Origin of the sequence: Guptibacillus hwajinpoensis (assembly GCF_001039475.1) — a bacterium.
Lineage (GTDB): Bacteria > Bacillota > Bacilli > Bacillales > Guptibacillaceae > Guptibacillus > Guptibacillus hwajinpoensis.
In genome coordinates this window covers 1,093,074-1,150,744 of record NZ_LELK01000001.1, presented here as the reverse complement: position 1 = coordinate 1,150,744, position 57,671 = coordinate 1,093,074, and the positions used below count along the sequence as shown (strand labels likewise).

General features: G+C 40.8%; 54 protein-coding genes and 1 other annotated feature (2 of these 55 cut by a window edge). Of the genes, 51 read left to right on the top strand and 3 right to left on the bottom strand.

Annotated elements, in window-relative coordinates; translation table 11 throughout:
• Both rsmD and coaD read left to right on the top strand, forming a co-directional pair.
• On the top strand, nt 1–323 hold the 3' portion of the coding sequence (rsmD, locus tag AB986_RS05815) for a 16S rRNA (guanine(966)-N(2))-methyltransferase RsmD (protein WP_269082689.1). The gene continues 277 nt to the left of window position 1, outside the view; only the last 323 of its 600 coding nucleotides appear in the window; its start codon lies beyond the left edge, outside the window; the stop codon is at nt 321–323.
• A gap of 2 nt (nt 324–325) precedes the next feature.
• Nucleotides 326–820 carry a pantetheine-phosphate adenylyltransferase gene (gene coaD / locus AB986_RS05810; RefSeq protein WP_048309920.1) on the top strand — a complete coding sequence of 165 codons (495 nt, stop codon included), beginning with the start codon at nt 326–328 and terminating at the stop codon, nt 818–820.
• A 26-nt stretch (nt 821–846) separates the two neighbouring features.
• Here the strand turns inward: coaD and ylbJ are convergent, their stop codons facing one another.
• A complete protein-coding gene (gene ylbJ / locus AB986_RS05805) occupies nt 847–2,064 on the bottom strand; it encodes a sporulation integral membrane protein YlbJ (RefSeq protein ID WP_048309919.1) in 1,218 nt (405 codons plus the stop codon).
• 120 nt (nt 2,065–2,184) lie between these two features.
• Between ylbJ and AB986_RS05800 the strand changes: the two genes are divergently transcribed.
• On the top strand, nt 2,185–2,973 hold the full coding sequence (locus AB986_RS05800; RefSeq protein ID WP_048309918.1) for a patatin-like phospholipase family protein: 789 nt from the start codon (nt 2,185–2,187) through the stop codon (nt 2,971–2,973).
• Nucleotides 2,970–3,998, top strand: coding sequence for a SepM family pheromone-processing serine protease (locus AB986_RS05795; RefSeq protein WP_048309916.1), 1,029 nt, complete (start codon nt 2,970–2,972; stop codon nt 3,996–3,998). Before AB986_RS05800 ends, AB986_RS05795 begins: the two co-directional genes overlap by 4 nt.
• Nucleotides 3,999–4,041: 43 nt before the next feature.
• On the opposite strand, the gene AB986_RS05790 is transcribed toward AB986_RS05795, so the two are convergent.
• The gene (locus AB986_RS05790; RefSeq protein WP_048309915.1) at nt 4,042–5,256 is read right to left on the bottom strand and encodes a nucleotidyltransferase; all 1,215 of its coding nucleotides are present in this window, start codon (nt 5,254–5,256) and stop codon (nt 4,042–4,044) included.
• 227 nt (nt 5,257–5,483) lie between these two features.
• Between AB986_RS05790 and AB986_RS05785 the strand changes: the two genes are divergently transcribed.
• The 4 genes from AB986_RS05785 to AB986_RS05770 all read left to right on the top strand — a co-directional run bounded on the left by AB986_RS05785 (nt 5,484) and on the right by AB986_RS05770 (nt 7,738).
• A complete protein-coding gene (locus AB986_RS05785; RefSeq protein WP_048309913.1) occupies nt 5,484–6,020 on the top strand; it encodes a YceD family protein in 537 nt (178 codons plus the stop codon).
• A gap of 53 nt (nt 6,021–6,073) precedes the next feature.
• A complete protein-coding gene (gene rpmF, locus AB986_RS05780; RefSeq protein ID WP_048309912.1) occupies nt 6,074–6,247 on the top strand; it encodes a 50S ribosomal protein L32 in 174 nt (57 codons plus the stop codon).
• Between the two features lie 66 nt (nt 6,248–6,313).
• Entirely contained in the window at nt 6,314–7,087 is a 774-nt protein-coding gene (locus tag AB986_RS05775) for an enoyl-CoA hydratase/isomerase family protein (protein WP_048309911.1), read from the top strand.
• 87 nt (nt 7,088–7,174) lie between these two features.
• Complete coding sequence (locus AB986_RS05770; protein WP_152670927.1) at nt 7,175–7,738, top strand: RsfA family transcriptional regulator; 564 nt, start codon at nt 7,175–7,177, stop codon at nt 7,736–7,738.
• Between the two features lie 31 nt (nt 7,739–7,769).
• Here the strand turns inward: AB986_RS05770 and AB986_RS05765 are convergent, their stop codons facing one another.
• A complete protein-coding gene (locus tag AB986_RS05765) occupies nt 7,770–8,243 on the bottom strand; it encodes an N-acetyltransferase (RefSeq protein WP_048309908.1) in 474 nt (157 codons plus the stop codon).
• Nucleotides 8,244–8,469: 226 nt separating this feature from the next.
• Between AB986_RS05765 and AB986_RS05760 the strand changes: the two genes are divergently transcribed.
• The 43 genes from AB986_RS05760 to AB986_RS05550 form a co-directional block, all read left to right on the top strand.
• Nucleotides 8,470–9,810 carry an acetyl-CoA carboxylase biotin carboxylase subunit gene (locus tag AB986_RS05760; protein WP_048309906.1) on the top strand — a complete coding sequence of 447 codons (1,341 nt, stop codon included), beginning with the start codon at nt 8,470–8,472 and terminating at the stop codon, nt 9,808–9,810.
• 245 nt (nt 9,811–10,055) lie between these two features.
• The gene (locus AB986_RS05755) at nt 10,056–10,268 is read left to right on the top strand and encodes a biotin/lipoyl-binding carrier protein (protein ID WP_048309904.1); all 213 of its coding nucleotides are present in this window, start codon (nt 10,056–10,058) and stop codon (nt 10,266–10,268) included.
• A gap of 54 nt (nt 10,269–10,322) precedes the next feature.
• Nucleotides 10,323–11,855, top strand: coding sequence for an acyl-CoA carboxylase subunit beta (locus tag AB986_RS05750; RefSeq protein WP_048309903.1), 1,533 nt, complete (start codon nt 10,323–10,325; stop codon nt 11,853–11,855).
• Nucleotides 11,856–11,973: 118 nt separating this feature from the next.
• Nucleotides 11,974–12,852 carry a 2-dehydropantoate 2-reductase gene (locus AB986_RS05745; protein ID WP_048309902.1) on the top strand — a complete coding sequence of 293 codons (879 nt, stop codon included), beginning with the start codon at nt 11,974–11,976 and terminating at the stop codon, nt 12,850–12,852.
• 18 nt (nt 12,853–12,870) lie between these two features.
• Nucleotides 12,871–13,254, top strand: coding sequence for a DUF3397 domain-containing protein (locus AB986_RS05740; RefSeq protein ID WP_048309901.1), 384 nt, complete (start codon nt 12,871–12,873; stop codon nt 13,252–13,254).
• A gap of 102 nt (nt 13,255–13,356) precedes the next feature.
• Entirely contained in the window at nt 13,357–14,979 is a 1,623-nt protein-coding gene (bshC, locus tag AB986_RS05735) for a bacillithiol biosynthesis cysteine-adding enzyme BshC (protein ID WP_048309900.1), read from the top strand.
• Between the two features lie 382 nt (nt 14,980–15,361).
• A complete protein-coding gene (gene mraZ, locus AB986_RS05730; RefSeq protein ID WP_048309899.1) occupies nt 15,362–15,793 on the top strand; it encodes a division/cell wall cluster transcriptional repressor MraZ in 432 nt (143 codons plus the stop codon).
• Nucleotides 15,794–15,827: 34 nt separating this feature from the next.
• Complete coding sequence (rsmH, locus tag AB986_RS05725) at nt 15,828–16,757, top strand: 16S rRNA (cytosine(1402)-N(4))-methyltransferase RsmH (protein WP_048309898.1); 930 nt, start codon at nt 15,828–15,830, stop codon at nt 16,755–16,757.
• A gap of 35 nt (nt 16,758–16,792) precedes the next feature.
• Nucleotides 16,793–17,161 (top strand): cell division protein FtsL, encoded by a 369-nt coding sequence (gene ftsL, locus AB986_RS05720; RefSeq protein ID WP_048309897.1) that lies wholly within the window; start codon nt 16,793–16,795, stop codon nt 17,159–17,161.
• Between the two features lie 20 nt (nt 17,162–17,181).
• On the top strand, nt 17,182–19,380 hold the full coding sequence (locus tag AB986_RS05715) for a PASTA domain-containing penicillin-binding protein (protein ID WP_048309896.1): 2,199 nt from the start codon (nt 17,182–17,184) through the stop codon (nt 19,378–19,380).
• Nucleotides 19,381–19,442: 62 nt separating this feature from the next.
• Nucleotides 19,443–21,362 carry a stage V sporulation protein D gene (locus tag AB986_RS05710; RefSeq protein WP_048309895.1) on the top strand — a complete coding sequence of 640 codons (1,920 nt, stop codon included), beginning with the start codon at nt 19,443–19,445 and terminating at the stop codon, nt 21,360–21,362.
• A 97-nt stretch (nt 21,363–21,459) separates the two neighbouring features.
• The gene (locus AB986_RS05705; RefSeq protein WP_048309894.1) at nt 21,460–22,923 is read left to right on the top strand and encodes a UDP-N-acetylmuramoyl-L-alanyl-D-glutamate--2,6-diaminopimelate ligase; all 1,464 of its coding nucleotides are present in this window, start codon (nt 21,460–21,462) and stop codon (nt 22,921–22,923) included.
• On the top strand, nt 22,920–24,272 hold the full coding sequence (locus AB986_RS05700) for a UDP-N-acetylmuramoyl-tripeptide--D-alanyl-D-alanine ligase (RefSeq protein ID WP_053216046.1): 1,353 nt from the start codon (nt 22,920–22,922) through the stop codon (nt 24,270–24,272). The genes AB986_RS05705 and AB986_RS05700 overlap by 4 nt, the downstream gene beginning before the upstream one ends.
• Before the next feature lie 18 nt (nt 24,273–24,290).
• A complete protein-coding gene (gene mraY, locus AB986_RS05695) occupies nt 24,291–25,265 on the top strand; it encodes a phospho-N-acetylmuramoyl-pentapeptide-transferase (RefSeq protein WP_048309893.1) in 975 nt (324 codons plus the stop codon).
• A complete protein-coding gene (gene murD / locus AB986_RS05690) occupies nt 25,265–26,605 on the top strand; it encodes a UDP-N-acetylmuramoyl-L-alanine--D-glutamate ligase (protein WP_048309892.1) in 1,341 nt (446 codons plus the stop codon). The genes mraY and murD overlap by 1 nt, the downstream gene beginning before the upstream one ends.
• A gap of 68 nt (nt 26,606–26,673) precedes the next feature.
• Entirely contained in the window at nt 26,674–27,774 is a 1,101-nt protein-coding gene (gene spoVE, locus AB986_RS05685) for a stage V sporulation protein E (RefSeq protein WP_048309891.1), read from the top strand.
• Between the two features lie 26 nt (nt 27,775–27,800).
• On the top strand, nt 27,801–28,712 hold the full coding sequence (gene murB / locus AB986_RS05680; RefSeq protein ID WP_048309890.1) for a UDP-N-acetylmuramate dehydrogenase: 912 nt from the start codon (nt 27,801–27,803) through the stop codon (nt 28,710–28,712).
• Nucleotides 28,713–29,210: 498 nt separating this feature from the next.
• Nucleotides 29,211–29,987: a cell division protein FtsQ/DivIB gene (locus AB986_RS05675; RefSeq protein WP_048309889.1), complete on the top strand. Its 777-nt coding sequence runs from the start codon at nt 29,211–29,213 to the stop codon at nt 29,985–29,987.
• Between the two features lie 462 nt (nt 29,988–30,449).
• Nucleotides 30,450–31,727, top strand: coding sequence for a cell division protein FtsA (gene ftsA / locus AB986_RS05670; RefSeq protein ID WP_048309888.1), 1,278 nt, complete (start codon nt 30,450–30,452; stop codon nt 31,725–31,727).
• A 30-nt stretch (nt 31,728–31,757) separates the two neighbouring features.
• Nucleotides 31,758–32,900, top strand: a complete 1,143-nt coding sequence (gene ftsZ, locus AB986_RS05665) for a cell division protein FtsZ (protein ID WP_048309887.1) — start codon at nt 31,758–31,760, stop codon at nt 32,898–32,900.
• A gap of 348 nt (nt 32,901–33,248) precedes the next feature.
• On the top strand, nt 33,249–34,541 hold the full coding sequence (locus tag AB986_RS05660) for a homoserine dehydrogenase (RefSeq protein WP_048309886.1): 1,293 nt from the start codon (nt 33,249–33,251) through the stop codon (nt 34,539–34,541).
• Entirely contained in the window at nt 34,541–35,599 is a 1,059-nt protein-coding gene (gene thrC, locus AB986_RS05655; RefSeq protein ID WP_048309885.1) for a threonine synthase, read from the top strand. Before AB986_RS05660 ends, thrC begins: the two co-directional genes overlap by 1 nt.
• A complete protein-coding gene (gene thrB, locus AB986_RS05650) occupies nt 35,596–36,516 on the top strand; it encodes a homoserine kinase (protein ID WP_048309884.1) in 921 nt (306 codons plus the stop codon). Before thrC ends, thrB begins: the two co-directional genes overlap by 4 nt.
• A gap of 166 nt (nt 36,517–36,682) precedes the next feature.
• Nucleotides 36,683–37,600, top strand: coding sequence for a sigma-E processing peptidase SpoIIGA (gene spoIIGA / locus AB986_RS05645; RefSeq protein WP_048309883.1), 918 nt, complete (start codon nt 36,683–36,685; stop codon nt 37,598–37,600).
• Nucleotides 37,601–37,633: 33 nt separating this feature from the next.
• Entirely contained in the window at nt 37,634–38,353 is a 720-nt protein-coding gene (sigE, locus tag AB986_RS05640; protein ID WP_048309882.1) for an RNA polymerase sporulation sigma factor SigE, read from the top strand.
• An 83-nt stretch (nt 38,354–38,436) separates the two neighbouring features.
• Nucleotides 38,437–39,216 carry an RNA polymerase sporulation sigma factor SigG gene (gene sigG, locus AB986_RS05635; protein ID WP_048309880.1) on the top strand — a complete coding sequence of 260 codons (780 nt, stop codon included), beginning with the start codon at nt 38,437–38,439 and terminating at the stop codon, nt 39,214–39,216.
• A gap of 70 nt (nt 39,217–39,286) precedes the next feature.
• A complete protein-coding gene (locus tag AB986_RS05630; protein ID WP_048309878.1) occupies nt 39,287–39,556 on the top strand; it encodes a YlmC/YmxH family sporulation protein in 270 nt (89 codons plus the stop codon).
• Nucleotides 39,557–39,652: 96 nt separating this feature from the next.
• A complete protein-coding gene (gene pgeF, locus AB986_RS05625) occupies nt 39,653–40,477 on the top strand; it encodes a peptidoglycan editing factor PgeF (protein ID WP_048309877.1) in 825 nt (274 codons plus the stop codon).
• A 7-nt stretch (nt 40,478–40,484) separates the two neighbouring features.
• The gene (locus AB986_RS05620) at nt 40,485–41,162 is read left to right on the top strand and encodes a YggS family pyridoxal phosphate-dependent enzyme (RefSeq protein WP_048309875.1); all 678 of its coding nucleotides are present in this window, start codon (nt 40,485–40,487) and stop codon (nt 41,160–41,162) included.
• A 27-nt stretch (nt 41,163–41,189) separates the two neighbouring features.
• Nucleotides 41,190–41,624, top strand: coding sequence for a cell division protein SepF (locus AB986_RS05615; RefSeq protein ID WP_048309873.1), 435 nt, complete (start codon nt 41,190–41,192; stop codon nt 41,622–41,624).
• 9 nt (nt 41,625–41,633) lie between these two features.
• Complete coding sequence (locus AB986_RS05610; protein WP_048309871.1) at nt 41,634–41,909, top strand: YggT family protein; 276 nt, start codon at nt 41,634–41,636, stop codon at nt 41,907–41,909.
• Nucleotides 41,909–42,682: a YlmH family RNA-binding protein gene (locus tag AB986_RS05605; RefSeq protein ID WP_048309870.1), complete on the top strand. Its 774-nt coding sequence runs from the start codon at nt 41,909–41,911 to the stop codon at nt 42,680–42,682. Before AB986_RS05610 ends, AB986_RS05605 begins: the two co-directional genes overlap by 1 nt.
• An 88-nt stretch (nt 42,683–42,770) precedes the next feature.
• Complete coding sequence (locus AB986_RS05600; RefSeq protein WP_048309868.1) at nt 42,771–43,283, top strand: DivIVA domain-containing protein; 513 nt, start codon at nt 42,771–42,773, stop codon at nt 43,281–43,283.
• Nucleotides 43,284–43,357: 74 nt separating this feature from the next.
• Nucleotides 43,358–43,573, top strand: a binding site (T-box leader).
• Between the two features lie 76 nt (nt 43,574–43,649).
• Nucleotides 43,650–46,406, top strand: a complete 2,757-nt coding sequence (ileS, locus tag AB986_RS05595; RefSeq protein ID WP_048309866.1) for an isoleucine--tRNA ligase — start codon at nt 43,650–43,652, stop codon at nt 46,404–46,406.
• A 172-nt stretch (nt 46,407–46,578) separates the two neighbouring features.
• A complete protein-coding gene (gene lspA, locus AB986_RS05590) occupies nt 46,579–47,040 on the top strand; it encodes a signal peptidase II (RefSeq protein ID WP_048310914.1) in 462 nt (153 codons plus the stop codon).
• Nucleotides 47,040–47,954 (top strand): RluA family pseudouridine synthase, encoded by a 915-nt coding sequence (locus tag AB986_RS05585; RefSeq protein WP_048309864.1) that lies wholly within the window; start codon nt 47,040–47,042, stop codon nt 47,952–47,954. Before lspA ends, AB986_RS05585 begins: the two co-directional genes overlap by 1 nt.
• Before the next feature lie 550 nt (nt 47,955–48,504).
• The gene (pyrR, locus tag AB986_RS05580; RefSeq protein ID WP_048309863.1) at nt 48,505–49,047 is read left to right on the top strand and encodes a bifunctional pyr operon transcriptional regulator/uracil phosphoribosyltransferase PyrR; all 543 of its coding nucleotides are present in this window, start codon (nt 48,505–48,507) and stop codon (nt 49,045–49,047) included.
• Between the two features lie 139 nt (nt 49,048–49,186).
• A complete protein-coding gene (locus AB986_RS05575) occupies nt 49,187–50,503 on the top strand; it encodes a solute carrier family 23 protein (protein ID WP_048309862.1) in 1,317 nt (438 codons plus the stop codon).
• A gap of 146 nt (nt 50,504–50,649) precedes the next feature.
• Nucleotides 50,650–51,549, top strand: coding sequence for an aspartate carbamoyltransferase catalytic subunit (locus tag AB986_RS05570; RefSeq protein WP_048310913.1), 900 nt, complete (start codon nt 50,650–50,652; stop codon nt 51,547–51,549).
• Nucleotides 51,549–52,829, top strand: coding sequence for a dihydroorotase (locus AB986_RS05565; RefSeq protein WP_048309861.1), 1,281 nt, complete (start codon nt 51,549–51,551; stop codon nt 52,827–52,829). The genes AB986_RS05570 and AB986_RS05565 overlap by 1 nt, the downstream gene beginning before the upstream one ends.
• Nucleotides 52,829–53,917, top strand: a complete 1,089-nt coding sequence (locus tag AB986_RS05560) for a carbamoyl phosphate synthase small subunit (protein WP_048310911.1) — start codon at nt 52,829–52,831, stop codon at nt 53,915–53,917. Before AB986_RS05565 ends, AB986_RS05560 begins: the two co-directional genes overlap by 1 nt.
• Nucleotides 53,910–57,119: a carbamoyl-phosphate synthase large subunit gene (gene carB / locus AB986_RS05555; RefSeq protein WP_048309860.1), complete on the top strand. Its 3,210-nt coding sequence runs from the start codon at nt 53,910–53,912 to the stop codon at nt 57,117–57,119. Before AB986_RS05560 ends, carB begins: the two co-directional genes overlap by 8 nt.
• Nucleotides 57,116–57,671, top strand: the 5' portion of a protein-coding gene (locus tag AB986_RS05550) for a dihydroorotate dehydrogenase electron transfer subunit (protein WP_048309859.1). Its footprint extends 212 nt past the window's final position; the window shows 556 of its 768 coding nt (coding positions 1–556); the start codon lies at nt 57,116–57,118; its stop codon lies beyond the right edge, outside the window. Before carB ends, AB986_RS05550 begins: the two co-directional genes overlap by 4 nt.

Genomic DNA, 57,671 nt, shown 5'->3' with positions numbered 1-57,671 from the left:
AAACTAAATTTACAGGTTCTGCAGAAGTTTTTCGCAATGATTCAAAACGTGCGCTAAAAGCACTTAACAAACGAGAAATGACTTTCACGCTTGTGTTACTTGATCCCCCGTACCATAAAGAACAAATTCTTTATGATCTTGAGAAGCTATGCACTTTTGAGCTTCTAGAGGATAAGGCAACCATTGTAGTAGAACATAAAAAGGAAGTGACACTTCCAGAAGCGGTTGCTGAGCTACAAATGACTCGCCAAGAAACCTATAGTGGTAAAACAACGATTTCGATTTATACATATGAACAGCCGGCTGTTGAGAAGGAGGATTAGTCATGGGTAAGATTGCGGTTTGTCCAGGTAGTTTCGATCCGGTAACGTTTGGTCATCTAGATATTATTAAACGAGGCGCAAGAGTATTTGATGATATTAAAGTTGTTGTTCTTAATAACCAAAGTAAGTCCACCCTTTTTTCAGTAGATGAACGTGTTGAGTTATTAAAAGAAGCAACGAAAGATATTAGTAATGTAACGGTTGATTCTCATCGAGGGTTATTAATTGAGTACGCAAAAGAAGTAGGAGCTTCTACAATCCTTCGAGGATTGCGTGCCGTTTCAGATTTTGAATATGAGATGAAGATCGCATCTATTAACAGAAAACTTGAAGATGAAATCGAAACATTCTTTATGATGACGAACAACCAGTATTCGTTTCTAAGCTCTAGCATTGTGAAAGAAATAGCAAAATACCACGCTCCAGTTTCTGATCTTGTACCAGAAATTGTTGAAAATGCATTAAGACAAAAGTACGCTGAATCCCCGTTAGACTAACGGGGGTCTTTTTTCTACCTAAAGAACTATGAGCTACTCGTGCGATTTCTCGTAATAGTTAGCACAATAAAGATGACTAAGAAAAAACATGTAATCCATGCCCCTGTTTGCTGTAACAAAAAATACAGTGTTTCTAGCATCGTAAGTGGATCATTCCTATTGAAGACCGGAAGCGTCACAGCACCTGAAGATAAAAGATTAATGTATATTGGTTTCCACAATACCAAAGTAAGAACTGCAGCGAATCCTCCGTGTAGGAGTCGTGCATAGAAAAATGGTTTGAAACGGATATCCGTATCAGCTAATATACTTGCTACTTGAGCCTGTACAGAGAATCCATTAAAAGCAAGAATGAAGCTTGTAATCATCGCCTGTGCTAGTAGTGGTGCTGAGCTCTCACTTGAAAGTCTACTTCCAAGTGTAATCTCAAATAGTCCAGATAGAAGCGGGATATCTAGTTCAGGAGGGAGCTGTAAAAGTAGCAGAGCCGTTCTAAGAATCCCTGCAAGAAATGCTGCAACACCAATGACGCCAATTAGCTCATTTAGCACAGAAAATAAAATAATAAAGCCTCCAACCATTAAGAGAGTTTTGATTGATGAGTGGACAGCATCGCCCATCATTTTTCCGAATGGCCTATTATCAGATATTCTTGTTTCATGAAGCGCTACAAATGCTTGGGTAACTCTAGACTGGTTAGAGCGTCTTGTTTCTTTGTATTCTTTTACTTCAGGGTGATGAAAACGCATGACGAGACCTACGAGTATATTGCCGGTATAATGAGCTGCAGCAAGAATAACGCCGAGTGCAGGGTTATGGAAAAAGCCTACAGCAACAGCAGCAAAAATAAAAAGAGGATTGGAACAGTTCGTAAATGATACGAGTCTTTCTCCTTCGATCGCTGTAATATCTTTATTAAGTCGAAGATGCGCAGTGTATTTTGCTCCTGCAGGAAAGCCTGAGGCGATTCCCATAGCAAGTACAAATGCTCCGGCACCAGGTACACGAAAAAGCGGTCTCATCAAAGGTTCTAACAAAATCCCGATAAAGCGAACCACTCCAATGCTTATGAGAAGTTCAGAAATGATAAAAAAGGGTAATAAAGAAGGAAATACAATCGTCCACCACATCGAAAGGCCGCTATTTGAAGCCTCAAGTGTATGTTCTGGGAATAATATGACAGCGAGAGCAACGACCGTTACAGACGTTGCAAGCAATAATGTTTTCACCACTTGAACGTTCACAGAGGCATTCCTCCCAAAGGCGTTTATCTAATAATAAACCTGTCCGATAATTAAAATATACGTATGTGAGGAACAATTAGACCATATGATTAAGCAGGGATAGACAGGGAGGCATTCATGATGAATCGTCCTAAAATTGGGTTAGCACTTGGTTCGGGTGGTGCGAGAGGATTCGCACATCTCGGCGTTTTAAAAGTATTAATTGAGGAAAATATAACCATTGACTATATTGCAGGAAGTAGTATGGGATCACTCGTAGGTGCCATTTACGGAGTAGGTCATGATGTTGATACGATGGTCAAAATGGCGTCCCTTTTTAAACGGAAATATTATTTGGATTTTACAGTTCCAAAGATGGGCTTCATTGCAGGTAATAAAGTAAAAAGTTTAATTGAAACTCTTACACACGGGAAACAAATAGAGGATCTATCCCCGCCCCTTGCTATCGTTGCAACGGATATTATTAAAGGAGAAAAGGTCGTATTCAAATCGGGTCCAATTGCTCAGGCCGTTCGAGCGAGTATCGCTATCCCAGGGATACTAGTTCCGGAGCGAATTGGAGACCGGCTTCTCGTCGATGGAGGCGTCATCGATCGCGTCCCTGTTTCGGTAGCACGAGAAATGGGCGCAGACCTTGTGATAGCTGTTGACGTATCGGATGTAAAAAAAGAACCTGATGTTACCTCAATTATTGACGTTATTATGCAGAGTATTGATATCATGCAAACTGAAATGGTCCGTCTACATGAAATTAATGCGGATATTATGATAAAACCTCGACTGGAATCATTTCAATCAAGGGCATTTACGAATGTGGTTGATATTATCAAGATAGGGGAGGAAGAAGCCCATCGCCACCTTGATGAAATACATAAGGCGGTTGAGGATTGGAAGGAGAAGAATAAATGAACAGAGGCACCAAAAAATTTACTTTTATATGGGTCATGATTATTATAGTAGTTGCAGCATTTACATTTATCAACCTTCCATATTATGTAACGACTCCAGGTGAAGCTAAAGAATTAGATGATGTAATTAACGTAGATGGCGGCTCAGAAGATAAAGGAGAGTTCATGCTAACCACTGTCCGTGTCGGACAAGCGAATCTCATCCAATACGTTTGGGCGCAGTTTAATGAGTACCATGAATTGATTCCTGAAGAGTTAATCAAACGTGAAGGTGAGACAGATGAACAATATCATCAAAGACAGCTTGATGTCATGGCCAACTCTCAAACGAGTGCTACCATCGTTGCATATCAAGCTGCAGATAAAGGGATAGAGATTACGAATAATGGTGTTCTTGTTACTGGGGTTATTGACGGAATGCCCGCTGATGGCAAATTGGAAATTGGTGATCTTATTACCAGGGTAGATGATAAGAACATCAAAACGACAGAGGAACTTCTCGACAAGCTCGGAACGTATAGTAAGACCGAAACGGTCAACATTGCGTTTGACCGTGAAGGGAATAAGAAAGAGGTCGAAGTTGGTTTCTCTTCGTTTCCAGAGCCATATAATACAGAAAAAGGAAAGGTCGGTGTAGGTATTACAGGCCCAGTAACCTCGACATCGATTGAAACAGATCCAACAATTGACATTAAGACAGATCAAATAGGTGGTCCTTCAGCTGGACTGATGTTCTCGCTCGAAATTTATAACCAGTTAACAAAAGAAGACTGGACAAAAGGGTACGAGATTGCTGGTACTGGAACGATTAATGAAGAGGGTGAAGTAGGTCCAATCGGTGGCATTAAACAAAAAATCGTTGCCGCTGATTCGTCGGGAGCTGAAATTTTCTTAGCGCCTGTTGCTCATTCCAATTACGATGACGCAATGGAAGCTGCGGAAGATATAAAAACTGAAATGAAAATTGTACCTGTTGAAACGTTTCAGGATGCCATTGATTACTTAAAACAACTAAAAGCTGAATAATAATTTAACGCCCAGCAGGATTAACCTTGCTGGGCGCTTGCTGTTAGAGAATGATGGGAGACGTTTTATATTCTTTCATTAGAAATTCTTCTTGATGCTTACCGGTGAATCCTAGTGCATAAACTTGATTCACGCGTCTTTCAGTTGTTAGAAATGGATGGTGGAATTGATTAATATTGGAAACAAGTGGTACAGGAAGTGAATTTTTTATCTCATTTAAATAAGATCTTCCAACACCAGACATCCCAAGTAGTCTCAAGTAAGGTGCACGATCTTCTAGCGCAGGTCTCATCTCATCTTTCGTTGTTTCAGTTAAGATATGAAGCGCGAAACGTTGAATGCGTGTCCATGTATATCGCTTCGTTTTAACTGCTACCATAAAGTCCTGGAAGGTAGGAGCTGTTTTTGCCATTGTAATTAGTCGATTTTCGAGACCTTCTTCAGCTTCGTAAATGGAAGCAAGCTTCACAGGAGAGGCTGTTAGTAATTTGTATCTTAGTAAGTGATAAAGTTTGTGCCAACCGTGAAATGTGCTGTATGTTTCTTTGTATTGTTGTAATTCATTGTATGTAGGTTCAGGTACATAGGCTTGAATACTTTCAAGTGGACTACCTTTTGAGAGTAACTCGTTACGTATCCCGGTAGCACTTGCGATTTTAGTATCGGTCAGCTCCTGATCGTGGTAGCCTGCTTTTGTACGAAGAATGGTAGTCGGTCTTATGGGAGCGTTTTGTGCATGAATCGCTCTCACATACTGAAATCCAAGAATGTTGTTCGGTTGAGATAAATCAAGAACGTCTTCATGCCCTTGCAGGCTTTGAAAAGCAAGCGAGGTTGCTTTTGGATAGTTATTTCCTTCACTCATGAAATATTTAATTCGCTCGTTGTATTCTTTCTCATGAGAATCAACAAATGCTATTGTGTTTTGAAATTCATGAATAGAGCCTGACTCACTTCCGAAGCAAAGCTCGTCAACTCCGATAGAGGAGAGGAGTGAAATTGCTCCTTTTGCAAAGATTTCAGCTTTCTGGGTAGCATACACATAGGGAAGTTCTATAACGATGTCAACGCCATTTTGCAAAGCCATCCGCGTTCTAGACCACTTATCAACAAGTGCAGGTTCTCCCCGCTGGAGAAAAGAGCCGCTCATTACAGCAACAACAACGTCTGCACTTGTTACCTTTCTTGTTTCATTCAAATGATAGAGATGTCCATTATGAAAAGGGTTGTATTCAACAATAACGCCAGCAATTTTCATTCAAATGCTCCTTTCTGACAAATGATAGAGGACGATCAATGAATGAATGTCTAGTTTATCCTCTATGAAATTCAGCTTCATTTTAATTAGTTGAATTCAGTGTTTTTACTCTGGTATGATTAAGACTATACCAATAAGCTTTCTATAACAACTGGTGTAAAGAAAAAATATTGACATTTATGTATTTTGTAGCTATAATACTTTTGTTGCCTTGAGGTGATAGACAGATGAAATGGTCAATTGAACAATTGAAGTCCTTTAAACTGAAAGGTCTTACAATTGACGAAGAAGTGAATGTAGAGGAACTGAAGGAACGTAATACGGATATCCGTGAGATTACGCCAGTTCATGTTACCGGTGAAGCGTCGTTTCACGGTAATAAGGTTACCTTTCATCTCACAGTGAAAGGCAAAATGGTTCTTCCATGCGCCAATACACTTGAAGATGTAGATTTCCCGTTCGTACTTCGTCCAATGGAGACATTTGTGCTTGAAGCAAACACAAATGGCCTTGATTTTGAGGTGGAAGATGAAGAAATTCATCAAGTTTCGGGAAATACGGTTGACTTAGTTCCGTATATTAAGGAAAATATACTTTTGGAGATTCCGATTCGAGTAGTGAAATACAGCTCCGAATCAGAAGAAATGCCAAAAAAATCCGGTAATGGATGGGAAGTTATTACTCGCGAGCAACCAAAAGAAAAGGTTGATCCGCGTATGGCCGGTTTAGCTGACTTTTTCAATAAGGAAAATGAAGATAACTAATCGGTAAATATAACTTCTGTGAAATTAGTTAACTTTTTAAGGAGGTGGAAACAATGGCAGTACCAGCTAGAAGAACTTCTAAAACGCGTAAAAATAAGCGTCGTACTCATTATAAATTAGAAGTACCAGGAATGGTAAAATGCCCTAATTGCGGCGAATTCAAACTTTCTCACCGTGTTTGTAAAGAGTGTGGAAATTACAAAGGTGAGAACGTAGTAAGTAAGTAATTTTAGTGAAACAGAGAGAGAAATCTCTCTGTTTTTTTTATACCTAATTTTAGTAGGAGGTTCGACATGTCCAGTCTTTTAGAAAGTAGAAAAGATGGAGCTGCTATTCTTACGATTAACCGTTCTCTTAAGAGGAATGCCATTAATTATGATGTGATGGAGGAAATGTTAGAAGCGATCAGTAGAGCGGAGGCTGATTCTTCCGTAAGCTATATCATTGTGACTGGAAGTGGAGAGCAATCTTTTTGTAGTGGTGGAGACGTTCGTGAGTTTCACAATTTGCGAACAGAAGAAGAAGCTTATCCGATGCTAAGGAAGATGGGCACTGTACTAGAACGACTGTTTCTTTGTAAGAAACCAACCGTTGCGCTTTTGAATGGTCATGCTGTTGGGGGAGGTTCTGAGCTTGCTATTGCATGCGACTTTCGTATTTCAAGAAGTAACATTCAAGTAGGGTTCATACAAGGCTCGATAGGACTTACCACCGGTTGGGGAGGTACAGTATTTGCGCTAGAAAGAATGAAGTCGGATCATGCCATGCAAATGTTAATTAGCGCCGATCGTTATTCAGCTGAAGAGGCATTCGAAAAAGGATACATGACTTACATAACAAAATCAGCTAACTGGCACTCAGAAGCTTATGAATACATTGGGAATCTATTCAAGAGATCTTCACCGATTCTCTCTTCTTATAAAATGTATTGGTTGTCTCGTCTAGATCAAGATAAACTCTCTGAGAGAATTGAACAAGAGATTAGGAATTGTGCCAGACTGTGGGCAAAGGATGAGCACCATATCGCTGTTGAGGCATTTTTGAATAGAAAGAAAAAACAATCATAATAAAATACTTCTTTTTGAAATCTGAAAGTCTACTATATCTATCAAAAGCATAAGATGACTGTAAAACGGTTATTGGGGGGATTGCGATTGGTACCAATTCGCCAGGATGCATGGTCAAAAGATGAAGATGTTCTACTAGCAGAAGTCGTTTTACGGCATATTAGAGAAGCAAGTACACAACTTGCGGCATTTGAAGAAGTAGGCAAAAAATTATCACGAACGCCTGCTGCTTGTGGTTTTAGATGGAATTCATTAATTCGAAAGCAATATGAGCCTGCCATTACCCTTGCAAAAAAACAGCGCAAAGAGCAAAAGAAAAGCCAGCCAGAATATAACCTTGAATTAGCTTGTGAAGATCAAAGTCTGGATTTAATTGATGAAGCCATTGATCTACTCATTAAATCCAAATCCTATTTTTCTGAATTAGCAAAAAATGAAGCGTCATTACAGGAAACTCTTGCTGAAAATCTACAACTTAAACAGCATCTTCATCAGCTAGAGAAAGAGTATATGACTGTCCAGGAAGATTATCAATCGTTGTTAGAGATAATGGAAAAGGCGAGAAAGATGGTCATTTTCCAGGAAGAAGATCAGGGGAGCATGCGGTTTCAAATGGATGCTAATGGGAATTTAGAGAAAGTAAAAAAATAGGAGCGGCCCGACGTGGGCGGCTCCTTTCTAGTTATTCTTGTTCTGAAACACCGTCAGGGTACCATACATATGGGTTTTCGCCACGATCACGTTCTGGGTGATACGTTACAGCTTCAAACCCCATCTTCTCCCAGAACTCTCCAGATCCCTGTCTAGCATTCGTTTTCACTGGAACATTAAATGTTTTAGCGAAATTTACTAGTGTAGATCCGTAAGAACGATTGTGATATTGAGGAAGTACTTCAAGTTTCCATAGTTCAAGATAATCTTGTGGAGGATCGAAATATCGATCATATTTCTGATCGATGCGATATAAGCTCATTCTAGCCACGAGCGTATCTCCAAAGTAAATGCCATAGAATGGAGATTCGCTGTCATTTTCAATAATATTGTCTTGCAAATCTTCCATCATAGAAAGCTCTTGAATCCCATACTCTTTAAATTTCTTAAACTCTTCTAGAGTTTTGTAATTGATTACAAGTGGACGTACTGTCAAGTCTACCATAGCGACCCCCTCTGAAAAATTGCTTTCTATCGTGTCTACTGTGAAATAAATAGAATCTTCACTATTCTATTATACCTGAAAACATTCAACTTTTCCGCATTTCAAAAAACAAAGTCTAAAAGGAATAATTTGAATATTTGTTGAAACGTGATGCTCATTTAATGATATGATAAATGTAAGGGTTTTCAACCCATCCATACGTTATTGTTATGAGAGGAGCGAAAATGTGAAAAAAATCCTAATTGCAAACCGTGGTGAAATTGTAGAACGAATCATACGTACGTGCAGCAGACTTAATATCGAAACAGTTGCTGTTTATTCGAGTGCAGACAAAGATCTCCCATATGTAAGACAAGCAACAAAAGCATATGAAATCGGCGATCCGCCTGCAGCAAAGTCATACTTAAATCAGGAAGTTATTTTGAAAATCGCTCAAGAGGAGAATGTTGATGCGATTCATCCAGGATATGGATTCCTGTCAGAAAATGCATCCTTTGTAAGAAAAGTAGAGGAGCATGGTATAGCTTTCATTGGTCCATCAGCAGATGTTGTTGAATCAATGGGGGATAAGATAACAGCGAGAAAAACAATGATCGAAGCGGGTGTTCCTGTTGTACCCGGTAGTTCTGAGATTGAAGATGTCACAGCGGCTATCTCATATGCAAATGAAATCGGCTATCCAGTTATGTTAAAAGCAGCAGCTGGTGGAGGCGGTATTGGCATGCAACGCTGTGAGAATGATGAGCAACTTCAGAAAGCCTTTGCTTCTAGTCAAAACAGAGCAAAAGCTTACTTTGGTAATGGAGCTATGTTTGTTGAGAAATTTATTGACCAGGCTCGACATATCGAAGTTCAAATCGTTGGTGATAAACAAGGTAATCTTGTTCATCTTTATGAAAGAGATTGCTCAATTCAGAGGAGAAACCAAAAGGTACTTGAAGAAACACCTTCTCCATTCATATCTAGTGAAACAAGAGCTAGAATTGGTGAAGCAGCCAAAGCAGCTGCAGAGCATGTAAGTTATACAAATGCTGGAACCGTAGAATTTGTAATGGATCAAAACGAGAATTTCTACTTCCTTGAAATGAATACGAGGTTACAGGTCGAACATCCAATTACTGAAGAAACAATTGGTGTCGATTTAGTAGAATGGCAGCTTCTTGTAGCGGAAGGTCGATCTCTTCCATTGAAACAAGAAGACATAATGCCAACAGGTCATAGTATTGAGTTTAGATTATACGCAGAAGATCCTTCCACATTTATGCCATCACCAGGAAAGATCGAAACACTTCATTTCCCTGAAATGAAAAATGTTCGAATCGATTCAGGATATGAAAGTGGCTCAACTGTCTCACCATTCTATGATCCGATGATAGCGAAAATCATCGTAAATGGATCAACACGAGATGAGGCAATCAAAATAGGTCAGGCGTTTTTTGAACGTTTTTCATTAACCGGAATCAAACAAAATAGCCCTCTTTTTGCAAAGTTACTAGCAGAAGAGAAGTTTCAGCAAGGGAATTATTCAACAGCTTACTTATCTGAGAATCTTACAGTCAAAAAATAAGGCTATTTTCTAAAAGATTGTTGCTTTTGAAACAAATAAAACACCAAACTTCGCTAATTGGAGCGGAAGGATGCTCGACTCCTGCGGGACTAGCGGGACAGGTGAGACCCCACAGGAGCGTTAGCGACGAGGAGTCTCACCGCCCGCCCCAGAAAGCGAGCATCCTGGAGCGGAAATGAATCCACTCTTATAGCAACAATGTCTGCGAAAAGAGCTAAAAATAAACAGAGAAAAGGATGATCAACATGCAAGAAGTAAAAGCATCTATGGCAGGAACGGTTTTAAATGTAATGGTAGCAGAAGGGGATTCAATCACATCAGGACAGGAACTCGTAATGCTTGAATCAATGAAGATGGAGATTCCTATTGAAGGAGTAGAAGAAGGAACGGTAGCGGAAGTGAATGTTGCGATTGGGGACTTTGTTAACGAAGGTGATGTTCTCGTAAAAATTAAGTAAGAATCTATGCTGAACGAGCGCTCGATCTAAATGGAAATAGAAGGAGGATGCTTAATGAACCATCTGGAAGAAATGTTACAAACGAAAGCGAACGAGATTGAATCTGGTGGTGCAGAGAAATACCATCAAAAGTTGAAAGAATCAAATAAACTCTTTGTGCGTGATCGGCTGAACCTCTTATTTGATAACGGGCAATATACAGAAGATGGTAAATTTGCGAATAACCACGCAAGTGACCTCCCTGCTGATGGTGTTGTAACGGCAATCGGTAAGGTGAACGGCGAAAAAGTTTGTGTGATGGCAAATGACTCGACAGTAAAAGCTGGCTCGTGGGGTGCTAGAACAGTAGAAAAAATTATTCGCATTCAAGAAACAGCTATGAATCTTAAAGTTCCTCTTCTTTATCTTGTTGACTCTGCCGGTGCGCGTATTACCGATCAGCTTGAAATGTTTCCAAATCGACGTGGCGCAGGTAAACTCTTTCATAATCAGGTGAAAATGTCTGGAATGGTTCCTCAAGTTTGCCTTCTGTTTGGACCATCCGCAGCAGGCGGAGCTTACATACCAGCATTCTGTGACATTGTGATCATGGTCGACAAAAATGCTTCCATGTATCTTGGGTCACCACGAATGGCTGAAAAAGTAATCGGTGAGAAAGTGACGCTTGAAGAAATGGGTGGCGCTAGAATGCACTGCAGTACAAGTGGATGTGGTGATGTTCTTGCTGAAAATGAAGAGCATGCCATCAAGCTTGGAAGAACCTATCTTAGTTATTTTCCAGGCAATTTCCATAAAAGAACGCCTCATTTAGAAGGGAAACTACCTTCTCTTGAGAAATCAATTACTGATATTGTTCCTGAGAATCAAAATGCCCCATTCAATATGTATGATTTAATTGATGCGCTCGTTGATGGCGAGAGTTTCTTCGAAATGAAGAAGCTTTTTGCCCCAGAATTAATTACAGGTTTCGCAAGGATCGATGGGCGTGTTGTTGGTCTTATTGCTAATCAGCCAAAGGTAAAAGGTGGCGTTCTGTTCGTTGATTCAGCTGATAAAGGTGCGAAATTTATTCAGCTTTGTGATGCTTACCATATTCCGCTTGTGTTTCTAGCTGATGTACCTGGATTTATGATTGGAACAAAAGTGGAGACGGCTGGAATTATTAGACACGGCGCGAAATTAATTGCTGCTATGAGCTCTGCGACAGTTCCGAAAATCTCAGTCGTCGTTAGAAAAGCATACGGCGCAGGTTTATACGCTATGGCTGGACCAGCTTTTGAACCAGACTGCTGCATCGCTCTCCCTACCGCGCAAATTGCGGTAATGGGACCAGAGGCTGCAGTGAATGCAGTCTACGCTAATAAGATCAATGCGATTAAAGATCCGAAAGAGCGGATGGAATATGTGAAAGCGAAGCATCAAGAATACAAAGAACATATTGATATTTACAAACTTGCTTCAGAACTGATTGTCGATGACATTGTGCCTGGTAGTGAACTGCGGGAAGTGTTAGTTGATCGCTTATCCTATTACGAGGAAAAAGAAGTAGCTGCACCTGATAAAAAGCACCCTGTCTATCCTGTATAAAACTCAAGTAAATCCCTTAACTTAACTGTTAAGGGATTTTTTTATAATAAAAATGAAATACATATGCTAAACTTTAAGAAATGCATGCGTCATTAGACCTATAAAGGCGGGAATACTGTTGAAGATAACAATTATTGGAGCAGGCTCAATCGGATTGCTGTTAGCTGCAAAGTTTTCCATAGCAAATCATACTGTGACAATGGTTTGCCACCACATCCAACAAGCCAATAAAATCAACACAGAAGGTATTGAATATAGAGGGACAATGGTACGAAGGGTTCCAGTCCAGGCAACATCTGAGCTTCAAAATCACAAAGTTGATTTACTTATTATAGCTGTGAAATCACAACAGGTCTCATCTGTTGTTCAACATATCCGAATGATATATGGAGAAGATATTCCAGATATGCTATTCATTCAGAATGGAATGGCGCATATTGAGAATCTTAAATCCTTATCCCACAATATATTAGTTGGGATTATTAATCATGGAGCAAAAAAACTTGATGATGTGACTGTTCTTCATACTGGAGAAGGCACGATCGAAGTAAGTACTTATCAAGGAGTACCGTATCCATTACATTCTCTTTCGAAAGAGGACTTTCCCATCTACTATGTGAGAGATTGGAATTCTATGTTAGCTCGTAAGCTTGTCGTAAACTGTGCCATTAATCCATTAACAGGAATCTTTGATGTAGATAATGGTGAATTGCTCACGAATGCAAGGTTTTATACGATTTTAAGAGAATTAGTTAAAGAATCCTCTCGAGTGCTTAACCTCGACTATGAGGAGGCTCTTAGCAATGTTCAAGCCGTCTGCATTAAAACCGCAAGGAATACATCTTCTATGCTAGCTGATTTAAAGAGAGGGCGCTTAACTGAAATTGATGCCATTACAGGAGTAATCCTTAAGCAAGCGGAATTAAAAGGGCTAGATGCTCCTTATTCGAGATTTGTATATGACAGTATTAAAGGGCTCGAGAAGAAGATAGATTAAAGAAGGGAGTGTACTTAAATGGAAAACGTTCTAGCGTGGATTGTGGCTACAGCTATAACCTTACCACTTCTCGCCTGGTACCTCGTGTACATTGTGACTGTCAAAATGACGCGGAAGAAAAAGTTTTCTTTTCGTCTTGCTGTGGATATCTCGACGATTTTTTTCATCCTAAGTGTTCATTTCATCATCGTAGAATTATTTGGTCACTCCTTTTTATGGGTGATTTTACTTCTTATGATAGGTGCTGCGGTAGGATTTACGGTTCTTCACTGGAAAACAAAAGAGGACATTCAAATTCATAAGGTTATTAAAGGAGCGTGGCGTTTTAACTTTTTATTGTTTTCCACTTCCTATATCGTTCTTTTGCTTATTGGGTTAGTTCACCGTATCATTACGGTCTAACTCATAAGCTTTTTTTTTGGTAGGTGTCAGGAAGTTTGATATACTAACTAAGGATTAAAAAGGCGGAGTTCCGCATTTGTGTCAAGAAAGGAAGAAATTTTAATGAAACTCACAGAAACATTCCTTCCAGGATCAAATGTAATTGCAACAGATTACATCGCTGAGAAGAAAAACATCTCGGCTTTTTTTGACTATACATATCAGGATTTAACATCATATGAAGACAGATATAAGGAGCTAATGGAACGTGATCACGATCGTATTTCCTTAACAGCTCACCTGAGAACATTCAATGCGAAGTATAATGCTAATGCCCGTGCAATGAAAAACATTGAGCGTTTAACTCAGAGTAACGCTGTCACTGTCGTAGCAGGACAGCAGGCGGGTGTTTTAACTGGCCCCTTTTATACCATTAATAAAGCTTTATCAGTGATTAAACTTGCTGAAGAAAAAGAGAAAGCGCTTGGTGTACCAGTTGTACCTATCTTCTGGGTTGCTGGAGAGGATCATGATTATCATGAAGTGAATCATATCTTTACGTATGATAAGAACCGTGAGAAGAAAGAGGCTGTACCTCAAAAGCAATTTACGAAGCAAGCGTTATCTGACATAGCACTCGATCAAAATAAGCTCAACGACTGGACTAGAGAGGTGCTTCAACGTTTTGGAGAAACTTCTTTTACAAAAGATCTAGAGAAATGGCTTGGAGACGTTACAAATAAGTCGAATACATTTGTGGATCATTTCTGTTTCATGATGGCAGAGCTTTTCTCTAAGCACGGGCTTGTGCTTGTTGATTCTGGAAATGCTGAGTTTCGTGAACTTCAAGTTGATGCCTTTAAGAAGATGATTGATAACAATGAGGAGATCAATGAAGCAGTCATTAAGCAGGGGAATCACCTTGAAGAACAGGGTTATCCAATTGGAGTCGAACTTGACGAGCATCAGGCGAATTTATTCGCCCAAGTAAAAGGAGAGCGGATTCTGTTAGAAAGAAGTGGGTCTGGATTCGAAGGGAAAACGGCTACGGCGACTTTCACAAGAGATGACCTGCTCAATCTTGCTCATGATCATCCAGATGAATTAAGTAATAACGTTATCACTCGCCCCATAATGCAAGACGCGATGTTTCCTGTGCTCGCGTTTGTAGCAGGGCCAGGAGAGCTAGCTTACTGGGCGCTACTAAAGCCAGCCTTCCGAATATTTGATTATAAAATGCCTATTATCGTTCCTCGTTTAACGTTTACCTTTGTTGAACGTCACGTTCAGAAACATTTATCGGACTTGTCGCTATCACTGGAGGAAGTATTGCAGTCAGGCATTAGTTCTTTCAAAGACAACTATGTTAGTGACCTTGATGATGTGGGGATCGGTAGTACGTTTAAAGACGCGAAAGCAAAAGTAGAAGACATTCATAGGGACTTACAAGACCTGACGAAGCTTGTTGACAGCGGACTTGAGAGGTATGCAGAGAAAAATGGTCGTTTTCTCCAAAGACAGCTCGACCTTCTTCAAAACAAATTGTATAGTTCAATTGAATACAAGCATGAGAATGATCTTGCTAAATTTGATGAGATTGGACTTGCTTTAAAGCCGAATGGCGCACCGCAGGAACGGAAATGGAACGCCGTCTACTTCTTGAACTGGCACGGACTCGATTTTGTTGATCGCTTAATGGAGCTTGATTTCACCTTCAACGAAAAACATAAAGTCGTTATTTTGTAAAAGGCTCTTTTCGTAGACATTTCGCTATTGCGGTTAATTTCCGCTCCAGGATGCTCGCTTTCCGCGGCGCGGGACGCTTGAGCCTCCTCGTCGCTTACGCTCCTGTGGGGTCTCACCAGTCCCGCTAGTCCCGCAGGAGTCGAGCATCCTTCCGCTCCAATTTGCGAAGTGTGGCCTTTTATATAAAAATTCTTACAAAAGCTACAAACTTTTAGGAACGAGCTTTAGAAAAGACCCTATAAAAAACAAATTGAATAGATTTGAATAAAAATCCTGCCTAACAGCAGGATTTTTGTGTTGGAGTACGAATTAATTTTTTAGTGGTGAAAAGTGGGGAGTTGTGGTAACTTAGAGGTAGAAAGTGGGAGAGGTGGAGAAAGCCATGTTTATGGGGGAATATCAGCATACTGTTGATGAAAAAGGCAGAATGATTATTCCCGCTAAGTTTCGTGAAGAACTTGGTGAAACCTTCGTCTTAACCCGCGGGCTAGATAAATGTATTTTTGGCTACCCGATGAATGAATGGGAAGTCCTTGAAGAGAAGATGAAGACACTTCCTTTTACAAAGAAAGATGCTCGTGCTTTTACCCGATTCTTTTTCTCTGGTGCTACTGAATGCCAATTGGATAAACAGGGCAGGGTAAACATTGCAGGTACTTTACGTCAATATGCCGGACTTGAGAAAGAATGTGTTGTCATCGGTGTATCCAACAGACTTGAAATATGGAATAAGTCAGTTTGGGAAGAGTATTTCAATGCCTCAGAGGAATCGTTCTCTGAGATCGCGGAAAGCATGATGGATTTCGATTTGTAGAAGATCAATATGGAATGAAGGTTAAGGTGTAGCGATGTTTGAACACATTACAGTACTTAAAGAAGAAGCAGTTGAAGCATTAAATATTAAAGAAGATGGTATTTATGTCGATTGTACGCTTGGTGGCGGTGGCCATTCAAAAGCGATACTGGACAAGCTCACTACAGGGCACCTGTATGCATTTGACCAGGACCAGTGGGCCATTGATAATGCCAAAACAACACTAGCAGGGTTTGAAAGTAAGCTGACTGTCATCGAACGGAATTTCAGCTTTATTAAAGAAGCGCTTTCTGACCTTGGTATTGACGGTGTTGACGGCATTTTGTTTGATCTCGGTGTTTCCTCTCCGCAGCTTGATAAAGGCGAACGAGGGTTTAGTTATCAGCATGATGCACAACTTGATATGAGGATGGATCAATCTTCCAGTTTATCAGCTTATGAAGTAGTGAATGAGTGGGAGTACGAACGCCTCGTCTCGATTTTTTTCAAATTTGGTGAAGAAAAGTTTTCAAAACAAATTGCTCGCAAAATTGAAAAAGCAAGAGACCTAAAACCGATCGAAACCACATTCGAGCTTGTTGATATTATTAAGGATGCAATCCCAGCTCCTGCGAGAAGGAAAGGGGGACACCCGGCTAAACGGATTTTTCAAGCCATTCGAATTGCTGTAAATGATGAACTTAAAGTATTCGAGCAAGCTCTCATTGATGGCATGTCTATCTTGAATCCCGGTGGTCGAATTAGTGTCATTACGTTCCATTCTCTTGAAGATCGAATTTGTAAGACAACAATGAAGGAAGCAGCTTCAGGTCCAGAACTTCCTCCAGGGATGCCGATTATTCCTGATGCATATCAGCCTGAAATGAAGTTAGTTACGAGAAAGCCGATTCTACCGTCTGAAGAAGAGCAAGAATTAAATCGACGCGCAAGATCAGCCAAACTTCGCGTTGCAGAGAAAGCGTAAAGAGAAAAATAAGAGAAGGTGTAAGGGGGAAAACAATGAGTAACCTGGCGTATAAGTATCAACAGCAGCAAACACAGAAAAAGCAAGTTGAAGTAAAGCAGAAAGCCGTATATATTGAACGTGGACGTATAACTAAAGGAGAGAAATTGCTCTGGATGATGCTTGTACTAGCGTTTGTGGCAGCGTCTATTTTTATGGTTTCGAATTATGCATCTATCTACAATTTGAATACGAGCATTCAACAAGTAGAATCTGAACAGCGTGCTCAAATGAAACAGAACGAAGAATTACAGGTGAAAGTATCAGGACTAAGTGCACCAGATCGAATTATGGATATTGCCCAGAATGAACTAGGCATGAAGCTGAATGATCAGAACGTAGAAGTAGTCAACAAGGGATCATAATTTCGGAGGTTTGCACTGAAATGAAAGAAACAAATAAGAACTCACATATTAATGTTGGAGCAGCGATTTTAATGTCACTATTTGTCCTGCTCTTTTTTGCTTTTATCGGACGTTTTTTCTATATCGAATGGACGCATGCAGTATCAGGAGTAAATGGAGAGAAAGTAGATTTATTGGAACTCGGTCAAGAGAAATGGACGAGAAGTAAAATACTCGAAGCTGATCGAGGCACGATTTTCGACCGAACTGGAGAAAATGAACTAGCAACAGACATCCCTTCATTTACATTAAGGGCAATCTTAGATGAGAATTATGATGAACATGTAAAAGACATTGACGAAACAGCATCAAAACTTGCGCCAATCATTGAAATGAAAGAGTCGGATATTAAAGAGATTCTTTCTAGAGAAGAAGTGTTTCAAGTCGAATTCGGCTCTTCTGGAAAGAATTTAAGTCTCACTAAGAAAGAGCAAATCGAAGAACTGGACTTACCAGGGGTTGGGTTTATTCCTACAAAGACGAGACTTTATCCAAATGAAGAGTTCGCGTCACACGTTCTTGGATTTACAAATGAGAATGATAAGGGTGTACAAGAAGGATTACTTGGACTCGAGAATCAATTGAACAAGTATCTTGTTCCTCAGCCTGGTAAAGAAACATACCAAAGTGACAGGCAAGGCTTTAGACTTCCTTATGGGAATGAGAATATAACACCTTCTAAAAGTGGAAATGATGTTTATTTAACGATTGATGAGAAAATTCAGCTGTTTATGGAAAGAGCGATGGACGAAGCTCAGGAAGCGTATAATCCAGAACGAATGACAGCGATTGTCGCTGATCCGGATACAGGGAAAATCCTCGCAATGGGCAATCGTCCGACATTTGATCCGAATCTAAGAGATATCTCGAATTATACAAACATGGCTATTTCATCATTTGAGCCAGGCTCAACGATGAAAATATTCACACTCGCTGCAGCAATTGAAGAGGGCGTATATAACGGTGATGAGTTTTATCAATCAGGTAGATATAAAGTACCTGGTGGAAGTGTACCCGACCACAACAATGGAGAAGGTTGGGGAGTCATTAGTTTTGATGAAGGAATGCGAAAATCGTCAAACGTAGCAGCATCCATTCTTGTGAAAGAAAAGCTCGGATTCGATCGCTATAAAGACTATTTGTCAGAGTTCGGATTTGAAAAGAAAACTGGAATTGATTTACCTGGTGAAGGAACTTCACAAATCACTTACAGGGGAGAACTTGAGCGGATATCAACTGGATTTGGTCAGGGCTCAACTATCACTCCTATTCAGCAGGTTCAGGCAGCAACTTCTATTGCAAACGGCGGAAAGATGATGAAGCCTTACGTTATTGAGAAAATCGTCGATCCTGATTCCAATAAAGTAAAGCTTAATCATGAACCGGAAGTAGTAGGGGAGCCAATATCAGAAGAAACGGCTACGCAGACACGAGAAATTCTCCGTTCCGTTGTAACTGAAGGGACAGGAACGGCTTATGATATAGAGGGTTATACGATTGCAGGTAAAACCGGTACAGCTCAGATTTCACAAGGAGCAAAAGGCTATATGAGCGGATACGGAAACAATGTCTTCTCATTTATTGGCATGGCTCCAGCTGAAGATCCAGAGTTAGTTGTGTACGTAGCTGTTGATCGTCCTCAATTAGAATATCCTGAGCTTGGAAGTGACCCAGTATCCCTGATTTTTAATACAATTATGAAGAACAGTCTTCAATATTTAAATATAGATCCAATGGAAAAGAAAGAAACGAATAATAATAAACAGGTTGATGAGAACGGAGCCGTTTTAAAAAACGTAACTGGAATGGACAGTGAGCAAGCCCAAAAAGAGCTTGGGGAAGATTTAGACGTTCTTGTACTTGGTGAGGGTGAAGTAGTTAATCAATCTCCACATGCGGGTTCAAAAATCCTTGATGGTGAACGAATCATATTGCAGACTAGCGACAAAGTAAAGATGCCAGATCTCACAGGATGGTCTCTTGCGGATGTTATGAAGTTAGTCGAATTGATGGATTTAAAACCTAACATCATGGGTTCTGGTTATGTAGCAAAGCAGGGAATCAAACCTGGTAGCGTTGTGAAAAAAGGGGATTATTTAGTAGCAGAATTGAAATCTCCATCATCTGAAGAGGCCCCAGTTGAAGAACCGGATGAAGCAACAGAAGCAATAACGGACTAGCAGGTATATCGCAAGCTTAGTGGACATATAGTGAAACGAGCATAATCAGGGAGGATGAGTTTATGCGCGTTTCCAATGTCACTGTCCGAAGGAGACTCGTTCTTGTACTTGTAGTTGGATTATTTGTTTTTGGTGTTGTGGCTGTTAGACTCGGGTACGTGCAGCTTGTTATGGGAAATTGGTTGAGTGAGAAAGCTAAAGATTCGTGGAGTAGAAACATACCTTTCGAACCAAATCGCGGTGAGATCCTAGACCGAAATGACGTTCCTCTTGCAACGAATATTAGTGCGCCATCCGTTTTAATTGTTCCAAGGCAGGTACAAAACCCAGCCGCAACTGCTGAAGCACTTGCGGCTTCCTTGAACACCAGCAAAGAAAAAGTGTACAAAACCATTACGAAATCGGAATCGATGGTTTGGATTCGACCAGAGGGAAAGAAAATGACGAACGAAAAGGCTAATGAAATCCGTAAGTTGAATTTATCGGGTGTTTATATTGCTGAGGACAATAAACGTCATTATCCTTATGGGGCTTATTTATCTCACGTATTAGGCTTTAGTGGAATTGACAATCAGGGACTTACTGGAATCGAATCATATTATGATGACGAGTTGAGTGGAGAGAAAGGCCAGGTGGAATATTATGCTGATGCAAAAGGGAAACGAATGCCTGCCCTCGCGGATGATTATACCGAGCCTATTGATGGACTTGATCTCCGCTTAACAGTAGACTCTAGAATTGAAACAATCATCGAGAGAGAGCTTGATATTGCTGAAGCTACTTATCATCCGGATGGAGCAGTGGCTGTAGCGATGGACCCAAAGACAGGTGAAATATTAGGCATGTCTTCTCGACCTAATTTTAATCCTGAAGAGTTTCAAGATGTATCTCCAGATGTGTGGAATCAGAATAAACCGGTTTGGAGTACATATGAACCGGGCTCTACTTTCAAGATCATCACTCTAGCTGCTGCTCTAGAAGAGAATGAAGTGGATCTAGAAGAAGATCACTTCCATGATCCTGGTAGCATTGAAGTCGCTGGCACAAAATTAAGATGCTGGAAATCAGGCGGACACGGTAGCCAAAGTTTCCTAGAAGGCGTTCAAAATTCATGCAACCCTGGGTTTGTTATGCTTGGTGAGCGTCTTGGGAAAGAAAAACTATTCTCTTATATTCATAAGTTTGGATTTGGAGAAAAAACAGGGATCGACCTTCAAGGTGAAGCGAGCGGGATCTTGTTTGATGTTGATAACGTTGGTCCATTGGAACTTGCTACTACTGCATTTGGGCAGGGGGTTTCAGTAACACCTATTCAGCAAGTTACAGCGGTGTCTGCTGCAGTTAACGGCGGAACGTTGTATGAACCTTATATTGCTAAAGAGTGGTTGGATCCAGAAACGGGAGCCGTAGTAAGTAAGAATACGCCTAAAGCGAAACGACAAGTTATATCCAAAGAAACATCTGAAGAGGTTAGACATGCGCTTGAAACAGTAGTGGCTTTAGGTACAGGTAAAAATGCGTATGTGGACGGCTACCGTGTAGGTGGGAAAACTGGAACAGCTCAAAAAGCTAAAGATGGAGCGTATCTAAAAAATAACCATATCGTATCATTTATTGGTTTTGCGCCGGCTGATGATCCTCAAATTGTAGTATATGTCGCCATTGATAACCCGAAAGATACGCTGCAGTTTGGTGGTATTGTAGCTGCTCCAATTGTAGGTAATATTATCCATGATAGTTTAACGGTTATGGGTGTTGAGAAAAGGGAAGACCAGATTGAGAAAGAAAAAACATGGCTTGATGAAGAAATGATTGAAATGCCTGATTTAGTTGGTATGACAACAAAAGAAATTAGTCAAGCGATGTACAATTTGAAGATCGATTCAAGCGGTGAAGGAAATACAGTTGTGGCACAAGCACCTGATCCTGGAGTGAAATTACCTTCAGGTTCAGAAATTCGGCTTTATATGGGTGACAAATAGACATCCTGTGAGTACAATAAGTATTGAACAAGCCAAGGCATATGCTCTTGGCTTGTTTTCTGAAAATAAGTCAGGCAACTAGAAAGGTTTGAAAGAAATGAAACTAAACGATCTTCTTCGTGCATTATTTACATATACGCAAGATGGTAAAGGAAACCCAGATATACTTTCAATTGAAAGTGACAGCAGAGCCGTTAAGGATGGTAGTCTTTTTGTTTGTATCCCAGGCTATACAGTTGATGGACATGATTTTGCTGAACAAGCTGTGCAAAAAGGTGCTGTTGCACTCGTTTCTGAGAGAGAGCTGAATGTGACAGTACCAGTTATTGTCGTTCATGATGCTCATCGCGCACTCGCTGAACTTGCGAACCTTTATTATCAAAATCCGACGAAGTCGTTCTCACTCATCGGCGTAACAGGTACGAATGGTAAGACAACTGTGTCGCATTTGATTGAACGGATTCACAGAAATGAATCTCAAAAGACAGGCTTAATTGGTACGATTAATATGAAAATTGGCGATGAGGAATTTGAGACAAAGAATACAACCCCAGAACCATTGCTGCTTCAGAAGCAGTTTGCGAGAATGCGTGATCAGCACGTCGAAACAGCGGTAATGGAAGTGTCCTCTCATGCATTAACTCTTGGACGTGTTAGAGGGTGCGACTACGATATTGCAGTGTTTACGAATCTAACGCAGGATCATCTTGATTATCATGGGACAATGGAAGAGTATCGCCTAGCGAAAGGTCTTCTTTTTTCACAATTAGGTAATACATATGATACAGGAAGAAAAAAGGTAGCGATTTTGAATGCTGACGATGAAGCTTCTAGTACTTATGAGAAGATGACTTCTGCCTATATATTGAGATATGGAATTGACAAAGAAGCTGACATTCAAGCCGGTGATATCTCTTTTTCTGCTAATGGGACAAGATTCCGCTTGACTACTCCTGATGATGAGCGTGAAGTGAAGTTAAAACTAACTGGTAAATTCAGTGTCTATAATGCACTTGCTGCCATTTCTGCATGTCTTGCAAATGGATTGTCACTTGATCGCATCCTAGAAAATCTTGAAGCCATTGATGGGGTTCCTGGTCGCTTCGAACTTGTTGATGAAGGACAAGATTATCCTGTCATTGTTGACTATGCTCATACGCCAGATAGCTTAGAGAATGTACTTGTGACCGTTAAAGAAATGGCTGTTGGTAAAGTTTTTGCTGTTGTAGGTTGCGGTGGAGATCGTGATCGCACGAAAAGACCTCTTATGGCAAAAATTGCTTCTAAACTAGCTGACACGGCTGTTCTTACTTCAGATAATCCAAGAAGTGAGGACCCAGATCGAATACTAGATGATATGGTAGAAGGCATTGAAGGGGAGTATGTGCGTATTACCGATCGGTCTGAAGCAATCCATTATGCAATCAGACATGCAAATAAAGGTGATGTTGTCTTAATTGCTGGTAAAGGTCATGAAACTTACCAAATTATTGGAGACCAAGTGCTTGATTTTGATGATCGGACGACAGCACGACAAGCTATAAAGGAGCGTAAATCATGAACTTTAAAGCAACATTAGTTAACGAAATTAGTCAGGGACCAGTTGATCATGAACTGGTCTTTGAAGGTGTTGCAACAGATACTAGAAAGGATTGTACAAATAAATTATTTGTACCAATCGTAGGCGAAGTATTTGATGGACATCGCTTTATTGACAGTGCCATTGAAAACGGGGCAACAGGAACGCTTTGGGAGAAAAGCAAACCATTTCCTAAGGATCTTGAAGGAAGAATTCAAGTCTATAAGGTAGAGGATACGACAGTTGGTTTGCAGAAACTTGCTAAACAGGTCCTTAAAGAGCAGAAACCATATGTGATCGGAGTTACTGGGAGTAATGGGAAGACAACAGTGAAGGATATGCTAGAAGCTGTTTTAAGCCCAAAGTATCAAACCTATAAAACGCAAGGGAACTTAAATAACCATTGGGGCCTTCCAATGACTGTTCTTGCTATGCCTGAAGGGACAGATGTTCTTATTCTAGAAATGGGGATGAGTTCTGCTGGAGAGATTTCATTACTAACGTCTATTGCTAATCCTGACGTGGCTGTCATTACAAATATCGGTGAATCTCATTTACTTCAGCTCGGGAGTAGAGAAAATATAGCGAAAGCCAAAATGGAAATTGCTGAAGGACTTAAAACTGACGGGTTGCTTGTGATTGATGGTGATGAGCCATTACTAGAACCTGTTTATAAGAACACGTTAGCCTGTGGGTATAGCGCAACGAATGAGCTCCAAATTGATAAAGTTGAAAAAAGAGAGAACGGTTATACATTCACCTTGAAAAATGAAGATTCTCCGTTCGAAATCAATTTATTAGGCAAACATAATATTAAAAACGCTATCTACAGTATTGCAGCTGCCAGAAAACTTAATGTATCTGAAAGCGAGATTCATAAAGCATTGTCTAACTTAACTCTTACTGGGATGAGATTAGAACAAGATCGTTTACCTTCTGGAGCTTTGATTATTAATGATGCATATAATGCAAGTCCAACTTCCATGAAAGCGGCTATTGAAACGTTAGTCGAGCTAGAAGGATTTGACCAAAAAATAGCAGTATTAGGTGACATGTATGAACTTGGTAATGAGGAAGAAGCTCTTCACCGAGATATCGCTTCAGCTGTAAAAGCGCCAATTACTGAAGTTATTACCGTCGGTGAAAAAGCAAAGTGGATTTATGATGGATTAGTAGAAGATAAAGCACAACAAGTGCCAGCTGTTTCCTTTATAAGCAAAGATGAAGCTACATCCTATTTAAAAGGCAAGCTTGACGACAGGACGGCTGTTTTATTGAAAGCGTCAAGAGGACTTGGCCTTGAAACCATAATAAAGGCACTAGGGAATTAATCTTAAGGAGGCAGTACATTGATTGAACGTTTATTGATTTTTAGTTTATTAACATCATTTATTATAGCGGTGCTAGTATCACCGGTATTTATCCCGTTTTTAAGAAGACTTAAATTCGGCCAAAGCATAAGAGAAGAAGGGCCTAAATCCCATCAGAAAAAATCCGGTACACCAACGATGGGCGGACTTATTATTTTGCTTTCGATCATCCTAGGAACAGTTATTATTGCTCTTAAGTATGACGAAATATCGATGCAAATTTGGTTACTATTATTTGTAACGGTGGGTTACGGACTTATTGGATTTTTGGATGACTTTATTAAAGTTGTAAAGAAACGAAATCTTGGGTTAACATCCAAGCAGAAATTACTTGGTCAGGTACTGATTGCAATTCTTGTCTATTTTGGATTAAGAACAGTTGGCTTCGATACAGCGATTCGTGTTCCTGGAACAGAATGGAGCTTTGACATTGGTATCGGGTATATTATCTTGCTCTTTGTCATGCTCGTTGGGGCATCGAATGCTGTTAACTTAACTGACGGATTAGACGGCTTAGTTGCAGGTACAGCGGCCATTGCATTTGGTGCTTTTGCTATCCTCGCTGCAACTGCTTATATGTATGATGTTGCGATTTTCTCAGTAAGTGTTGTAGGTGCAGTTCTTGGCTTTCTTGTCTTTAATGCACATCCAGCTAAAGTGTTTATGGGTGATACAGGTTCGCTTGCTCTAGGTGGCGCACTTGCTGCTGTAGCCATTATGACGAAATTAGAACTTCTTCTCGTCATTATTGGGGGCGTGTTCGTCATTGAAACGCTGTCAGTTATTATTCAGGTTGCTTCGTTCAAATCAACAGGTAAACGTGTATTTAAGATGAGCCCTCTTCATCACCACTATGAATTATCTGGATGGACTGAATGGCGCGTTGTCGCTACATTTTGGACAGTAGGGTTATTGTGTGCAACATTTGGAATTTATCTTGAGGTGTGGATGTAATGAAAAAGGTAAACTATGTAAACAAATCTGTATTAATCATGGGAATCGCAAAAAGTGGCTTTGCAGCAGCAAAGTTACTAAAGTCTATGGGAGCGAATGTAACTGTCAATGATCGAGAAGAAGTAGCAAACAATCCTAAAGCAATTGAGCTGCAAGAAGCTGGCTTTACGGTTGTAGGTGGAGGACACCCGCTTGAACTATTGAATGGAATCGATTTAATCGTAAAAAATCCTGGAATTCCATATCACAATGAGTTGCTAGTTGAAGCTGAGAAACGTAACATTCCAATCGTTACAGAAGTTGAAATCGCAGGTGAGATTTCTGAAGCACCTTTTATTGCAATTACAGGATCAAACGGCAAGACAACAACCACGACTCTAATTGGAGAATTGTTAAGTGGAACGTCATTAAATCCTATTGTAGCTGGTAATATTGGCACTGTTGTGTGCGAAGTAGCTGCAGATGCAACACCTAACCAGACGCTCGTTACAGAACTATCAAGTTTTCAGTTACAGGGAACAATTCATTTTCATCCTCATATTTCTGTTCTTCTAAATATCTATGAAGCACATCTTGATTATCACGGATCTAAAGATGCATATGCGCAAGCGAAGGCACGGATATTCGCTAATCAGACAGCATACGATTATGCAGTTTACAATGCGGATGATGACCTGGTCTCATCGTTTGCCGAAGCATCTGAAGCTACACTGATTCCATTTTCTACTACGAAAAATCTCGAACATGGCGTTGGTATTCTTGATGGTTGGGTTGTATTTAAAGAAGAGAACATCATTAAGGTTGCAGATCTTTCGATGAAACAGAATATCGAAAATACGCTTGCGGCAGTTGCAGTTGCTAAATTGTCAGGTGTGTCTAATGAGAAAATCCACAGTGAACTTACGAATTTTCATGGTGTGAAGCATCGTCTTCAATTCGTCGGTGAAGTAAGCGGTCGTAAGTTCTTTAATGATTCAAAAGCAACCAATTCAATTGCAACGAAAAAAGCGTTAGATTCATTTGATGAGCCTGTTATTTTGCTTGCGGGTGGACTTGATCGTGGAAATGGATTTGATGATCTTATTCCATATTTCCAATCAAAGGTTAAACATTTAATTACGTTTGGACAAACTGCTCATAAATTAAAAGATACAGCATCAATGGCAGGACTGAATTCTGTTACAGTTGTCGATAATGTAGAAAAAGCTGTTGCAACAGCTTACGATCTTTCCGAAACCGGAGATGTAGTCCTCCTTTCTCCAGCGTGTGCTAGCTGGGATCAGTTTAAGACGTTTGAAGAGCGTGGAGACATCTTTATTGAGGCAATGCATAGACTCTAATGAGAGGTTGTCTTGCTTATCCGGTTCTAACGGTTAGGTAAAATCGACGATAACGGAGTGTGGGTCTATTGCCGAAAACAAAATCAACGCCAGACCTCGTTTTTTTAACTGCTACGCTTGTTCTGTTAGCAATTGGATTAATTATGGTATACAGTGCCAGCGCTGTTTGGGCATCCTATAAATTTGACGATGCCTTTTTCTTCGCAAAAAGACAGCTTCTTTTTGCTGGTATTGGTATTGTAGCTATGTTCTTCGTTATGAACGTGGAGTATTGGACATGGAGAACATGGTCTAAAGTAGGGGTGCTTATCTGTTTTATTCTTCTAGTTCTTGTTCTTATACCTGGTATAGGACTTGTTCGAGGAGGAGCTAGAAGCTGGCTTGGTGTTGGTGCGTTTTCGATTCAACCTTCTGAATTTACAAAACTTGCAATGATTGCGTTCCTTGCTAAATATCTTTCTGAAAATCAAAAGCGAATTACTTCTTTCAAGAAAGGGTTAGTCCCATCTCTTGGTATTGTCTTCATCGCGTTTGCGATGATTATGCTCCAACCAGATCTTGGAACAGGCGCAGTGATGGTCGGAACATGTGTGATGATGATTTTCATATCTGGTGCAAGGATATCTCACTTTGTATGGCTTGGAATGATCGGTCTAGCTGGTTTTGCTGGATTGATTTTATCAGCTCCCTATCGTATTGCGAGAATCACATCGTATTTAGATCCTTGGAGCGATCCGCTTGGAAGTGGATTTCAAATTATTCAATCTCTCTATGCTATTGGACCTGGGGGTCTGATGGGACTTGGCTTAGGGCAGAGTCGACAGAAATTCTACTATTTACCTGAACCACAAACTGATTTTATTTTTGCAATTTTATCAGAAGAACTAGGGTTTATTGGCGGGACATTCGTAATTCTTTTATTCTCTCTTCTTCTATGGAGAGGGATTAGGATTGCCCTTAGAGCTCCTGACTTATTTGGAAGTCTCCTAGCAGTAGGAATCATTGGAATGCTGGCTATCCAAGTTATGATTAATATTGGGGTTGTAACAGGACTAATGCCTGTTACAGGCATTACGCTTCCTTTCCTTAGTTATGGCGGTTCATCATTAACACTAATGCTTGTCGCAATGGGTGTGCTTCTAAATATCAGTCGATATGCTAAGTTTTAACGATGTTCGGATGTTAGGAGGTCATAATGAGTAAATTAACACGGTTAGCAGAAACGTTACGAAAAGAAGATGTTGGCAGAATTCGTGTAAACGAACCGATGTCCAAACATACGACCATTCGAATCGGTGGACCAGCTGATTTACTAATTGAACCAAAGAACACTAAATCGCTGAGGAAAATAATGAAGGCGATTTACGAACATGATGTAAAATGGCGTGCGATTGGACGCGGATCTAACTTGCTAGTAAGTGATAAAGGGATAGATGGAGTCGTCATTAAGCTTGGAAAAGGCATGGACGACCTAGAACTCAATGGAACTGAACTTCGAGTTGCGGGAGGTCATTCTCTCATTAAGCTAGTTGCATTCATCAGTAAAGAGGGATTGTCTGGTTTTGAATTTGCAGGTGGCATTCCGGGTTCAGTTGGCGGTGCTGTCTACATGAATGCTGGAGCTCATGGTTCGGAAATTTCAGACATCTTAACTAAAGCGTTAGTGTTGTTTAAGGATGGACGTTTGGAATGGCTTACTAATGAAGAAATGGAATTCTCCTATCGGACTTCTATACTTCAGCAAAGGTCTGGAATCGTTGTAGTAGCCATCTTTGACTTGAAGAAGGGAAACAAAGATTCCATCATTGCAGAAATGAACAAGAATAAAGACTATCGATCAGATACCCAGCCATGGAAAGAGCCCTGCTGTGGAAGCGTGTTTCGAAACCCTCTACCGAATCATGCGGGCAAGTTAGTCGAACAATCGGGATTGAAAGGGCACCAAATCGGAGGTGCACAAATTTCGAACATGCATGGCAATTTTATCGTTAATGTTGGTGGAGCAAAAGCAGACGATGTTTTGGCCCTAATTAACTTGGTGAAAAAGACTGTGAAAAATCGGTATGATATTGATCTTCAAACAGAAGTAGAAATTGTATATGAGTAGAGTGAAGAGCCCTTTTGTAAGCAAAAGCGCTCTTTTTTTGCTTTTTTCTAAAGGCTCTTTCTAAAAGATTGTTACTTTTATAAGAATTTTTATATGAAAAACCACACTTAGCAAATTGGAGCGGAAGGTGGTCACCGCCCGCCCCGCGGAAAGCGAGCAACCCAAAGCGGAAATTAACCCACTCTAATAGCAACAATGTCTACGAAAAGCGCTCTTTTTTTTGACCTAAACCCAATACAAATGTGACAATTATTTTGTGATAATAAATGGGAACGAATCACCGCTTCTAAAAGATCGTACCAAAGGTTTCCATTATGAAATTGGAAGCAAATAATTATATGGTATGAATTTCTATCGTGTGGATAATAAGTCCCGTAAATGTGCTATAATATGTGAAATGACTATTATGAGGTTTATCATGCCGTTCGGTTGCCATGATGGGCGTTTTTTGCTCGTAAAAGAGTCAATAGTTTACTAACCGGAGACGGAGGCAAGACAATGGAAGATCGCAAAGTTGTCACAATTGAAGATCGGATTCCTACATTAAAAGCACAGCGTAAGCAGCGTGCGAATAGAAGGCTGATTGTCTATCTATCAATCTTTTTCTTTCTCATTTTGCTGATCATTTATTTCCAATCTTCCTTAAGTCATATTCGGAATGTTGACGTGTCAGGGAATAATTATGTTCCACAAGAAGAAATACAGAAGTTAAGCGGAGTGGACGAAAGCATTAGCTTCTGGAATATAAACACAAAGAAGATTGCTGAAAGCGTCGAGAAATCCAAAGAAATTTCAGATGCGAAAGTTTCAAGGAAATTTCCTGCTACTGTGCTTATCGAAGTTACAGAGAATGAACGGGTAGCTTACCTGAAAAAGGGAAGCAAGTACTTCCCAATTTTACAAACTGGTTCCATCCTTGAAGCATTACCAAAAGGAGATACGCCTGTAAGCGCGCCTATCCTTATGCAATGGAACGAAAGCACAGAGCTCTCAGATATGGCTGGTGAGCTTAGGAAAGTCAAGATGAGTGTTATTAATCGGATTTCTGAAATTCACTATACTCCAGATGACACAAAAGCGTTTAACCTGACGTTATATATGACCGATGGGTATGAAGTGAGAACAAGTATTACCACTTTTTCCGAGAAAGTTAACAGTTATCCGCTCATTGTGAACAAATTAAAAGATAAGCCAAAAGGAATTCTGTACTTGAACGAAGGTAGCTGGCTTGAACCATATGAAGAAGTAAAGGTAGAAGAAAAGCCAGAATCATAAGAAATGTTAAATTGTCTTTTGATGAATGGACAAGGAATAAACTTTTTTAACGAACGGTTATAAGCAGGTCATTTTATAGTGTAAAGTGCAGAAAACCATTAATATAAGACAGAATTTGAAAAAAACTAACCAATTATTGATACAGTGACTTTTATACTGCAATCACATGGTGTAGACTGTTATTTACGTGCTTCTTTTTATTTTGTTGAACTAGAATGAGAGATTGAAATGATATAAGATTAGAAGTAAAAGAAAATCCTGTACAAAAGAAGGGAAATAAACGCATTTGTGGAATAGAGTCCTTATATCACATTCTTCCCGGGAGATAAATAATTCAACCTTGAGGAAGTTTAATTCTGTTGGTTGTTGTGTATATAAAGGTGTTGGGCATTTTTTCAACCCTAATATAGAGAAAATAAAAATACCTGTATATGGTAGTATTTTGAAGGAGGTGCCAGGAGAATGAACAGCAATGAGATATATGTGAGTCTAGACATCGGTACATCCAATGTGAAAGTAATCATTGGCCAGATGACAAACGATTCATTGAATATACTAGGAGTCGGCAGTGCGCCTTCAGATGGAATTCGCAAAGGATCGATCGTGGATATAGATGAAACTGTTCGTTCAATTAAACAGGCAGTAGAAAACGCAGAGAGAATGGTAGGGTTATCCGTTCGTTCTGTCATCGTAGGAATTAATGGTAATCATGTTCAGCTTCAGCCTTGTCATGGGGTAGTCGCTGTATCGAGTGATGATCGTGAAATTCACGATGAGGATATTGCTAGAGTAATTGACGCAGCACAAGTTGTTTCTATTCCTCCTGAGCGAGAAATTATTGATGTAATTCCAGGACAGTTCGTTGTCGATGGCTTAGATGACATAACAGATCCACGTGGCATGATTGGCGTTCGCCTTGAAATGGAAGGAACAATCATTACTGGTTCCAAGACGGTATTACATAATCTGTTAAGATGCGTTGAAAAAGCGGGGCTTGAGATTGCTGATATTTGTCTTCAACCGCTTGCGTGTGGAGCAATGGCCCTTTCCAAGGATGAACGTAATCTTGGTGTGGCTCTTGTTAACATGGGAGCTGGTTCTACAACTATTTCAATCTTTGAAGAAGGCTCATTGAAAGCTACATCCGTTCTACAAATTGGTGGCGACCATGTAACAAAAGATATATCAATTGGTCTAAGAACAACGACTGAAGAAGCCGAGCGAATTAAGATTAAGCACGGCAACGCCTTCGTTGATCTTGCTTCAGAAGAGGAAGCTTTTACAGTATCGACTATAGGGAGTTCTGCTGAGCAGGAATTTAATCAGTACGAATTAGCTCATATTATAGAACCTCGGCTTGAAGAGATGTTAGAATTGATAGAAGACGAAATTAAGCGAATGGGAATTCGTGAACTGCCAGGCGGTTTTGTTCTAACCGGAGGTATGGTTGGAATGGATGGTGTACTAGAGCTTGCACGTGATATTCTGCAGCACAATGTACGCGTTGCTGTCCCTGACTATATCGGCGTACGCGAACCGCAATACACAACAGGCATTGGTCTTATCCAATTCACGTATAAAAATGTGAAAATTCAGGGTAAAGAAGTAGCAGCATCGCTTAACCCTGAAGATGAAGTGAAGCCCAAGCGTAGAACAAAAGCCGAACCTCAACCAGGTGAGAAATCTTCACCAGGCATGAAAGAGAAAGTGAAGAATTTCTTTAATCTATTTGTTGAATAAAGGGCTATTACAAGATTAGGAGGACCTAAGATGTTAGAGTTTGACATGAATATGGAGCAATTAGCGCAAATAAAAGTAATCGGTGTTGGCGGTGGCGGAAGCAACGCCGTTAATCGAATGATTGAAAATGGTGTACAAGGTGTAGAATTCATCGCTGTTAATACGGATGCACAAGCATTAAACCTTGCAAAAGCTGAAGTGAAAATGCAAATTGGTGGTAAATTAACAAGAGGTCTTGGAGCTGGAGCTAATCCAGAGATTGGTAAGAAAGCAGCTGAAGAAAGCAAAGAACAGATCCAAGAAGCACTAAGCGGTGCAGATATGGTCTTTGTAACAGCAGGTATGGGAGGCGGAACTGGAACTGGAGCAGCTCCTGTTATTGCTGAAATTGCCAAAGAACTTGGAGCGCTTACAGTTGGCGTAGTTACACGTCCATTTACGTTTGAAGGTAAAAAGCGTTCAACGCAAGCAGTTACGGGTATTGCAATGCTTAAAGAAAAAGTAGATACCTTGATTGTTATTCCTAACGATCGCTTGCTTGAAATCGTCGACAAAAACACACCTATGCTTGAAGCGTTCCGCGAAGCGGATAACGTTCTTCGCCAAGGTGTCCAGGGTATCTCAGATTTGATTGCAGTACCAGGTCTTATCAACCTTGACTTCGCCGATGTTAAAACCATTATGACTGAACGTGGTTCTGCATTAATGGGTATCGGTATTGCAACAGGAGAGAATCGTGCTTCTGAGGCAGCTAAAAAAGCGATCTCAAGTCCTTTACTCGAAACTTCAATTGATGGTGCAAAAGGTGTTCTTATGAACATTACTGGAGGATCTAACCTCAGTCTTTATGAAGTGAATGAAGCAGCAGATATCGTTTCATCTGCATCAGATGAGAATGTGAACATGATCTTCGGTTCTGTTATCAATGAAGATTTGAAAGATGAAATTCTTGTTACTGTCATTGCTACAGGATTTGATGAAAGTGAAAATAAAAAGAAAACAGCGCCTCGTCCTTCTTCTCAATCGAAGCAAAGTGCTCCGATTCAGCAATCTAAGCAAGAAGAAGAAGAAGTACAGCCAGAACCATCTAAATTCGGTTCTCGTGTAGATGAGTCGAATGAAACGTTGGATATTCCAACATTCCTACGTAATCGTAAACGCAATAGAAGATAAACCAGTAAACCAGCTCTTTATTAGAGCTGGTTTTTTATTTGTATTTGCAAAAGTCTCGTTTCAAAAGGCTCTTTTCTAAGTGATTGTTGCTTTTGAAACAACTATTGAAAAAAACCACACTAAGGGATTGGAGCGGAAGGAGGCTCACCGCCCGCCCCGCGGAAAGCGAGCATCCTGGAGCGGAGATTAACCACTATAGCAACAATATTTACGAAAAGAACCACGAAAAAAGAAAATAAATTTCTTTTTTTCTGAAAACGGTGTTGTGTTCCTCGCCTATCACACGTATAATGTCCATTATATAAAAACAAGTGTCCTCACCAGAAGGACAAAAGGAGTGGAGAATATATGAAGGATTGCGTATCAGTTGGATTGTTAGGACTAGGAACAGTTGGAAGCGGTGTGGTACATATGATTGATTCCCACCAGAAGGAATTGCAGCAACGTGTCGGTTGTCAGGTTAAAGTAGCAAAAGTTCTAGTAAGAGACATGGATAAGGAACGTAACGTTGATCTAGATGACAGTGTACTAACGCAAAATCCTGATGATGTGATTAACAACCCTGACGTTGATGTTGTCATTGAGGTTATTGGAGGAATTGATCAGGCTAAGGAATTCATTCTTGCTTCACTCAATAATCAGAAACATGTAGTAACAGCTAATAAAGATTTAATGGCGATTCACGGAAGAGAATTGTTAACAGCGGCTGTTGAGAATGAGAGCGACCTATTCTATGAAGCTAGTGTAGCCGGTGGTATCCCGATTCTTAGAAGTTTAGTAGAAGGCTTATCGTCTGATCGTATTACGAAGCTTATGGGAATCGTAAACGGAACAACAAATTATATTCTTACTAAAATGACAAAAAATAACGTACCTTATGAAAGTGTATTGAAGGAAGCGCAGGATCTTGGCTTTGCAGAAGCAGATCCAACAGCTGATGTAGAAGGTCTAGATGCAGCTAGAAAAATGGTTATTCTCGGCACGCTTGGTTTTTCCATGAAAGTTGGCCTAGATGATGTAAAAGTAGAAGGCATTACACGCGTTGATGAAGATGATATTGCCTATAGTAAAAAACTAGGGTACACAATTAAACTACTGGGAATTGCGAGCTCTACAAATGGATCAATTGAGTTATCGGTTCAACCGACATTACTACCATCACGACATCCACTAGCAGCCGTTAACGATGAATACAACGCGGTTTATGTTTACGGAGAGGCTGTCGGTGAGACGATGTTTTATGGTCCTGGTGCAGGACAGCTCCCAACAGCAACTGCCGTCGTATCTGACCTTGTAGCTGTTATTAAGAATATGAGACTTGGCGTAAATGGGAAGAGCGTCATCCTACCTCAACATGAACGTAAGTTGAAAGAAGATGAAGAGATCAAGAGCAAACATTTTATTAGATTGATTGTTAAAGATGAACCAGGTGCTTTTTCAAAGATTTCACATCTTTTCCAAGATCGTGGGTTGAGTCTAGAGAAGCTTATTCAGGAGCCTGTTGTGAACAATGGAACAGCTGAATTAGTGATCATCACACATGAAACTAATCAGAAAGCTTTTGAAGATGTTCATAATCGATTGAGAGATCTTGATGTTGTTGTAGAAGTGAAAAGTCGCTACCGAGTGGAGGGAATGTAATGAATAGCTGGAATGGGCTCCTGAAGCAATACAAGGACTACTTACCAATAAGTGAAAACACACCAGGGCTAAGTTTAAACGAGGGAAATACCCCTCTGTTGAAATTAGATCAACTCTCTCAAGAGCTCGGTATTTCTTTGTACGTGAAGATTGAAGGAGCAAACCCAACTGGTTCGTTCAAAGATAGAGGGATGGTGATGGCTGTAGCAAAGGCGAAAGAGGATGGGAGTGATGCCATCATCTGTGCCTCAACAGGAAACACAGCCGCAGCTGCAGCTGCCTACGGGGCAAGAGCAGGTCTTAGGTGTATCATCGTCATTCCAAAAGGAAAAGTAGCGCTAGGAAAGCTTGCTCAGGCTATGATATACGGTGCAGAAATCTTTGAAATTGACGGAAACTTTGATGAAGCGCTTAGGATGGTTCGGAATATTGCAGAAACTGAACCAATTGCACTTGTGAATTCTGTGAACCCCTATCGCCTTGAAGGGCAGAAGACAGCAGCATTTGAAGTGTGTGATCAGCTTGGAAAAGCACCAGATGTGCTGGCAATTCCTGTCGGCAATGCAGGGAATATTTCAGCTTATTGGAAAGGATTTAAGGAGTATGTAAACGATGGAAAACGACCGCAAATGCGTGGATTTGAAGCAGAAGGTTCTGCAGCCATTGTACAAAATAGAATTATCCCTAACCCTGAAACGGTTGCTACTGCTATTCGCATTGGTAATCCTGCAAGTTGGCATCTAGCTGAAGAAGCGGTTCTTGAGTCACAAGGGAAAATGGATTTTGTAACAGATGAGGAAATTCTTGATGCCTATCAGGAACTCGCAAAAAAAGAGGGTGTTTTTGCTGAACCCGCTTCATGTGCATCAGTTGCTGGCGTAATGAAACAGGTGGCATCAGGTGAAATTGAAAAGGGAAGCAGCGTTGTTGCTGTCTTAACTGGCAATGGACTAAAAGATCCATCAACAGCGATGGATAACGTATTGGTGAAACCTCGCGTTGTAGAAGCAGACAAAGAAAAGTTTATGGAAGAGTTAAAGGGATGTGTTAGCCATTGAGTCAGGAAGAACGAATTCATTTAAAAATCCCGGGCAGCACATCAAATCTAGGACCGGGATTTGATTCAATAGGTCTTGCTATCGATCGATACCTTCATGTTCAGCTTGAACCGTCATCGGATTGGTCGTTCCATTACATTGAATTTGACGAAACGTTTCCTGCTGGTAAAGAAAATATGATCTACCAGGCGATTGAGTATATTGAAGAGAAGTACGGCAATGGTCGTTATGCGAAGCCACATACTGTTACGATGGAAAGTGAGCTTCCTCTTGAGAGAGGATTAGGAAGCAGTGCTGCAGCGATTGTAGCGGCGGTTGAGATTGCGGACTACGCGATGGAGTTAGGGTTAAGTCTTGATGAGAAGGTTCATATTGCAACAGAGTTCGAGGGACACGCGGACAATGTTGCAGCTTCTCTTTATGGCGGGCTTGTTATTGCTTCAGGAATAAGAGAATTAGGGACGATTTCAAATACCGTTGAGAACTTAGAAATGATTGCCCTTATTCCTAGCCATAAATTAAAAACAACGGATTCTCGTTCTGTACTTCCGAATGTCTTACCACATCAAGAAGCTGTTGAAGCGAGTAGCATTGCAAATGTCTTCGTGGCAGCGGCTTTACAGAACAATTGGGATCTTGCTGGTAAATTAATGAAATACGATCGTTTTCATGAACCGTATCGAAAGAACCTTGTCCCTGATTTAGCTTATGTAAGGAATTACGCAACACAACATGGAGCGTTTGGGGTAGCCTTGAGTGGTGCTGGACCGACTTTAATTGTGTTTACAAGAGTAGGAACATCGCAGCAACTTCGTCTGAAAATGGAAGAGGCATTTCCTATGTATCGATGTGAAGTTCTATTACCCGCTCTAAGCGGAGTTGAACGATCCAATCGTGCTTTTCAAATCAATAGTTAAGAAGCCGTCCAAACGTGGACGGCTTTTGTTTGGGTTAGAAAGTGAAGGGTGACAAAACTAGTTATATTTATGCAAAATAACCTCAGTCAAAACAGCACAATCTGACAGTTTTTCAATGCAATGTAGTCTATACTAAGAATCAAAATCGCAAGGGGGGAGGCAACCGGTGGCAGTATATTTGGATGTAATCTGGCTATTGAATTTTTGCTTTGATTACATGCTACTTGCACTAACGGCTTTATTCTTGAAGCGACAAGTTAGGAAAAGACGACTTGCAATCGGTGCTCTTATTGCTTCCTTTTATGTATTGTTTCTGTTCATCCCAGTTCTTACATTCATGGTAAATCCTATAATTAAATTGTTGTATTCTCTTGTGATTGTAAGTGTAACATTCGGTTTCAACAGATTTCGCAGTTTTTTTCAATGCTGGCTACTGTTTTATTTTGTAACGTTTATGATTGGCGGAGGAATGATGGGTGCCCATTATTTTCTGCAACAAGATGTAACGGTCTACAACGGTGCTGTAGCTACACAAGGAACAGGATTTGGAGATCCGGTGAGCTGGCTTTTTGTACTAATTGGGTTTCCATCAATCTGGTGGTTCTCAAAAAGGAGAGTTGATACGCTCGAAACAACCAAGATTCATTACGATCAATTAGCTAATGTGGTCATTCATATTGATGACCATACAATTTCAGCGGTTGCACTCATTGATAGTGGAAACCAACTCCAAGATCCTTTGAGTGGTTCTCCAGTGATGATTCTAGATATGACAGTTCACGCCGAACATTTTCCAACAACTTTTATTGAAAAGGCAAAGAACGTCACCGACTTTCAAGAAGAAGGAGAGGTAGATAAATGGGAACATAGACTAAGAATCGTTCCTTTCAGAGCTGTCGGACAAGATCATCAATTCTTATGTGCCATAAAGCCGGATGAAGTCGTTATTTCAATGGACGATGGTGCCATAACTGTAAAGAAGGTTCTTGTTGGGCTGAGTTTTCACACTATTTCTGGCGAAAAAGAATATAGCTGTATCCTTCATCCGAAAATGTTGACAGGACATAAAGCCACTGCGTCTTAGGAGTAAAAAAAGACAATCAGGGAGGAATTCTGGATGGGGAAAATGAGGATTAAACTAGTACTTTTGTGGCAACGTTTGTTAATGAAGCTTGGCATTAAGCCAGACGAAATTTATTACATAGGAGGAAGCGAAGCGCTCCCTCCTCCTCTCTCGAAAGATGAAGAGGCACATTTATTAATTCAACTACCAAAAGGCGATAAGGCTGCAAGATCAATCTTAATCGAAAGAAATCTTCGCCTTGTTGTTTACATTGCAAGAAAGTTTGAGAATACAGGAATCAATATTGAGGATTTGATTAGTATCGGAACAATCGGTTTAATTAAAGCAGTTAACACCTTTAATCCTGAAAAGAAAATCAAGCTCGCGACCTATGCTTCAAGGTGTATAGAGAATGAGATTCTTATGTTTCTCCGGAGAAATAATAAAATCCGATCAGAGGTGTCATTTGATGAACCGCTAAATGTTGATTGGGATGGCAACGAGCTGTTGTTATCCGATGTACTTGGGACAGATGAAGATATTATTACAAGAGGGATTGAAGCACGTGTGGATCGACGTCTCCTTGTAAAAGCACTTGAAACGCTCAATGCTCGCGAAAAACAAATCATGGAGCTAAGGTTTGGTTTAGCGGGTGAAGAGGAGAAAACACAAAAAGATGTTGCAGATTTACTTGGCATTTCCCAATCCTATATTTCAAGACTTGAAAAACGAATTATTAAAAGGCTTCGGAAAGAATTCAACAAAATGGTGTAAGCATTCTAACATGACATATGCATAAAATTCCCACTCGCGGAGATACTTTACTTTGACAGCATCTCCGATGAGGAGGGAATGAGTTGACACGAAACAAAGTTGAGATTTGTGGAGTAGATACATCCAAACTTCCAGTTCTGAAAAATGAGAAGATGAGGATTCTTTTTAGACAGATGCAGGAAGGGGATATCTCTGCACGTGAAGAACTTGTGAACGGCAATTTACGCCTTGTTCTAAGCGTCATTCAGCGGTTTAACAATCGAGGAGAATATGTGGATGACCTTTTTCAGGTTGGTTGTATTGGCCTGATGAAATCCATAGATAACTTTGATTTAGGGCAAAACGTGAAATTCTCTACTTATGCGGTGCCGATGATTATCGGCGAAATCAGACGATATTTGCGTGATAATAATCCGATTAGAGTTTCTCGATCGCTACGCGATATCGCATATAAGTCTCTCCAGATCAGAGATAAATTGATGACGAAGAATTCTCGAGAACCAAACCCAACGGAGATAGCAAAAGAGTTGGGTGTAACAAAAGAAGAAGTTGTGTTTGCACTCGATGCGATTCAGGATCCAGTTTCACTATTCGAACCTATTTACAATGATGGGGGCGATCCTATTTTTGTAATGGACCAAATCAGTGACGATAAACAAAAAGATATTCAGTGGCTTGAGGATATTGCGTTAAAAGAAGCAATGACGCGGTTAAATCAACGAGAGAACATGATTCTTCAAATGAGATTCTTCCAAGGGAAAACGCAGATGGAAGTAGCAGATGAGATTGGCATTTCGCAAGCGCAAGTGTCCCGTCTTGAAAAAGCAGCTATTCATCAAATGAACAAAAATATTCAAAGTTAGAATGAGACCTGTGAAACAGGTCTTTTCTTTTGCCTACTTTTCATATAATGAGATGAAGGGTGGGTGCGCGATGATAAAAATATCAGAGTTTCAAGTAAAAGATGTTGTGAACGTATCGAATGGAAGAAAACTTGGGCACATCGCTGATTTAGAAATCAACTTAACGACTGGAAAAATAGAAGCGATTGTGATTCCTGGACCCGGAAAGATGATGGGCTTATTCGCACGGGAAAGCGACGTTGTTATCCCGTGGCGCAACATTGTGAAAATTGGTTCTGATGTGATTTTGGTCAGGCATCAAGATACGTCAGATGGTGAACCGTACCAAAAAGAATCATAAGAGAGGAAAGATCTAACAATCTATACCCCTTTGCTTCAACATATTATGATAAAATAGGGTATAAACTTGTTCAGGTATTAAAGGGGTGTAATTGTAGTGAAAGAACCGTTCCAACAGACAACTGCTTTAACATCACTGGCACTTCAGTTTGCAGATCAAGCTAACCGGGGTAGTAATCTAAAAGCAGGTTTTACAACCCGTAGAAACGGAGTTAGCCTTGCTCCGTTTTCTAGCTTGAATCTAGGCTTTCATGTACCAGATCTAGCCAAAGATGTACTAGCAAACCGAAATAAGCTTGCAGAAGATGTAGGAATACCTCTCGATCAATGGGCTGTTGGTGAACAAATTCATGGTTCAGCACTTGCAAAAGTGACATCAAACGAAAAAGGTCGAGGTACGAGAACTCATGAAGATGCGATTAGCCTTGTAGATGGATTATATACAGATGAAAAAGACCTTCTCCTAACAGCGCTATATGCAGACTGTGTGCCTCTATACTTCTATGCTAAAGAAGCAGGAAGAGTGGGAATAGCCCACGCAGGGTGGAAAGGTACGACGAAGAATATTGCAGGAGAGATGATTACTGTCTGGAATAAGGATGGTATTAAGAAAGAAGATATTCAAGTTGCAATTGGACCTTCAATAGGGAAATGTTGCTATGAGGTAGACGAAGGTGTAATCAATGAGGTCAGGAAAGTAACTAAGAACTCAAATGGACTTTTTGAAGAGAAAGCAAACGGTAAATATCAGCTTGATTTAAAAGAGGTTAATAAAGATCTTCTTCTGAAGTCTGGCATTAAACAAAACCACATTGCGGTAAGTCAATATTGTACAAGCTGCAGCAATTTGTTTTTCTCACATCGCAGTGAGAACGGCAAAACTGGTAGAATGATGGGATACATAGGACTTGAGGAGGTATAGCATTAACGTGAATGTAAGAGAGAATTTAGAAACGATTACACGTAATATTAACGAAGCTTGTGAACGATCATCACGTCAATCAACAAATGTGAATGTGATTGCAGTGACCAAGTATGTAAGTATTGAACGGACAAAGGAAGCGTTGGATGCAGGAGTGTCAAACTTCGGTGAAAGCCGAGATGAAGGTCTATTAGAGAAAGTAAATGCAATAGGAACTGATCCTTCATGGCATTTCATTGGTACGCTCCAATCTCGTAAAGTGAAAGAGATTATTGACTATGTTGATTACATCCATTCTCTGGATCGCCGTTCACTTGCAAAGGAAATTCAAAAAAGAGCAAATCGTGAAATCAGCTGTTTCGTACAGGTGAACGTTTCTGGTGAAGAATCAAAGCATGGCTTGTCTCCTAATGAAACAATTCCTTTTATAGAGGCTTTAAAAGATTTCCCTATGATTAAAGTAGTTGGGTTAATGGCTATGGCGCCAAACACGGAAGACAGCGAGGAAATTCGTAACGTGTTTAAAACGCTTCGAACCCTTAGCGAGACTGTTCAAGACCTATCCATTGCTCATGCTCCATGTACAGAACTTTCGATGGGAATGTCTAACGACTATGAGATTGCGGTTGAAGAAGGTGCTACGTTTGTACGAATAGGGTCATCACTAGTAGGTAATGAGAAATAAAATAAGCTTGCCAGGAGGTGCAGGGAATTGGGAATCAAAACGAAATTCAAACAGTTCTTTGAACTTGATGATGAAACGATAGATTTAGGTGAGCAATATGAGCAAGATGAATATGTTGAAGAAGAGGAACCTAGTGAATTAAGCAGGACGAATCGTAAGCAGAACAAGCAAAATGTTGTGAGCCTGCAAAGCATTCAAAAGAACTCAAGAGTTGTACTGGTTGAACCAAGAGTGTATGCTGAAGCTCAGGATATTGCCGATCACGTCAAAAATCGAAAGTCCGTGGTTATGAATCTCCAGCGCATTCCAAACGATCAAGCCAGAAGAATTGTGGATTTTCTAAGCGGTACCGTTTATGCTGTTGGTGGCGATATTCAGAAACTTGGTCCGGATACGTTTTTGTGTACACCGGATAACGTAGAGATATCTGGTAATATTACCGATGAAATTTATGAAGATTAGACATAAAGGATGGTGAACGATTTGAACATTGCTTCAATCTTAGTTTCAGCAGTACAAATTTATACATGGATCCTCATTATTTATATTTTCATGTCTTGGATCCCAAATGCTAGAGAGTCTTCGATCGGTCAGATGATCGCTTCTATTGCAGAACCGTATCTCGCACCTTTTCGTAAGTTTATTCCGCCAATTGGTGGCATGTTGGACATTTCTCCAATCGTTGCGATTTTTGCACTGCAATTTGTTCAATATGGTATTATAGCTCTCTTTAGTATGATAGGCTGATGTCGATCTATGATCATTTTCGTCCGGAAGAACGGACGTTTGTTGACCGTGTCTTGCAATGGCAAGATGAAGTACACGAAAGATATGTACCTAAACTGACGGATTTTCTCGATCCACGAGAGCAGGATATGATTAAACAAATTATAGGGAATCATCCTGATGTTGGAGTATCTTTCTCAGGAGGGGTGGATGGCACAGAGCGAAAGCGCGCGCTACTCACTCCACCATACATAGAGGTTTCGCCTGATGATTTTGAGTTGACCGCATTTGAAATTACATATCCAGCTAAGTTTGTTTCCCTCTCTCACCCGGATTTACTTGGTGCTATGATGGGACTTGGGTTAAAACGTGATAAATTCGGTGACATTATCGTCCAAGATAGTACCGCTCAATTAATCGTCGCAAAAGAGATAGCGGATTTCGTGAAAATGAATTTAACTCAAGCAGGAAAAGCTTCTATCTCACCTGAGGAAATCGATTTATCTACTTTACGTATTAATGAAGCGGAATGGGAAGAACAAACAGGAACCGTATCAAGTCTTCGATTAGATACGGTGCTCGCTGAAGTGTACAACCTTTCTAGAACAAAAGTGGCCGCTATGATTGAACATGATCGAGCGAAGTTAAATTGGAAAGTCATTAGCCAGCCTTCATCAGAAGTAGCTGCTGGAGACTATTTATCTCTTAGAAGCTTTGGGAGAAGTAAGATCATTTCACTTGACGGTAAAACAAAGCGAGATAAGTGGCGAATAACTTATCAGATACGAAAATAATTTGTCATAATTAAAAGGATATCCTAACGGATTGTCGAAATACGTTTAAGTTGGCTATATGAATGAGAGTAAATCGGAGGTGGCTGAATTGCCTTTAACACCATTAGATATTCATAACAAAGAGTTTACTCGCGGATTCCGCGGTTATGATGAAGATGAAGTTAATGAATTTTTGGATCAAGTAATTAAAGATTACGAGACTGTGATTAGGGAGAAGAAAGAGCTTAATGAGAGAGTCAAGCTTCTTGAAGAAAGACTTGGGCATTTTTCTAATCTTGAGGAAACGCTAAATAAATCAATTCTTGTAGCACAGGAAACGGCTGAAGAAGTGAGACAAAACGCGAAGAAAGAATCAAGATTGATTGTGAAAGAAGCGGAAAAGAACGCTGATCGTATTATCAATGATTCACTCGCTAAAGCAAGAAAGATTTCCATGGACAATGAAGAACTAAAGAAGCAGGCAGCTGTTTATCGCACGCGTTTTCGTATGCTTGTTGAAGCCCAGCTTGAAATGCTGAATAATGAAGATTGGGACGGGCTAGTTGCTCGATTTGATGAAGAAGAAGAGCAGCAGCAGGAACAAATCGAAGAAAAAGCATAAGGCATTTGTATTTTATTTATCAATTCCTTGACTTCTTAATTTTATTTACACTATACTTTTATTAATAGCAATAACGATCGACTAAGAAGGGAAGAGTATCTGATTCCTACTTAACGAAGCGAGCTAGGGGCGGTGGGAGCCTAGTGTTAAGCAATCAGAGAAGATCGCCCCTGAGTCCCGTGCTGAACGATAAGTAAGCCCCGGCGGATCATTCACGTTACGAATGCAAAGTGAGCGCAACATGCGCTTAAGTTGGGTGGTACCACGGGAAAAACCTTCTCGTCCCTTTTTTAGGGACGAGAAGGTTTTTTTGTTTCTTATCTTATCGTTTAAGCCACATCGTTATAATTTGAAGGAGGAAACGCCATGAGCTTTAAAGAAACGCTCTTAATGCCAAAAACGAAATTCCCAATGAGAGGGAATTTACCGAATAAAGAACCTGATATGCAGAAAGAATGGGAAAGCATCAACCTTTATGGAAAAGTACAGGATAGAACGAAGGATCGTCCTTTATTCGTCCTCCACGATGGCCCTCCATACGCGAACGGCGATATTCATATGGGACATGCGGAGAATAAAGTTCTGAAAGACATTATTGTGCGTTACAAATCTATGAACGGTTTCAATGCGCCTTACGTACCAGGATGGGATACACATGGTCTTCCGATTGAACAGGCATTAACCAAAAAAGGCGTTGATCGTAAGAAATTAACGGTTGCTGAATTCAGAAAGAAATGTGAAGAATATGCGCTTAAGCAAGTTGATCGTCAACGCGAGCAATTTAAGCGTCTTGGCGTTAGAGGAGATTGGGATAATCCATACATTACGCTTGACAAAGGGTATGAAGCACAGCAGATTAAAGTATTTGGCGAGATGGCTAAGCGTGGATATATCTACAAAGATAAGAAGACGGTATACTGGTCTCCTACTTCAGAATCTGCTTTAGCAGAAGCTGAAATCGAATACCAGGATAAGCGCTCTCCTTCTATCTATGTTGCATTTGATGTGAAAGATGGCAAGGGGGTCCTTGAAGGTGACGAGAAATTCATTATCTGGACAACAACACCGTGGACGATTCCATCAAACCTTGCTATTGCTCTTAACGAGAAGTTTGAATACAGCGTTGTTGAAGCGGATGGAAACAAGTATGTTGTTGCAACAGAGCTAGTTGATCAATTGAAGGAAGAGTTTGAGTGGAGCAGTGTTAATGAGCTTAAGCGTGTTAAAGGTAGTGAGCTTGAGTATGTAACAGCTCAGCATCCATTGTATGATCGTGAATCGCTCGTAATTCTTGGTGACCATGTTACGCTTGATGCTGGTACAGGATGTGTGCATACAGCACCAGGACATGGTGAAGATGACTATATGATCGGACGTAAGTACAAGCTTGATATCCTTTGTCCTGTAGATGAGAAGGGCGTATTTACAGAAGAAGCACCTGGATTTGAAGGAATGTTCTACGATAAAGCGAATAAGCCAATTACAGAGAAACTTGAAGAAGCTGGCGCTCTCGTTAAGCTCACGTTCTTCACACACTCGTATCCACATGATTGGCGTACGAAGAAGCCAATTATTTTCCGTGCGACAGAGCAGTGGTTCGCTTCTATTAAAGAATTCCGTCCTGAACTTCTTCAAGCTGTGGCGGATGTGAAGTGGTTCCCAACATGGGGCGAAATTCGTCTTCATAATATGGTGAAAGATCGAGAAGACTGGTGCATTTCGCGTCAACGTGCATGGGGCGTTCCAATCCCAGTGTTCTACGGAGAAAACAATGAACCAATCATTACAGATGAAACGATCGAACATGTTTCTGAACTGTTCCGCAAACATGGATCTAACATCTGGTTTGAATGGGATGCAAAAGATCTTCTCCCAGAAGGATTTACTTCAGAGCACAGCCCGAATGGAGAGTTCCGTAAAGAAATGGACATTATGGATGTTTGGTTTGACTCCGGGTCCTCTCACCAGGCTGTTCTTGAAGAGCGTGATGATTTAGCTCGTCCAGCTGATTTGTATCTTGAAGGATCTGATCAGTATCGTGGTTGGTTTAACTCATCCCTTTCAACAGCTGTGGCTGTAACAGGTAAAGCGCCATATAAAGCTGTTCTAAGTCATGGATTTATCCTTGACGGAGAAGGTAAAAAGATGAGTAAGTCACTTGGTAACACGATGGTGCCAAATGATGTTATGAAACAGCTAGGTGCAGATATCCTTCGACTTTGGGTATCATCTGCTGATTATCAAGCGGATGTTCGCGTGTCGGATGATATTTTGAAGCAGGTTGCTGAAGTATACCGCAAAATTCGTAACACATTCCGCTTTATGCTTGGAAATCTAGAAGGGTTTGACCCAACTCAGGATCAAGTTGCTTATGAAGAGCTAGGTGAACTTGATCAATATATGCTTGTAAAGCTTAATAACTTAGTTGCCAAAGTGAAGAAGGCTTATGATGAGTATCAATTCTTAACTGTATACAATACAATTCATAACTTCTTTACAACAGAAATGAGTTCATTCTATCTTGATATTGCGAAGGATACGCTTTATATCGAACATGAAGATCATCCTAAGCGTCGAGCAATCCAGACTGTTCTTTATCAAACAGCTGTTGCCCTTACAAAGCTTCTTTCTCCAATTATTCCTCATACAGCAGAGGAAGTATGGCAGTTCGTTCCTGGAGAAAAGGAAGAATATGTGCAGCTTTCTGATATGCCTGAAGTTAGAAACTTTGAAGGGACATCAGAGCTTGAGCAGAAATGGGATCACGTGATGGAACTTCGTGATGAGGTTCTAAAAGCACTTGAAGAAGCTCGTAATGAGAAGAAAATCGGTAAGTCCCTTACTGCACAACTTCACATCTATGCAAATCAAGACACGAAAGAATTGCTTGAAGGTATTGCTAATCTGGAGAAACTATTCATTGTTTCAGCAGCATCCGTAGCTGGAACAAAGGCAGATGCTCCTGGTGAAGCGAAAACGTACGACGAGCTAGCGATCTTTGTTTCACCTGCTGAAGGTGAAACGTGTGAACGTTGCTGGCAAGTGAAGAAAGATGTTGGGGAACATTCAGACTACCCAACCCTTTGCGCGAGCTGTGCTGAAACAGTTAAAAACCATTATTAAGTAGATAAATGACGCTTTGCCTTGTTTGGCAAAGCGTCTTTTTTGCTGCGTAATAATGGAGGGAAGTCCTTATTTTCCAACAGTTTCATGACGAAGATTGAGTTTGGATTGTCTGCTGGGGTAAGCTGTGCTAAACTTTCATAGGAAGTAACATTTGATCGGAGGAGCGCACGTGTGGAAATATCTTATAGCCATTGGCATCATTTTTCTTGATCAGGTGACAAAATGGCTAGTTGTAAAGTATATGGAATATGGGGAAAGCATTACGCTAATTAACGACTTTCTTTATCTGACCTCACATCGAAACAGAGGCGCAGCCTTTGGAATCCTTCAAGGACAGATGATTTTCTTTTATATCATTACGATTTTTGTTATTGGTGCGGTTATTTATTATATGCAACAGTACAAGCATAGCCGTTTTGTGAGTATTACACTTGCACTTATACTAGGAGGCGCAATTGGGAACTTTATAGATCGAGTGCTTAAAGGAGAAGTGGTCGACTTTGTAGACACACTTATCTTCTCGTATGACTTTCCGATCTTTAACGTAGCGGATGCATCTCTAGTGGTCGGAGTTATTCTCATTTTTATTGGTACAATTTTTGAAAGTAAGCAGGCTAAAGGGGAAAACTAATGGAAAAATTCACTTTTAACGTATCAGAAGAAGAAAAAGGAGAGCGGATTGATAAGCTCATCACCTCTTACGAAAGCGACTGGTCTCGTAGCCAGGTTCAAACATGGATTAAGGACGAGAATATCCAAGTAAACGGTGCAGCCGTTAAAGGAAATTATAAAGCTTCTGTAGGTGACGAAATTGAGGTTACCGTTCCAGAACCAGAAGAACTTGAAATCGTTGCTGAAGATCTAAATCTTGACATTGTGTATGAAGATGCAGATGTACTCGTTGTTAACAAGCCGAGGGGGATGGTTGTTCATCCAGCGCCAGGTCATCCGAGTGGGACACTTGTTAATGGATTAATGCACCAGGTAAAAGATTTAAGTGGAATCAACGGTGTTGTGCGCCCTGGAATCGTTCACCGTATTGATAAAGACACTTCAGGTCTATTGATGGTAGCAAAGAATGATAAAGCGCATGAATCGCTCGTAAAACAGCTTCAAGCGAAAACGGTAAATCGTCGCTACACTGCGATTGTCCATGGCAATATCCAACACGATGTTGGCACAATTGATGCACCAATCGGACGTGATAAGCAAGATCGCCAAAAGATGACGATTACAGATGAGAATAGCCGTGATGCTGTAACGCATTTCAGAGTTCTTGAACGTTATCAGAAATTTACGTATGTCGAGTGTCAGCTTGAAACAGGTAGAACACACCAGATTCGTGTTCACATGAAATACATCGATCACCCTGTTGCTGGAGATCCAAAATATGGTCCAAGAAGAAAGTCACTGCCAATTGACGGACAAGCACTTCACGCTGGCGTTTTAGGCTTTAGACATCCTGTAACTGAAGAATGGCTAGAGTTCTCTTGTCCAATTCCTGAAGATATTGAAAGACTGCTTAAACGACTTAGACAAGATTAAGGTTGACTTAACCGTCTTTCTCTGACATACTTCTTTTAGACAATAGCATAACCTTTAACGACAGTCCCGTGAGGCTGCAAAGGAAAAACGGCTATGTACACACTGTACATTTGTATGCCCAAAACCCCTTTTGCCCTCATGGCAAAAGGGGTTTTTTATTCCAATACTCTTTTCTAAAGGCTCTTTCCGTAGAAATTATTGCTGTAAGAGTGGATACATTTCCGCTCCAGGATGCTCGCTTTCCGCGGGGCGGGACACTTGAGCCGTCGCTAACGCTCCTGTGGGGTCTCACCTGTCCCGCTAGTCCCGCAGGAGTCGAGCATCCTTCCGCTCCAATTAGCTGAATGTGGTTCTTTACTCAATATTTATTTCAAAAGCAACAACCTTTTAGAAAAGAGCCTTTCTAAAAGATTTTGGTACTTGAAAGTGATTTTGTTTACTAATCCACATAAAGCTCAATTGGAGCGGAAATTAACCCGCTATAGCAACAATGACTGTTATTAAAACCTTTACGAAAAAAACTTGATATAAAGAGAAAGGAGCAATCACCTTGGATAACAAACGAATTCTACTTGATGATCAAGCGATTCGAAGAGCGCTTACTCGGATTGCGCACGAAATTCTAGAACGAAACAAAGGAATTGAAAATACAATGCTTGTTGGGATTAAGACGAGAGGCATTTATTTAGCTGAGCGTTTGGCTGAACGAATTGAGCAAATAGAAGGTTCTGCTATATCTGTTGGAGAAGTTGACATCACGATGTATCGTGACGATCTTACTTACAAAAATGAGGATCAAGATCCGTTAATAAAAGGAACGAGCATCTCAAAAGATGTAACGGATCAGAAAGTGATTCTCGTTGACGACGTCCTTTACACAGGTAGAACAGTACGCGCAGCAATGGATGCGCTTATGGATCTCGGCCGTCCATCACAAATTCAACTTGCGGTGCTTGTAGATCGCGGCCACAGAGAATTACCAATTCGACCTGATTATGTAGGTAAAAACTTACCAACATCTAGTGAAGAAATTATTGAAGTTGCCCTGACAGAAGTTGATGAATTTGATCAGGTAAGCATTACACAATCGTAAATCGTGCTCCCTTTAAATCCGTCCAGAGAGACGGCCAAGGGAGGAGACGCGTCCTTTTTAAGGAGACGCGTGTACCTCCTTGCGGCCATGCAAGGAGTTTTTTTATGGCCGGGAAGCACATACTCAAGGAGGAAACAACATGAAAGAAGTATTAGGTATTAGAGACGTTCCAAAAGCATCCAGCTGGCTAACACTAAGCATTCAGCACTTATTCGCCATGTTTGGCGCAACGATATTAGTTCCATTCCTAGTAGGGCTCGACCCAGCAGTAGCTCTTGTCTCTAGTGGACTTGGAACCCTTGCGTATCTACTTATAACAAAAGGGCGTATCCCAGCCTACCTTGGTTCTTCGTTCGCCTTTATCGCACCGATTATTTCGGCAGTATCTCTGCACGGTCCAGAAGGAGCTATGATCGGTAGTTTCTTTGCAGGAATTGTATATGGACTTGTGGCAATTGGCATTCGTGCACTAGGTTTGAACTGGTTATTGAAACTTCTACCGCCAATTGTAGTTGGACCAGTTATAATGGTGATCGGACTTGGGCTTGCAGGTACTGCTATTGATATGGCAATGAATAACCCAGCAACACAAGCCTATAGTGGAACACATTTTACAGTAGCGCTTGTGACGCTCGGAGTCACGATCATCGCTTCAATGTTTCTCAGGGGATTTTTCAGCTTAATTCCAATTCTGATTGGAATTGTGTCTGGCTACTCATTTGCCTACTTTATGGGCATCGTTGATTTAACACCAATTCGTGAAGCAGCGGTCTTTCAAGTGCCAGATTTCGTAATCCCATTCAAAGATTACAACCCTGCAAGTGTGTTTTCATGGGAGATCCTCTTCATCATGGTACCAATTGCAGTCGTAACAATAGCTGAACATATAGGAGATCAAATGGTTCTAAGTAAAGTCGCTGGAAAGAATTTCTTGAAAACTCCCGGTCTGCACCGTTCGATTCTTGGAGACGGTGTTGCTACGATAATTGCTTCTTGTCTAGGCGGACCACCAAACACGACGTATGGTGAGAACATTGGTGTACTTGCCATTACGAGAGTCTTCAGTGTATTCGTCATCGGTGGAGCCGCAGTGCTTGCCCTCATCTTCGGATTCATTGGTAAAATCACAGCACTTATCTCGACAATTCCAACAGCCGTTATGGGTGGCGTATCCATTCTCCTTTTCGGAATTATCGCTTCATCCGGGTTGCGAATGCTGATTGATAACAACATTGATCTCGGAGAAAAACGAAATCTAATTATCTCTTCCGTTATCCTTGTGATTGGAGTCGGTGGAGCGTTTATACAAGTAAGTGATAACCTTCAAATAGCTGGTATGGCGCTTGCGACAGTGATAGGCATTGTTCTAAATTTAATTCTACCTGGTGGCGCTACTCAGCAGTCAGTTGAAAAGATGTTTGACGAAGATTTTGATAATACAGATACAGCCGCTTAGATTCATCCTTTAAAAAGGTACGAGAGACCTTTAAGGGTGGAGGAGAGACGCACTACGCGTCTATCTTTCTGCACCCTGAGACTCTATCAGGGTGCTTTTTTGTGAGAAATGGGAGCTTACAAACTATTGATTGGGGAGTGAATGATGTGAAGCATTTACTTGATATGACGTCATTAGAAACTGAAGAGATTCATGAAATTTTACAACGGGCTGAGCAATTCCGAACTGGAAAGGTTATAAAGAGCCCTGAAATGAAGTTCGTCGCAAACCTTTTCTTTGAGCCTTCTACGAGAACGCGATTTAGTTTTGAAGTGGCAGAGAGAAGACTAGGTTATGAGGTTATGAATTTTGAAACCTCCTCTTCAAGTCTACAAAAAGGTGAGAGTCTCTACGATACAATCAAAACGCTTGAAGCGATCGGTGCAAATGCCGTTGTGATTCGGCATCAAGATGAACGTTACTTTGAACCCCTTCTTAATGAAACTTCCCTATCAATTATTAATGCGGGAGATGGATGCGGTCACCATCCAACTCAATCCCTTCTTGACCTGTTCACAATCCAACAAGAATTCAATAAATTTAAAGGTCTCGAAGTTGTCATAGCTGGTGACATAAGACATAGCAGAGTAGCACGATCAAATGCGAGTGTATTGAAAAGGCTAGGCGCTCACGTTACTTTTTCTGGACCATCAGAATGGCAGGATGAGAGAATGTCAGAATTTCCTTATATCACAATGGACGAAGCAGTAGAACGAGCAGATGTACTGATGTTGTTACGCATTCAAAATGAGCGACACAGTACAAAGTGCAACGCTTCCTCTTCATACTTAGAATCATACGGATTGACGATCGAGCGAGAAAAGCGAATGCGCGCAAACAGTATTATTATGCACCCTGCACCAGTTAACAGAGGGGTAGAAATTGATACAACACTAGTTGAGTGTGAACGATCGCGGATTTTCAAACAAATGGAAAATGGTGTTTACGTTCGCATGGCTTGCTTAAATTTACTCTTACAAAACGCTCAGGAAGGAATGGTCGTGTAATGCTAATTCAAAATGCAAAACTTATAGATGATTCAGGAGATTTGATTAAGCAAGACGTTCTTATTTCGAAAGAAGGGACGATCGAGAAGATTGCAAGCGAGATTGATGCATCGGGTCACAACGTCTTTGACGCGAAAGAGCAGCTGCTTATTCCAGGTCTTGTCGATTTACATGTGCATTTAAGGGAGCCAGGTGGGGAGCATAAAGAAACGATTGAAACAGGAACAAAAGCAGCTGCAAAAGGCGGATTTACAACGATTGCTGCGATGCCAAATACAAGACCAGTTCCTGATTCTGTTGAATCGATGCAAAAGTTAAGTAAAAGAATAGAAGATACAGCAAACGTTCGAGTTCTTCCATATGGAGCAATCACAACAAGACAGCTTGGAGAAGAGCTCACTAATTTCGAAGGATTGAAAGAAAGTGGAGCATTTGCACTAACGGACGACGGCGTTGGGGTACAAAGTGCTGGGATGATGCTAGAAGCTATGAAGCGTGCGGCAGATAGCAATCTATCAATTGTTGCTCACTGTGAAGAAAACACGCTAATCAACGGTGGTAGCGTACATGAAGGCCATTTCTCGAAAAAGAATCATTTAAATGGCATTCCTTCAGTCTGTGAATCGGTACATATTGCGAGAGATGTTCTGCTAGCAGAAGCAGCGGGTGTTCACTACCATGTTTGTCACATTAGTACGAAAGAGTCAGTGCGAACAGTTCGTGATGCAAAACGAGCTGGCATTAACGTTACAGCAGAAGTAACGCCACACCATCTGCTTCTATCAGAAGAGAACATCCCTGGGCTTGATACGAATTACAAAATGAATCCTCCGCTTCGATCGAAAGAAGATCGAGATGCTCTTATTGAAGGGCTTTTGGATGGAACTATAGATTTTATTGCTACCGATCATGCCCCACATTCCGCTGAAGAGAAATCAAATTCAATGGAAAAGGCGCCGTTCGGCATTGTAGGACTTGAAACTGCCTTCCCACTTTTGTACACGAACTTTGTTGAAAAAGGAACATTCACATTGAAGCAGCTTGTTGACTGGTTAACGATTAAGCCGTCTACTGCATTTGGACTTCAGTATGGAAGCTTGAGAAATGGTGTGAATGCAGACTTAACTATCATCGATTTAACACAAGAGGAAGAAATCAATCCTGAGTCATTTTTGTCAAAAGGAAGAAACACACCTTTTGCTGGATGGACTTGCAAAGGATGGCCAGTAAATACTTTTGTAAACGGGAAAATGGTATACACGAAAGGGAGCGATCAATGATGAAAAGACAGTTAATCCTAGAAGATGGATCTATTTTTGTAGGAAAAGCGTTTGGTAGCGATATTGAGAAAAGTGGAGAGGTTGTTTTCAATACCGGGATGACTGGCTACCAGGAAATTTTATCTGATCCATCCTACTGTGCTCAGATTGTCACGTTAACGTACCCCCTTATTGGTAACTATGGGATCAACAGAGATGACTTTGAATCAATTAATCCTTCCATTCATGGTTTGATCGTGAAAGAAGCAACAGAGGTACCAAGCTACTGGAGAAACGAAATGACGCTTGATGAGCTACTCAGAGTAAAAGGAATTCCTGGATTAGCAGGCATAGATACTAGGAAATTAACCAAGCTTATACGCGCAAACGGGACGCTTAAAGGAAAAATGTGTAGCATGGACGTTCTCACTGAGAAAATTATTCGTGATTTACAGGAGACGCCGCTTAAACGAAATCAAGTGGAACAAGTGTCAATAAAAGCTCCATACGCGAGTCCTGGTCGTGGATATCGAATCGTCTTAGTTGATTTCGGAATGAAACACGGTATCCTGCGTGAACTAACGAAACGAAAATGTGATGTCGTAGTCGTTCCTTATCATACTTCTGCAGAAGAAATTCTTCGTCTTAACCCAGATGGTGTGATGTTAAGTAACGGACCTGGAGATCCAAAAGATGTACCTGAAGCTATTGAGATGATTCAAGGAATACTAGGTAAAATCCCATTATTCGGTATTTGTCTCGGACACCAGCTTTTTGCTCTAGCATGCGGTGCTGATTCTCAGAAAATGAAGTTTGGTCATAGAGGTTCCAATCACCCAGTTATGGATATGAAAACAGGTCGCGTTGCGATCACTTCACAAAACCATGGCTACACCGTAGAAGCGAAATCGCTTGAGGCGACAGATCTTGAGATTACACATGTCGCAGTTAATGACGAAACAATAGAGGGTGTAAAGCATAGTGTACATGCCGCTTTCAGTGTCCAATATCATCCAGAAGCATCGCCGGGACCAGAGGATTCTAACGCACTTTTCGATGATTTCATTACATTAATTACAACTTTCAAGGGGGAAAAAACATATGCCTAAACGTACAGATATACAAAAAATTCTCGTTATCGGATCAGGACCAATTGTAATCGGTCAAGCAGCAGAGTTTGATTATGCAGGCACGCAAGCTTGCCAGGCTCTAAAGGAAGAGGGATATGAAGTTATCCTAGTAAACTCTAATCCAGCTACGATTATGACTGATACAACGATTGCAGATGAAGTATATATTGAACCGCTAACCCTTGATTTTGTTAGTAGCATTATTCGAAAAGAACGACCTGATGCCCTCCTTGCAACCCTTGGTGGACAAACAGGACTTAACCTCGCGATGGAATTGTCACAAGCGGGAGTTCTTCGTGACTATAGTGTTGAACTACTCGGGACTAGCCTTGAAGCGATTCAGCAGGCAGAAGATCGTGATCAATTTAGAACATTAATGAACGAATTGAACGAACCAGTACCTGAAAGCGACATTATTCATAATCTTAATGAAGCTCATACGTTCGTAAAAAGAATTGGTTATCCCGTTATCGTTCGACCGGCCTATACTCTAGGTGGAACTGGTGGAGGTATCGTTAACAACGATGAAGAGTTAGAAGAAATCGTAAGCAGTGGTTTAAAATATAGCCCTGTTACACAGTGTTTACTTGAGAAAAGTATTGCGGGCTTTAAGGAAATTGAATACGAAGTGATGCGAGACGGACAGGATCAGGCAATTGTAGTTTGTAATATGGAAAACATTGATCCAGTTGGCATTCACACAGGTGATTCGATCGTTGTAGCTCCGAGCCAAACGCTTTCAGATCGGGATTACCAGATGCTTCGGAACGTCGCTCTAAAGGTGATTCGTGCTTTGAAGATTGAAGGAGGATGTAATATTCAGTTGGCGCTTGATCCATACAGCTTTCAGTATTACATCATTGAAGTAAATCCGCGGGTGAGTCGATCGTCAGCCTTAGCGTCAAAAGCAACAGGGTATCCGATTGCGAAACTCGCAGCCAAAATAGCCGTCGGATTATCTCTAGCGGAAATGAAAAATCCTGTTACTGGTAAAACGTACGCGAGCTTTGAGCCTGCTCTTGATTATGTAGTTTCTAAGATTCCGAGGTGGCCATTTGATAAATTTGAAAGTGCTAACCGTAAGCTCGGTACACAAATGAAAGCGACTGGGGAAGTAATGGCAATTGGTCGCACGCTAGAAGAATCACTCCTTAAAGCCGTTCGCTCACTTGAGTCGAATGTAAGTCATCTAGCCATCCCGTCATTACAAGGCATTGATGATGAGACGTTGGAGGCACGAATTCGTGTAGCAGATGATGAGCGTATCTTTGTTGTAGCTGAAGCGTTCAGACGTGGGGTAACGATTAAAGAAGTTCATGATTGGAGCGCAATAGATTATTACTTCTTAGTAAAAATACAGGGGATCATCGCACTAGAAGAGAAGTTAAAAGAGAATAAAGGCAATCTTGAGCTTTTACATGAAGCGAAACAAAAAGGCTTTTCTGATGAAATTATTTCTGAATTATGGAATCAAACTGAGCTCGAAATCTACGATCTCCGTAAGAAAGAAGCGATTGTGCCCGTCTATAAAATGGTAGACACGTGTGCTGGAGAATTTGAGTCAGAAACACCTTACTATTACTCGACTTATGAAGATGAAAATGAATCTTACAAAACAAGCAAAGAGAGTGTTCTTGTTCTTGGATCAGGTCCGATCCGAATTGGTCAGGGGATCGAGTTTGATTACGCGACTGTTCATAGTGTTTGGGCAATAAGAGAAGCAGGATATGAAGCCATTATCATTAATAACAACCCGGAAACTGTTTCGACGGATTTTAGTATCTCAGATAAGCTGTACTTTGAACCGCTAACGGTAGAAGATGTTATGCATGTAATTGAGCTTGAGAAGCCAACAGGTGTCATCGTGCAGTTCGGTGGTCAAACGGCTATTAATCTAGCAGATGAACTGTCAGCACGTGGCGTAAAGATTCTTGGAACGTCCCTTGAAGATATGGATCGAGCGGAGGATCGTGACAAATTTGAAATGGCGATGGCTGAGCTTAACATCCCTCAACCAGAAGGGAAAACAGCAACATCCATCGACCAGGCGGTTACCATTGCCACACGAATTGGCTATCCTGTTCTTGTCCGCCCGTCTTATGTACTTGGTGGCAGAGCGATGGAAATTGTTTACAAAGAGAGTGAGCTTCTGCACTACATGGAGAATGCTGTTAAGGTGAACCCTCAGCATCCCGTTTTAATTGACCGTTACTTAATGGGAAAAGAGATCGAGGTTGATGCCATTTCAGATGGTGAAACTGTTTTTATCCCAGGCATTATGGAGCACATTGAACGCGCGGGTATCCACTCAGGCGATTCAATCGCAGTGTATCCACCTCAGAGCTTATCAAAAGCAGTGAAAGAAACCTTAATCCAGGAGACGATTACACTTGCAAAAGGATTGAAGATCAAAGGACTACTAAACATCCAGTTTGTGATACAGAATGAGCAGGTTTATGTGCTTGAAGTTAATCCAAGATCAAGCCGAACCGTTCCATTTTTAAGTAAGATCACTGGTGTACCAATGGCGAATCTAGCAACAAAAGTGATTCTAGGAAAGTCGTTGAATGAACTTGGATACAGCACAGGCTATGGAGAAGAAAGAGCAGATGTGTATGTAAAAGTTCCGGTATTCTCTTTTGCAAAACTGCGCCGCGTTGATATTACGCTAGGACCAGAGATGAAATCAACAGGAGAAGTAATGGGGCGTGATTACACGCTCGAAAAAGCACTTTACAAAGGACTAGTAGCATCAGGAATGAACATTCCAACACACGGATCTGTTTTGTTCACGATTGCTGATAAAGACAAAGAAGAAGCAACAGATATTGTGAAGAGATTCCATGCAATCGGCTATCATATTCTTGCAACAGAAGGTACAGCTCAAGCCATTCGTGACATGAGCATCCCGGTTACAGTTGTTAATAAAATTGGAGCTGAGAAGCCGAACTTACTTCATGTAATAAGAGAAGGGCAGGCGCAATTTGTTATCAATACGCTAACAAGAGGGAAGCAGCCAGCAAGAGATGGCTTCCGCATTCGAAGAGAATCTGTCGAAAATGGAGTTGTATGCTTTACATCCCTTGATACTGCGAAAGCTTTATTACGCGTCATTGAAACAATGACATTCACAAGTACTAGCATGCCGAAATTTCACGAAAAAGAAGTGATTCATTCATGAGACAACTGAAAGCTGAGCTTGTTTCACAAACGGAAATCGCTTATTCCATCTTTGAAGTGATTGTTTATCACGAAGCGATTGATGAGCAGTTTCAACCTGGTCAATTTGTTCATGTCAAAGCAGGCAATGGATACGACCCTTTATTAAGAAGGCCTATAAGTATTTGCCATATTGACCCTGAGAAGCACTTGTTAACAATGATTTATCGTGCAGAAGGGAAAGGTACACGTTTGTTAGCTAAGATGGTGCCGGGGGGGGTAGTTGACCTCCTTGGCCCACTTGGTCAGGGATTTCCTGTTGAAAGTGTAGGAGCGGGAGACACAGCGTGGCTTGTTGGCGGTGGCATTGGTGTTCCACCACTTTATTACCTTTCTGAGGAGCTTACAAAACGTGGCGTAACAGTTAAGCATGTTCACGGTTTTCAAACAGAATCAGTTGTTTTCTATGAAGAGAAATTCAAAGCACTTGGTCCAGTGACGATTACAACTGCAGATGGTAGCTACGGTGAAAAAGGGTTCGTAACGACTCAACTTGATCACGATGCTGACTACC

Excerpts from the sequence above, each read along its gene's own strand:
- AB986_RS05700 (WP_053216046.1), top strand. The coding sequence starts at position 22,920 with ATGAACTTTAAAGCAACATTAGTTAACGAAATTAGTCAGGGACCAGTT.
- AB986_RS05610 (WP_048309871.1), top strand. The coding sequence starts at position 41,634 with ATGGTGAACGATTTGAACATTGCTTCAATCTTAGTTTCAGCAGTACAA.
- AB986_RS05710 (WP_048309895.1), top strand. The coding sequence starts at position 19,443 with ATGCGCGTTTCCAATGTCACTGTCCGAAGGAGACTCGTTCTTGTACTT.
- ftsZ (WP_048309887.1), top strand. The coding sequence starts at position 31,758 with ATGTTAGAGTTTGACATGAATATGGAGCAATTAGCGCAAATAAAAGTA.
- AB986_RS05785 (WP_048309913.1), top strand. The coding sequence starts at position 5,484 with ATGAAATGGTCAATTGAACAATTGAAGTCCTTTAAACTGAAAGGTCTT.
- AB986_RS05675 (WP_048309889.1), top strand. The coding sequence starts at position 29,211 with ATGGAAGATCGCAAAGTTGTCACAATTGAAGATCGGATTCCTACATTA.
- AB986_RS05750 (WP_048309903.1), top strand. The coding sequence starts at position 10,323 with ATGAACCATCTGGAAGAAATGTTACAAACGAAAGCGAACGAGATTGAA.
- ileS (WP_048309866.1), top strand. The coding sequence starts at position 43,650 with ATGAGCTTTAAAGAAACGCTCTTAATGCCAAAAACGAAATTCCCAATG.
- AB986_RS05605 (WP_048309870.1), top strand. The coding sequence starts at position 41,909 with ATGTCGATCTATGATCATTTTCGTCCGGAAGAACGGACGTTTGTTGAC.
- sigE (WP_048309882.1), top strand. The coding sequence starts at position 37,634 with ATGGGGAAAATGAGGATTAAACTAGTACTTTTGTGGCAACGTTTGTTA.
- AB986_RS05575 (WP_048309862.1), top strand. The coding sequence starts at position 49,187 with ATGAAAGAAGTATTAGGTATTAGAGACGTTCCAAAAGCATCCAGCTGG.
- murB (WP_048309890.1), top strand. The coding sequence starts at position 27,801 with ATGAGTAAATTAACACGGTTAGCAGAAACGTTACGAAAAGAAGATGTT.
- ftsA (WP_048309888.1), top strand. The coding sequence starts at position 30,450 with ATGAACAGCAATGAGATATATGTGAGTCTAGACATCGGTACATCCAAT.
- AB986_RS05755 (WP_048309904.1), top strand. The coding sequence starts at position 10,056 with ATGCAAGAAGTAAAAGCATCTATGGCAGGAACGGTTTTAAATGTAATG.
- AB986_RS05705 (WP_048309894.1), top strand. The coding sequence starts at position 21,460 with ATGAAACTAAACGATCTTCTTCGTGCATTATTTACATATACGCAAGAT.
- AB986_RS05795 (WP_048309916.1), top strand. The coding sequence starts at position 2,970 with ATGAACAGAGGCACCAAAAAATTTACTTTTATATGGGTCATGATTATT.
- ftsL (WP_048309897.1), top strand. The coding sequence starts at position 16,793 with ATGAGTAACCTGGCGTATAAGTATCAACAGCAGCAAACACAGAAAAAG.
- mraZ (WP_048309899.1), top strand. The coding sequence starts at position 15,362 with ATGTTTATGGGGGAATATCAGCATACTGTTGATGAAAAAGGCAGAATG.
- rsmH (WP_048309898.1), top strand. The coding sequence starts at position 15,828 with ATGTTTGAACACATTACAGTACTTAAAGAAGAAGCAGTTGAAGCATTA.
- rpmF (WP_048309912.1), top strand. The coding sequence starts at position 6,074 with ATGGCAGTACCAGCTAGAAGAACTTCTAAAACGCGTAAAAATAAGCGT.
- AB986_RS05740 (WP_048309901.1), top strand. The coding sequence starts at position 12,871 with ATGGAAAACGTTCTAGCGTGGATTGTGGCTACAGCTATAACCTTACCA.
- AB986_RS05560 (WP_048310911.1), top strand. The coding sequence starts at position 52,829 with ATGAAAAGACAGTTAATCCTAGAAGATGGATCTATTTTTGTAGGAAAA.
- AB986_RS05585 (WP_048309864.1), top strand. The coding sequence starts at position 47,040 with ATGGAAAAATTCACTTTTAACGTATCAGAAGAAGAAAAAGGAGAGCGG.
- carB (WP_048309860.1), top strand. The coding sequence starts at position 53,910 with ATGCCTAAACGTACAGATATACAAAAAATTCTCGTTATCGGATCAGGA.
- AB986_RS05765 (WP_048309908.1), bottom strand. The coding sequence starts at position 8,243 with ATGGTAGACTTGACAGTACGTCCACTTGTAATCAATTACAAAACTCTA.
- AB986_RS05660 (WP_048309886.1), top strand. The coding sequence starts at position 33,249 with ATGAAGGATTGCGTATCAGTTGGATTGTTAGGACTAGGAACAGTTGGA.
- coaD (WP_048309920.1), top strand. The coding sequence starts at position 326 with ATGGGTAAGATTGCGGTTTGTCCAGGTAGTTTCGATCCGGTAACGTTT.
- AB986_RS05800 (WP_048309918.1), top strand. The coding sequence starts at position 2,185 with ATGAATCGTCCTAAAATTGGGTTAGCACTTGGTTCGGGTGGTGCGAGA.
- AB986_RS05630 (WP_048309878.1), top strand. The coding sequence starts at position 39,287 with ATGATAAAAATATCAGAGTTTCAAGTAAAAGATGTTGTGAACGTATCG.
- AB986_RS05775 (WP_048309911.1), top strand. The coding sequence starts at position 6,314 with ATGTCCAGTCTTTTAGAAAGTAGAAAAGATGGAGCTGCTATTCTTACG.
- AB986_RS05715 (WP_048309896.1), top strand. The coding sequence starts at position 17,182 with ATGAAAGAAACAAATAAGAACTCACATATTAATGTTGGAGCAGCGATT.
- bshC (WP_048309900.1), top strand. The coding sequence starts at position 13,357 with ATGAAACTCACAGAAACATTCCTTCCAGGATCAAATGTAATTGCAACA.
- AB986_RS05790 (WP_048309915.1), bottom strand. The coding sequence starts at position 5,256 with ATGAAAATTGCTGGCGTTATTGTTGAATACAACCCTTTTCATAATGGA.
- murD (WP_048309892.1), top strand. The coding sequence starts at position 25,265 with ATGAAAAAGGTAAACTATGTAAACAAATCTGTATTAATCATGGGAATC.
- thrC (WP_048309885.1), top strand. The coding sequence starts at position 34,541 with ATGAATAGCTGGAATGGGCTCCTGAAGCAATACAAGGACTACTTACCA.
- AB986_RS05565 (WP_048309861.1), top strand. The coding sequence starts at position 51,549 with ATGCTAATTCAAAATGCAAAACTTATAGATGATTCAGGAGATTTGATT.